Origin of the sequence: Heyndrickxia sp. FSL K6-6286, assembly GCF_038630395.1 — a bacterium.
GTDB classification, from domain to species: Bacteria; Bacillota; Bacilli; order Bacillales; family Bacillaceae_C; genus Heyndrickxia; species Heyndrickxia oleronia.
The window spans coordinates 95,172-152,699 of sequence record NZ_CP152029.1 but is presented as its reverse complement, the minus strand read 5'-3'; the positions used below and the strand labels follow the sequence as shown (position 1 = coordinate 152,699).

Sequence of the window (57,528 nt, the reverse complement as noted above, 5' to 3'; positions counted from 1 at the left end):
TGACTTTAAAAAGCTTCGTAATTACCTTTTACAGCATTCTGAAGATGAATTTAACTTACTTGCATTAGAAACAGGTATGCGACGTGGAGAGCTACTAGCAATTCGACCGGAGAACCTTTACGAATACAGCCCTTATGAATACGGAATAGAAGTTAGACATTCGATCAGTCCTACTTCTGATGACACCTCATAGACACAGAATGCTAAACGTGATGTTTCTATCAACAAAGAAGTGTATGAGCTTATTCGTCAAATTCCCGTTGAAGAGAATGGTTATATTTTCGGCTTTGGTGGCTTTAAACAATCGGAACAATTAGCCGTGTTATTAACGGAATTAAACATTAAAAGAACTACCTTTCACGGTTTAAGAGATACGCATGCATCGTTTTTATTTGCTCAAGATATAGATATTGCTTATGTATCCAAACGATTAGGACATATAAATATACAAACCACACAAAATTATTATCTAGAATTAATGCCAGAAAAAAAGCACCAGCAAGATGCCGATGCTTTAAATCTGTTAAGTGCTTTATAAGGTACAAGTTGATTTGAACCAACTTGAACCAAAAAACCTTTGTAAACGTTGATGCAATAAGGAATTGATTAACGCTTTGAGAACTGAGGTGCACGACGAGCGCCTTTAAGACCGTATTTTTTACGTTCTTTCATACGAGCGTCACGTGTTAATAATCCTGCACGTTTTAAAGTTGTGCGGTATTCAGGATCAGCTTGCAATAATGCACGAGCGATACCATGACGGATTGCTCCAGCTTGACCTGTGAAACCACCACCATTAACGTTCACTAAAACATCATAGTTACCTAAAGTTTCAGTTGCGTTTAATGGTTGTTTAATTACTTCGATTAAAGCTGCGAATGGAATGTAGTCTGCTACATCACGATTATTGATAACGATTTTTCCGTTACCAGGAACTAAACGTACACGCGCTACAGAGCTTTTACGACGTCCTGTACCGTAATATTGAACTTGTGCCAAAATAATACCCTCCCTTATTAATTATCCGCGAAGTTCGTACACTTCTGGTTTTTGTGCTTCATGCTTATGCTCTGCTCCAGCATATACATGTAATTTTTTGATCATTTGACGACCTAAAGATCCTTTTGGAAGCATGCCTTTAATTGCTAATTCAAGCATTTTCGTAGGATAGTTTGTACGCATTTCACCTGCAGTACGAGTTTTTAAACCGCCTGCAAATTGAGTGTGACGGTAATAAATTTTATCAGATAATTTTTTACCAGTTAATTCGATTTTTGAAGCATTTAAAATGATGACATGATCACCAGTATCAACATGCGGTGTGAATGTTGGTTTATGTTTACCACGTAAAATAGATGCTACTTCACTTGCTAAACGACCTAAAGTTTTACCTTCAGCATCCACAACGTACCATTTACGTTCTACAGTATTAGCATTAGCCATATAAGTACGCATTGAGTTACCCTCCTAAAATAAAAAATTAAATTCTACCGTATTTATTTTTACACAGATAAGTTTCCGGGGCTTATTTGTGGGGTTAAATAACATACCATAGGTAATAATATCTTTTTATTAAGTCAATGTCAAGAAGATGTTACACCTGGATTAGTTGTTTTAGCACTAGCTAAGAAGACTAGTTTCTTCTAACTCGTATGAAAAGCCGCATTAGACTTTCCTAAAAAGAAAAAAAACTTTAAATATTTCCAGGAAAATCCGTTATTTAACATATCGATAAAATATGTTGAGGATAGCTGGAAATGGAAACTAAAGAATTTACTCGTAGTAAACCTTCCACAAATACAGTCCTTGAGAAGGAGCTGTTTTTCCAGCATTTACCCGATTTTTTTTCTCGAGTATTATAGGAACTTCTTCAGGATTTCTTTTTCCAATACCAACTTCTAACAACGTTCCCATTAGAATTCGTACCATATTATAAAGAAAACCATTTCCAATAAACCTAACCTCTAATTCATGATTTGACCGAATAAAGCTGATTTCATTAATGGTTCGAACACGATCTATTACTTCTGTCTTTGCTGAACAAAAACTCGTAAAATCATGTGTCCCAATTAAATATTGACTCGCTTGCCTCATTTGATCCTCATTTATTTCATAAGGAAAATGATATGCATAATTCCTGCTAAACGGGTCCCGTATCTTTCCAGTATAAACCTTATACCGATATTCCTTCTGAATAACTGAATATCTTGCATGGAAATCAGAACTTACCTCTTCAATATGTTGAACGGATATATCGTCAGGTAACGCACTATTTAAAACAATGGGCCATCGGTCAATAGGAATATTATAAGGAGAATCAAAATGAATCACTTGCCCCACTGCATGAACCCCTGCATCCGTCCTTCCTGAACCCGTTACATGGATATCCTCATCCTTATGAATACGTTTTAACGCCGCTTCAAGCTCTCCCTGTACCGTTCGACCTTTTGGCTGAATTTGATACCCTGAAAATCCTGAACCATCATAGGCGATTGTACATTTATATCTAAGCATGGCTCTTCCCTCACGCTCTAAAAATAATTAAAACTCCTGCTAAGGCAAATAGAATGAATAAGACTACCCAATCAGCCTTTTTCCAAGCTAGTAATCGAAACTTCGTTCTGCCTTCTCCCCCTCGGTATCCTCTTGCCTCCATTGCAATCGCTAATTCCTCAGCACGTTTAAACGAGCTAATAAAAAGTGGGATAAGTAAAGGAATAATTGCCTTTACTCGATCTTTAATAGGACCACCAGAGAAGTCCACTCCTCTTGCCATTTGTGCCTTCATTATCTTATCTGTTTCATCCATTAATGTAGGAATAAAGCGCAATGAAATAGACATCATCAAAGCAAGCTCATGAACAGGAAATTTTATTTTCTTTAAAGGATGTAATAAAGTTTCTAATCCATCCGTTAATGAAATTGGTGTTGTTGTTAATGTCATCAAGGAAGTTACGAAAATTAATAGCATAAAGCGGAGAGAAATAAAAACCCCTTGCCTTACACCTTCTTCATAGATTTTTACAAAGCCTAAATGAAAAATCAAACTACCTTGTTTTGTAAAGAAAAGATGTAAAAACAAGGTAAATAGAATTAACCATAGTATCGGCTTCAATCCTTTTAAAAAGAAACTAAAGGGTATTTTAGAAAGCAAAATAAGAAGAATGGTAAAGACCACTAAAATCCCATAAGTTACTAAGTTATTAGCTAAAAACACTATACAAATAAAAGCAAAGACAAAAATCAATTTAGAACGTGGATCAAGTCGATGGATCATCGAATCTGTCGGAACATAACGACCAATAATCATTTTCTCCATCATGGTCGTTCACCCCTAATGTTGAACTCCTTGAGAACACTCGCTAGTTCCTCAATCGTTAAGCAAGTTTTTCCGAGCCGTTTGTTCATTCTTTCTTCAAGCAAATATTGAAAATGGACAACATCGGGCACGTTCAATCCTAATGAAATTAATTCATCTGGATTTGAAAAAATATCTCTAGGTGTCCCTCTACGTTTAATCTCCCCTTGATGCATGATAACAAGTTCATCTGCATACTTCGCTGCGTCCTCCATACTATGGGTGACAAGTACAGTTGACAGGCCCTTTTCCTTATGAAGTTGATAAAACATATCCATAATTTCTTTTCGACCCCTTGGGTCTAATCCTGCAGTTGGTTCATCAAGAACTAATACATCAGGATCCATTGCTAAAACCCCAGCAATTGCCACACGGCGCATCTGCCCACCTGATAAATCAAATGGTGATTTTGACAAAGTCTCTTCAGTTAAACCAACCTGAACAATTAATTCCTTTGCACGCTTTATTGCCTCATCCTTACTCACACCAAAGTTCATCGGTCCAAAGCATATATCCTTTTCAACAGTCTCCTCAAATAGTTGATGCTCCGGAAATTGAAAAACAATTCCTACCTTTTGACGAACATGACGAAGTGCCTTTTCCTTTTTATCTGAATGAATCACTGTTTCCCCAATTTTTACTATGCCATTAGTTGGCTGTAATAGAGCATTTAAGTGCTGTAAAAGGGTGGACTTACCAGATCCAGTATGTCCAATAATTGCAATAAATTTTCCTGAAGGGATAATGAGATTGATATTTTTGATAGCTAGTCTTTCAAAAGGTGTATTTGCCTGATATCTGTACTCTACTTGTTCAAGTGTAATGTCCATAGTGCATCCACCAATTCATTTTCCGTTAAGTAATTTTTCTCTAATGTAAACCCTTGTTTCTCTAACTCTTTGCCCATTTTAATTGAAAAGGGAATATCTAATCCTAGCTCAATTAATTCTTCTTGCATTTGGAAGATCTCCATCGGAGTTCCTTCGTTATAAACTTCACCTTTATTTAACACAACAATGCGATCAGCCTTTGATGCTTCTTCCAGATCATGTGTAATGGATATAACCGTTAGTCCTAATTCCTCTTTCAACTCAAATATGGTCTCCAAAACCTCTTTACGCCCCTTAGGATCAAGCATAGAAGTGGCCTCGTCCAAAATGATTACTTTGGGCTGTAGAGCAATGACTCCAGCAATAGCTACCCTTTGTTTTTGTCCACCTGATAAATGGTGTGGCTCTTGATCGAGAAACGAATGCATATTTACTCTTTCCAAGGCATGATTTACTCTCTCCACCATAATATTTTGTGGGACCCCGTTATTTTCCAAACCAAAAGCCACATCATCTTGTACAGTTGTTCCAACAAACTGATTATCAGGATTTTGAAAAACCATACCTATTTGTTTTCTAATCTCCCACACTGTTTCTTCTGTTAATGGAAAAGTATCTATCCTAACTTCCCCTTTTTCTGGATAGTGCAGACCATTAAGCATCTTAGCCAAAGTTGACTTGCCTGAGCCATTATGCCCCACAATCGCTAACCATTCCCCTTCATTGATGGATAATGATATATCTTTTAGAACATATGGATCTTGTCCTGGATAACGATAGAAAACATGTTCAATAGAAATAATCTGTCTCACCATTTCCAAGCCCCCTTACAACAAGATAATCATCTATAAATGCAATAACTATTTTTCTCCTCATTTTTAAAGATATCACTGACTCGACTTGTCGATAAGATGAAACAAACTTATATCAGTTGTATTAAGATGCCTACCCTCATGAACAACAACCTAATCAAAAATACCCTTAATAAAGATACAAAATAAAAAAGCCTGCACCCCTCTCCTGGGGAAATCAACACTTCCCTGGTCACAAACTTCTCTATATAAAATAGAGATGGAGAGGGATGCAAGGAGCTAGACGTAATAGACAATGTCTACCCATCGTAACACTCTATTAGCTTCAATACATCGCATTATTTAAATTCATATTTGAATAATGAATTTACATAAATCTAGTTTTACAAAATTCTAGAAATGAGTTTTGTAAAAAAAAGGGCATAGAAGCAGTTATAACTAACTGTCCTGCCCTTTTAGAATAAATATTTTATTACACTAATTCAATAATTACTACTGGTGCACCGTCACCACGACGAGGTCCAAGTTTCATGATACGAGTATATCCACCTTGGCGTTCTTGATAACGTGGAGCGATATCAGCGAATAATTTTTGAACAGCATCTTGGTTTGTTTCTGCATTTGCAATTTCATGACGAATGTATGCAGCAGCTTGACGACGTGCATGAAGATCACCACGTTTACCAAGAGTAATCATTTTCTCAACAACTGAGCGTAACTCTTTCGCACGAGCTTCAGTCGTTTCGATGCGCTCGTTGATGATAAGATCTGTTGTTAAATCGCGAAGTAACGCTTTACGTTGCGCACTAGTACGTCCTAGTTTTCTGTAAGACATGAAGTTTCCCTCCCTTGTTGAAGTTATTATATTTTATATCGTAATATCAATCGTCTTTACGTAAGCCTAAGCCAAGTTCATCTAACTTTGCTTTTACTTCCTCTAAAGACTTACGACCTAAGTTACGTACCTTCATCATATCTTCTTCAGTCTTATTAGCTAATTCCTGAACAGTATTGATTCCTGCACGTTTTAGGCAGTTGTAAGAACGAACGGAGAGATCAAGCTCTTCAATAGTCATCTCAAGAACTTTTTCCTTCTGATCTTCTTCTTTTTCAACCATGATTTCAGCATTTTGTGCTTCATCAGTTAATCCAACGAAAATATTTAAGTGCTCAGTAAGAATTTTTGCACCAAGGGATATTGCTTCCTTTGGACCAATGCTTCCATCTGTCCATACATCAAGTGAAAGCTTATCAAAGTTTGACACTTGACCTACACGTGTATTTTCAACTTGATAGTTGACACGTTGTACAGGTGTATAAATGGAATCAATCGGAATCACTCCAATTGGAAGATCTTCGCGTTTATTCTGTTCAGCAGGTGTATAACCGCGACCAGTTACAGCTGACATACGCATGCGGAAGTGAGCATTTTTTCCAAGCGTAGCAATATAAAGATCCGGATTAAGAATTTCTACATCGCTATCATGTGTAATATCTGCTGCTGTTACGACTCCTTCTCCTTGCACATCAATTTCAAGCGTCTTTTCTTCGTCAGAGTATATTTTCAATGCTAGCTTTTTAATGTTTAGAATAATTGATGTTACATCTTCAACGACGCCTTCAATTGTTGAGAACTCATGCATGACACCATCTATTTGAATAGACGTGACAGCTGCACCTGGAAGTGAGGATAGTAGGATACGACGTAAGGAGTTACCCAAAGTAGTACCATATCCACGCTCAAGTGGCTCTACGACGAACTTTCCAAAACTTGCGTCATCGTTGACCTCAACCGTTTCAATTTTTGGCTTTTCGATTTCAATCATTCAATTTACCCTCCTTCAAAACGTCGAAACCCCGGCAAGACAAATTTTTATCGACCTAACCGAAATTCCCCATGTTTACATTCCCGTTTGTGCACAACAACTGGATTAATCATTTCTGTTTTGAAAATTTATGCATATCATATCCCATTATTGACATGGATACAAATTCTATACAGAAAAAATTAAACACGGCGGCGTTTTGGTGGGCGGCAACCATTATGAGGTACCGGCGTAACATCTTTAATAGCTGTTACTTCAAGACCAGCAGCTTGAAGCGCACGAATAGCAGCTTCACGACCTGCACCAGGTCCTTTAACAGTTACTTCAAGAGTTTTCATTCCATGTTCCATAGATGCTTTAGCTGCAGTTTCAGCTGCCATTTGAGCTGCAAATGGAGTAGATTTACGAGAACCTTTGAAACCTAGAGCACCGGCACTAGACCATGAAAGAGCATTACCATGAGAATCTGTAATAGTTACAATTGTATTATTAAATGTAGAACGAATGTGTGCAATACCTGTTTCTATATTCTTTTTCACACGACGTTTACGAGTGTTTGTTTTACGTGCCATACGACTATGAAACCTCCTTTACTTATTATTTCTTTTTACCTGCTACAGTCTTACGAGGACCTTTACGAGTACGTGCATTGTTTTTCGTGTTTTGTCCACGAACTGGTAATCCACGACGATGACGAAGTCCACGGTAAGAACCGATTTCCATTAAACGTTTGATGTTTAAAGAAACTTCACGACGAAGGTCACCTTCTACCTTCAATTTGTCAATGATATCACGAATTTTATTTAACTCTTCTTCAGTTAAATCACGAACACGAGTATCTTCAGATACCCCCGCTTCGGCTAAGATTTTTTGGGCAGTTGGTTTACCAATACCATAGACATAAGTTAAAGAGATCACTACACGTTTATCACGTGGAATGTCTACACCTGCAATACGTGCCATAAAATATGCGCACCTCCTTCATTATTATCCTTGTTTTTGTTTATGTTTAGGGTTTTCACAAATAACCATTACTTTACCATTTCTGCGAATGATTTTACACTTTTCACAAATTGGTTTGACTGATGGTCTGACTTTCATCTGTTTTACCTCCTTAACAGTACGGAGTGCATTATTATTTGAAACGATACGTAATTCTACCGCGCGTTAAATCATATGGAGAAAGTTCAACTGTCACTTTATCTCCAGGTAAAATTCGAATAAAATGCATTCTTATTTTTCCGGAAACATGTGCGAGAACAGTGTGGCCATTCTCTAATTCTACTTTAAACATTGCATTTGGCAATGTTTCACTAACAGTACCTTCAACCTCGATAACATCGTCTTTCGCCATCGAACCCGTCTCCCTTCTTCTTACATTTATGGACTATAAACTTATACCACTTTTACGCGAGTGCCTATGGTAGGCGGTCCATAATGAGGTAATAGTGGGTCTTCATGTAATTCTTGACCAATCCCATGTCCGGCATACTCGCGAACGATAGAAAAGCCATGATTTTCTACAAATGTTTGAATCGCATGAGAGATGTTCGAAAGACGCACACCAGGCTTTAACTCATTTAAGCCAAGATAGAGAATCCTCTGTCACATCCGCGAGCATCCCGCGTCTCTTCATCTATTTTACCAACAGGATATATACATATAGAGTCAGAATAACAACTATACTCCATTCATATCTATTGTTAAAATGTCACCTTCATTTAGCGTAAATGACCTGGAATTATCGTGCAATAATCCTAAATAAGACTTAGAACAAATACCACGTCAACCATTATACCCTTTATATGAAGGAATTGCATCAAACTTGCGAATAAATTTTTCAGCAATTACATCCAATTATTATAAACCCTATTATTTAATAGGATCAAGTAATACATCGATGTCTGCAAAAACCTTATTGATGTCCTGTTTGCCATCAATCGTTTTTAAATAGCCTTTTTCCGCATAATAATCAAGAAGAGGTTGAGTTTGCTTAATATTGACTTCTAAACGATTTTGAACAGTTTCTTCATTATCGTCAGCGCGTTGATAAAGTTCACCGCCACAACGATCACAAACACCAGCTTCTTTTGGTGGATTAAATTCAAGATGATAAGTTGCACCACAATTTTTGCAAATGCGACGACCTGTAAGTCTTCCCATCAAAATATCTTTATCCACACTAATATTAATGCAGTAGTCTATTTTTTTGTTTAAGTCTTGAAGAATTGCTTCTAACGCTTCTGCTTGTGGAACTGTTCTTGGAAATCCATCTAGCAAAAAGCCTTTTTGACAATCATCTTTACTTAAACGCTCACGGACAATACCAATTGTTACTTCGTCAGGAACGAGTTCACCTTTGTCCATAAACGATTTAGCTTGTAAGCCGAGTTCTGTTCCTTCTTTCATAGCAGCACGGAACATATCTCCAGTTGAGATATGAGGGATTGCATACTTATCTACGATTTTTTCGGCTTGTGTTCCTTTACCGGCACCGGGAAGGCCCATTAAGACTAAATTCACCAGTACTTCCCCCTCAGACTCTTCATTTAGTTTTAGGAACATATTTGTTCCTAAAACTATAGTTTATTTTATAAAGCCTTTATAATGACGTTTCACAAGTTGAGATTCTAATTGTTTCATTGTATCAAGAGCAACACCGACAACGACTAGTAAACTCGTTCCACCAATTTGTGCAGCTTGTGGCAAGCCAGCAACACTTGTAAAGAAAATTGGAAGGATTGATATAATAGCTAAGAATATAGAACCAATAAATGTTAAACGATATAACACCGATGTTAAATATTCTTTCGTATTCTTACCAGGACGAATACCAGGGATATAACCACCTTGCTTTTTGAGGTTATCCGCCATCTGCTCAGGATTCACTTGTACGAACGCATAGAAATATGTGAAAGCGACAATTAACGCAACATAGATGATCATCCCAACTGGTTTCGTATAGTCAAAGACCCATTGAATGGTATCTGTAACACCATTGGATCCAAAAAAGGATGCAATCGTTCTAGGAGCAATGATAAACGAAACAGCAAAGATTACTGGAATAACACCTGCTGCATTTACTTTTAATGGTAAGTGTGTCGATTGACCGCCCACAGGATTACGACCTGCTAGACGTTGTGCATATTGAATAGGAATTTTTCTTAATGCCTGTTGAATAAATACAACGGCAACGATAATTGCTAATACAACTAACACAATAAGTAGTAAAACAACAATTTTTATGAATAGCTGATTCCCAGCATTACTTAGCTGTTGTTCAAAAATTTGACGGACAACTGAAGGGATACGGGCAACGATACCAGCTAAGATAATAATAGAAATACCATTTCCTACACCTTTAGCTGTAATCTCTTCACCAACCCACATTAAAAAGGCCGTACCAGCTGTTAATACAACGGCAATGGTCAAATATGTTCCTATACCAGGATTACTGATCAATTGACCCTGTGTCATTGAATTAAATCCATATGACATACCAAGAGCTTCGATGAATCCAAGGATAATAGTGAAGTATCTAGTAAATTGTGCTAACTTACGTCGACCAACTTCCCCTTGCTTTGACCATTCAGTAAATTTTGGAACAACATCCATTTGTAATAGCTGAATGATAATTGATGCTGTGATATAAGGCATGATACCCATGGCAAAGATGGAGAACTGATACAACGCTCCACCACCAAAAGTATTTAAAATACTAAAAAAGCCAGAAGTATCATTTGCCTCTAATGCACGAGCATCTACACCAGGAACTGGGATAAATGTCCCTATCCTAAACACAATTAACATTAAAAGGGTGAATATAATTTTTTTCCTTATATCACCCACACGCATAAAATTGGAGATTGTCTTTAGCATTAAATCACCTCAGTTTGTCCGCCAGCAGCTTCGATAGCTTCTTTAGCAGCAGAGGAGAATTTGTGAGCTTTGACTGTTAATTTTTTCTCAAGCTTACCATTTGCAAGAATTTTAATTCCTGCTTTCTCTTTGCTTACTACTCCTGTTTCAATAAGAAGAACCGGTGTGATTTCAGTACCATCTTCAAAACGATTAAGAGCATCTAGATTCACGATTGCATAATCTTTACGGTTAATGTTTGTGAAACCGCGTTTTGGTAAACGACGGAATAAAGGTGTTTGACCACCTTCAAAGCCAGGGCGTACTCCACCGCCAGAACGAGCATTTTGTCCTTTATGACCTTTACCAGCAGTTTTTCCATTACCTGAACCAATACCACGACCTACACGATTACGCTCTTTACGAGAACCTTCAGCAGGTTTTAATTCATGAAGTTTCATTGTCGGCACCTCCTTGTATAAGTAAATTCTATTACTGTTCTTTTACTGTTACGAGATGAGCAACTTTATTGACCATACCTCGAATTGCGGCATTATCTTCATGCTCAACAGTTTGATTCGTTTTGCGCAAACCAAGAGCTTTAACTGTTTCACGCTGATCTTGTGGACGACCAATCAAGCTGCGAGTGAGGGTAATTGCTAATTTGTTTGCCATTAAAATCCCTCCTTATCCTAACAGTTCTTCTACTGATTTATTACGTAATTTAGCAACTTCTTCAACACGTTTTAATTGTTTGATACCGTCGATAGTAGCACGGATCATGTTAATTGGAGTATTTGAACCAAGTGATTTAGATGTAATATCTGCAACCCCACCTAATTCTAATACCGCACGAACAGGACCACCAGCAATTACTCCAGTACCTGGAGAACCTGGTTTCATTAGAATTTGACCAGCACCGAAGCGGCCAATAACTTCATGTGGAATAGTAGTTCCAACAATCGTTACTTCTACTAAGTTTTTCTTTGCATCTTCAACCGCTTTACGAATTGCATCAGGTACTTCTTGAGCTTTACCAGTACCAAAGCCTACATGACCATTTCTGTCACCTACAACTACAAGTGCTGAGAAACGGAAACGACGTCCACCTTTAACAACTTTTGCAACACGGTTAACTGTAACAACGCGTTCTTCTAACTCAAGTTTGTTAGGATCAATATGACGCATCTATTTGTCCCTCCTTTTTCTATTAAAATTCTAAGCCGTTTTCACGAGCTGCATCTGCAAGAGCTTTAATACGTCCATGATAGAGGTATCCACCACGATCAAATACGACAGCTTTAAAGCCTTTGTCAACTGCACGCTTAGCAATCAATTCGCCCACTTTTTGAGCTGCATCAACATTGCTGTTAGATTCAAGGTTTAAATCTTTATCTAATGTAGAAGCACTAGCTAAAGTTACACCATTTAAATCATCGATCAACTGAGCGTAAATGTTTTTGTTAGAACGATATACGTTTAAACGAGGACGAGTCGATGTACCACTTAATTTAGAACGTACACGAGCATGTCTTTTCTTACGTACCTTATTTTTATCTGGCTTAGTGATCACCCGAGGTCACTCCTTTCTTATTGCTTACGCTGCATTACTTACCAGTTTTACCTTCTTTTCTACGTACATATTCGCCTTCATAACGAATTCCTTTTCCTTTATAAGGTTCAGGCGGACGAACACCACGGATATTAGCAGCTAGTGCACCTACGCGCTCTTTGCTAGTACCTTTTACAATAACTTTTGTATTTGAAGGAACTTCGATTTCAAGACCTTCTTCTGCTTCGAATTCAACTGGGTGAGAATAACCTACGTTAAGAACAAGTTTTGAACCTTGTTTTTGGGCACGATATCCAACCCCGATTAATTCTAAAGATTTTTCGAATCCTTTTGAAACACCCTCAACCATATTCGCTAATAACGCACGAGTTGTACCGTGTAATGCACGATGCTCTTTATTATCAGTTGGGCGAGTAATGTTAATTACGTTCTCTTCGATATTGATTGAAATGTCAGGGTTAAAGCTGCGAGTAAGCTCGCCTTTAGGACCCTTAACAGTAACATGATTTCCGTCTAATGTAACAGTTACACCAGAAGGAATTTCAATAGGTTTTTTACCTACACGTGACATTCTTTTGCACCTCCATTCATGCCTTTATATTACCAAACGTATGCTAATACTTCTCCGCCAACTTGTTTGTTACGAGCGTCTTTATCAGTTAAAACGCCTTGAGAAGTAGAAACGATTGCGATTCCAAGACCGTTAAGTACTTTAGGAACCTCATTCGCTTTTGCATATACGCGTAAACCAGGTTTACTAATACGCTTAATACCAGTGATTACACGCTCATTGTTTGCACCATATTTCAAGAAGATCCGAATGATTCCTTGTTTGTTATCTTCGATAAATTCAACATCACGAACAAAACCTTCGCGCTTTAGAATTTCAGCAACTTCTTTTTTGATTTTAGAAGCAGGAACTTCTAATTTTTCGTGACGTACCATGTTCGCATTACGAATACGAGTAAGCAAATCTGCAATTGGATCTGTCATTACCATAATATTAACCTCCTTCCCAATTTAGGGTTTACCAACTAGCTTTTTTGACGCCTGGAATTTGACCCTTGTATGCAAGTTCACGGAAACAAATACGGCAAAGTTTGAATTTGCGAATTACAGAGTGTGGACGGCCACAACGTTCGCAACGTGTGTAAGCTTGCACTTCAAACTTTGGTGTGCGCTTTTGTTTCACGATCATAGATTTTTTAGCCACGTTTTCGCCTCCCTTTTAGCGATTACTTTTGGAATGGCATTCCGAATTGTGTTAATAGTTCACGAGCTTCTTCGTCTGTATTAGCAGTTGTTACGATAACGATATCCATACCACGTACTTTACTTACTTTATCGTAATCAATCTCAGGGAAGATAAGCTGTTCTTTTACTCCAAGTGTATAGTTTCCACGACCATCAAATGATTTCTTTGAGATCCCGCGGAAGTCACGTACACGTGGTAGAGAAACTGAAATTAGTTTATCTAAAAATTGATACATGCGTTCGCCACGAAGTGTAACTTTCGCACCGATAGGCATACCTTCACGAAGACGGAAGCCTGCAATAGAATTTTTCGCTTTTGTTACAACTGGTTTTTGACCAGTGATGATTGATAGTTCTTCAACAGCATTATCTAATACTTTTGCGTTTTGAACTGCATCACCAACACCCATGTTGATAACGATTTTTTCAATTTTTGGTACTTGCATTACTGATTTATAATTGAACTTGCTCATTAAAGCAGGTGTCAATTCTTTTTCAAATTTTTCCTTTAGGCGGTTCATGTCGTGTACCTCCCTTCATTTAAAGACTATTTATCTAAAACTTCACCAGATTTTTTAGCTACACGTACTTTCTTACCGTTAACTTCTTGATATCCAACACGTGTTGGTTCGTTTGTTTTAGGGTCTAATAACATTACATTAGAAACGTGAATAGCTGCTTCAAAGTTAACAATTCCACCTTGTGGATTAGCTTGTGAAGGCTTAGAGTGCTTTTTCACGATGTTTACACCTTCAACGATTACACGGTCTTTTTTAGGAAAAGCTGCTAGGATCACACCTGTTTTCCCTTTATCTTTACCAGTGATAACCATCACTTTATCGCCTTTTTTAACATGCATCTTAATCGCACCTCCTTGGTTTACGAATCATTTATAATTAAAGAACTTCCGGAGCTAAGGATACGATTTTCATAAAGTTGTTGTTACGAAGTTCACGAGCAACTGGTCCGAAGATACGAGTTCCACGAGGGCTCTTATCATCACGGATAATTACACATGCATTTTCATCAAAACGAATATAAGATCCATCCGGACGGCGGACACCACTCTTAGTACGAACAACTACAGCCTTAACAACTTCACCTTTTTTAACAACGCCTCCTGGTGTTGCTTGTTTCACTGTACATACGATAATATCACCGATATTAGCAGTCTTACGTCCAGATCCACCTAAAACTTTGATTGTTAAAACTTCTCTTGCACCAGAGTTGTCAGCAACTTTTAAACGAGATTCTTGTTGAATCATTATGGTTTACCTCCCTTCGGAAATAGTATCCGAAACATTTATTAGATAATAACAGCCTTCTCAACGACTTCAACAAGACGGAAACGTTTTGTCGCTGATAGTGGGCGTGTTTCCATAATGCGAACGATATCGCCGATTTTTGCTTCATTTTGCTCATCGTGTGCTTTAAACTTCTTAGAGTATTTCACGCGTTTGCCGTAAAGTGAGTGCTTTTTATATGTTTCTACAAGAACAGTGATTGTTTTATCCATTTTGTCAGATACAACACGTCCTGTATAAACTTTACGTTGGTTCCGTTCACTCATTTTCAGAAAACCTCCTCTCTTTATCGATTGTTTACGCCGATCTCTCTCTCACGGATTACTGTTTTCATACGAGCAATCGCCTTACGTACTTCACGGATGCGAGCTGTATTTTCAAGTTGTCCAGTAGCTAACTGGAAACGTAGATTAAATAGTTCTTCTTTAAGAGATTTTACTTTTTGTTCAATTTCGGCAGTGGTTAAATCACGAATTTCATTAGCCTTCATTTGTTTCACCACCAATTTCTTCTCGTTTTACAAACTTACATTTGATTGGAAGTTTATGTGATGCAAGACGAAGTGCTTCACGAGCTACCTCTTCAGATACTCCAGCAATTTCAAACATAATTTTACCTGGCTTTACAACTGCTACCCAACCTTCAGGTGCCCCTTTACCGGAACCCATACGTACTTCTAAAGGTTTTGCAGTATATGGCTTGTGAGGGAAGATTTTAATCCACACTTTACCGCCACGTTTCATATAACGTGTCATTGCAATACGAGCAGCTTCAATTTGTCTGTTTGTAATCCAAGAAGCTTCAACTGCTTGTAATCCATATTCACCAAATGCTACTTCAGTGCCACCTTTAGCACGTCCACGCATTTTCCCACGATGTTCGCGGCGATATTTTACGCGTTTAGGTAATAACATGATTATTTTCCTCCTTCCTCAGATTTTTTCTTCGCAGGAAGAACCTCTCCACGGTAGATCCAAACTTTTACTCCAAGTTTACCGTAAGTTGTGTCTGCTTCTGCATGTGCATAATCAATATCAGCACGAAGTGTATGAAGTGGAACTGTTCCTTCGCTGTAATGTTCAGCACGCGCAATATCTGCTCCACCAAGACGTCCAGAAACTTGTGTTTTGATTCCTTTTGCACCAGCACGCATCGCACGTTGGATTGCTTGCTTTTGAGCACGACGGAAAGATACACGGTTTTCTAATTGACGAGCAATATTTTCAGCTACTAATTTCGCATCGATATCAGCTTTTTTGATTTCAACGATATTGATGTGTACACGTTTGCCAGTTAATGAATTTAGTGCTTTTCTTAAAGCTTCTACTTCAGTACCACCTTTACCGATAACCATTCCTGGTTTTGCAGTACGGATTGTAATGTTGATACGATTCGCAGCACGTTCGATTTCAACACCAGATACAGAAGCATCGCTTAAGCGTTTTTCGATATATTTACGTACCTTTAAGTCTTCATGTAAAAGATCTGCATAGTCTTTTTCAGCGTACCATTTAGATTCCCAGTCACGAATAACTCCGATACGTAAACCTATAGGATTTACTTTTTGACCCACGAATTATCCCTCCTTCTTTTCTGATACCACAACTGTAATGTGGCTAGTACGTTTAAGGATTTGGCTTGCACGTCCTTGTGCACGTGGACGGAAACGTTTAAGTGTTGGTCCTTCGTTCACATAAGCCTCAGTTACAACTAGGTTATTGATATCCATATCATAGTTATGCTCTGCATTCGCAATAGCAGATTTTAAAACTTTTTCTACAACTGGTGAAGCTGCTTTTGGTGTTAAGTTTAAAATAGCAACAGCTTCTCCTACTTGCTTGCCTCGTATTAGATCGACAACTAATCGTACTTTACGAGGAGCAATACGAACTGTTCTTGCAACAGCTTTAGCTTGCATCAGGATGCCCTCCTCTCAATTAGCGTCTTGTTTTCTTATCATCACTTGCGTGACCTTTATAAGTACGAGTTGGTGCAAATTCACCAAGCTTATGACCTACCATATCTTCAGTCACATATACAGGTACGTGTTTACGTCCATCATAAACAGCAATCGTGTGTCCGATGAATGCTGGGAAGATTGTAGAACGACGAGACCAAGTTTTAACTACTTGTTTTTTATCAGACTCGTTTAGAACTTCAACCTTTTTCATTAAATGTTCATCAACAAAAGGTCCTTTTTTTAAGCTGCGACCCATGATCGAACCTCCTTTCGTGATTGCGCTACGGCCCTAAAGCCGAACCGTAGTTCAACCCGAGTTATTTTTTGCGACGACGCACAATAAACTTATCAGATTTATTCTTCTTCTTACGAGTTTTATAACCAAGTGTTGGTTTACCCCATGGAGTCATTGGTGACTTACGTCCGATTGGAGCACGTCCTTCACCACCACCATGTGGATGGTCATTAGGGTTCATTACAGATCCACGTACAGTTGGGCGTTTACCTAACCAACGAGAACGACCTGCTTTACCAATGTTGATTAATTCGTGTTGTTCATTACCAACTTGACCTACAGTAGCACGGCAAGTAGCAAGAATCATACGAACTTCACCAGAGTTTAAACGTACAAGTACATATTTACCTTCTTTACCAAGAACTTGTGCAGATGTACCTGCAGAACGAACTAATTGTCCACCTTTACCAGGTTTTAATTCGATATTGTGGATAACTGTACCTACAGGGATATTTGAAAGTGGTAATGCATTACCAACCTTGATATCACTTTCAGGACCAGATACTACTTCCATACCAACCTTAAGGTTTTTAGGAGCTAAGATGTAGCGTTTTTCTCCATCCACATAATTAATTAAAGCAATATTAGATGAACGGTTTGGATCATACTCAATTGTGGCAACGCGTCCTGGTATACCATCTTTATCACGTTTGAAGTCGATAATACGGTATTGACGCTTATGGCCGCCACCTTGATGACGAACTGTTAACTTACCTTGGTTATTACGGCCGCCTTTGCTTTTAAGTGGTGCAAGCAATGATTTTTCCGGCTTATCAGTTGTGATTTCCGCAAAATCAGATACAGTCATACCACGACGTCCGTTAGAGGTAGGTTTGTATTTTTTGATCGCCATTTTTTTCCCTCCTCTTCAAATTACATTATTTAATATTAAACCTCGAAAAATTCGATTTCTTTACTATCAGCAGTTAAAGTAACAATTGCTTTACGGCGCTTGTTAGTGTAACCAGCATGACGACCCATGCGTTTAAACTTACCTTTGTAGTTCATAACGTTTACTTTCGCTACTTTCACACCAAAGATTGCCTCAACAGCATCTTTCACTTGTGTTTTATTAGCTCTTACGTCAACTTCAAAAGTATACTTTTTATCAGCCATTACATCAGTTGAACGTTCAGTGATGACAGGGCGCTTAATGATATCACGTACATCCATTATCCAAGCACCTCCTCTACTTTTTCAACAGCGGCTTTGGTAATGATCAATTGATCATGAGAAACCACATCTAAAACGTTAATGCCATTTGCTTCAACAACAGTAATACCAGGGATATTACGAGCTGAAAGGGCAACATTTACATCAGAACCATCTGTAACTACTAGAGCTTTTTTACCAACAGATAGACTATTTAATACTGCTGCAAATTCTTTTGTTTTAGGCGCTGCAAAAGAAAGAGATTCTAATACAAGAATTTTTTCTTCTAAAACTTTAGTAGATAATGCAGATTTAATTGCTAAACGACGTACCTTTTTAGGTAATTTGTAGCTATAGCTACGTGGAACTGGACCGAATACAGTACCACCACCACGCCATTGTGGTGAACGGATAGATCCTTGACGGGCACGACCAGTACCTTTTTGACGCCATGGTTTACGACCACCGCCGCTAACTTCAGAGCGATTTTTTACTTTGCTTGTTCCTTGACGTAATGATGCTCTTTGCATCACGATAGCGTCGAACAATACACTTTCATTTGGTTCAATACCAAAAACTGAATCATTTAGTTCGATATCTCCAACTTTAGATCCGCTTTGGTTATATAGAGCTACTTTCGGCATTCCTGTTTCCTCCTTTCCTTGTAATTAATCTACTTTGCTTTAATCGCTGTTTTGATTTTAAGCAATGCTTTTTTAGGACCAGGAACATTACCCTTAACTAGGATAAGATTGCGTTCTGCGTCAACTTTGACAATTTCTAAGTTTTGAATCGTAATTTGTTCTCCACCCATGCGACCAGGTAATGCTTTTTGTTTAAATACACGGTTTGGAGCAACAGGACCCATAGATCCAGGGCGACGATGGTAACGAGATCCGTGAGCCATAGGTCCACGAGATTGTCCATGACGTTTAATTACACCTTGGAATCCTTTACCTTTAGAAATTCCAGTCACATCTACGATGTCACCTTCTGCAAAAATATCAACTTTGACTTCTTGACCAATTTCATACTCACTAGAGTTTACTGCGTCGAATTCGCGAATGAAGCGCTTAGGAGCAGTATTTGCTTTTGATACATGACCTTTTTCAGGTTTGTTAGCTAACTTTTCACGTTTATCTTCGAAACCTAATTGAATTGCTTCGTAACCATCAGTTTCGATAGTTTTCTTTTGAAGAACAACGTTTGGAGCAGCTTCAACAACAGTTACTGGAATTAAATCACCATTCTCAGCAAATATTTGCGTCATACCTATTTTTCTTCCTAAGATTCCTTTGGTCATGAGTCACACCTCCTAATATAATTAACATTTTATTTACTATAGTTTAATTTCAATATCCACACCGGATGGCAAATCTAAACGCATCAATGAATCTACTGTTTGAGGAGTAGGGTTAACGATGTCGATTAGACGCTTATGAGTGCGCATTTCGAATTGTTCACGAGAATCTTTGTATTTGTGCACCGCACGTAAAATTGTGTATACAGACTTTTCAGTTGGAAGCGGAATCGGACCAGACACGCTAGCACCAGATCTTTTCGCTGTTTCAACGATTTTTTCTGCAGATTGATCAAGGATTCTATGATCATAAGCTTTTAAACGAATACGAATTTTTTGTTTTGCCATTATTTTCCCTCCTTTATCGCCTATTTTTATAATAGACATTCTCCGTGGAAATTTCCCACACACGCGCCATGGCAAAGCGGCCGGGTGTGTCAGCAACCTCCCACATCATCGCAGTCAAAGACCAACATTCTCTATTATACATAAAACATTTAGGTAATGCAATACTATAATAGTGATTTATTTGGGTTTTTAACACTTTTTCAATTATACATGCATATGATAAGTTGTTCAAGCAATACTTAAATTGTTGTAATTTAATAATTCTTTAACCTTAATCAATTTCTCAAATCCCTCATGTTTTCATTAGAGTATAAAAGCATAGACTTTAAGATTATAGTTACAAAGATTTGAGTAGATAACTGAACAGAAAAACGCAATATTACTGTCGTTATATGTATCAATTTCAAATAAAAAAAGCAGACGATCGTCACCGTCTGCTTTTTATTTAGTCTAAATATATTATTTAGAGATTGAAGTTACAACGCCTGAACCTACAGTACGTCCACCTTCACGAATTGAGAAACGAGTTCCTTCTTCGATCGCGATTGGTGAAATAAGTTCAACATTCATTTCAGTGTTATCGCCAGGCATTACCATTTCAGTACCTTCGTTAAGATGAACGATACCAGTTACATCTGTAGTACGGAAATAGAATTGTGGACGATAGTTTGAGAAGAATGGAGTGTGACGTCCACCTTCTTCTTTAGATAATACATAAACTTCTGCTTTAAATTCAGTATGTGGAGTGATTGTTCCTGGCTTTGCAAGAACTTGACCACGTTGGATTTCTTCACGAGCAACCCCACGAAGAAGTGCACCAATGTTATCTCCAGCTTCTGCATAGTCAAGAAGTTTACGGAACATTTCAACACCAGTTACAGTTGTAGATTTTGCTTCTTCAGCTAAACCGATGATATCTACAACGTCACCAACTTTTACTTGACCACGTTCAACACGGCCAGTAGCAACTGTTCCACGACCTGTGATTGAGAATACATCCTCAACAGGCATCATGAATGGTTTTTCATTGTCACGTTCTGGAGTTGGAATGAATTCATCAACTGCAGCCATTAACTCAGTGATTTTTTCTTCCCAAACTGGGTCTCCTTCAAGTGCTTTAAGAGCAGAACCTTTGATTACAGGAACATCGTCTCCAGGGAAACCATATTCAGATAGAAGGTCACGAACTTCCATTTCTACTAATTCTAATAATTCTTCGTCATCTACCATATCACATTTGTTTAAGAATACTACTAGGTATGGTACACCTACGTTACGAGAAAGTAGGATGTGCTCACGAGTTTGTGGCATTGGACCATCAGCAGCAGAAACTACTAGGATACCACCGTCCATTTGAGCAGCACCAGTGATCATGTTTTTAACATAGTCAGCGTGTCCTGGGCAGTCAACGTGTGCATAGTGACGAGTTGCAGTTTCATATTCTACGTGCGCAGTATTGATTGTGATACCACGCTCACGTTCTTCTGGAGCACCATCGATTTGGTCATAAGCGCGAGCTTCTGCACCACCAGTTTTTGCAAGAACTGTAGTGATTGCTGCAGTTAAAGTAGTTTTACCATGGTCAACGTGACCAATTGTACCAATATTAGCATGTGTTTTAGAACGATCAAATTTCGCTTTAGCCATTAGGAAATCCTCCTTAATATTTATAATTATAAGTATTTATATGTTGCTTTAAAGATGAGCGCTCATCTTTAAAGCAATCATATATCATATATAGTAGTTATACTTTATAAAGGCTCAGAAATCAATTATTCACCTTTATTTTTTTTGATAATTTCTTCAGCAATTGCTTTTGGTACTTCTTCATAGTGATCAAAGTGCATTGAGAATACTCCACGACCTTGTGTACTAGAACGAAGTGCAGTTGCATAACCAAACATTTCAGAAAGTGGAACCATCGCACGAACAACTTGTGCATTACCACGAGCTTCCATACCTTCTACACGTCCACGACGAGCTGTAATTTGTCCCATAATATCTCCTAAATAATCTTCAGGGATAACTACTTCAACCTTCATTGTAGGTTCAAGGATTACAGGGTTACATTTCGAAGCAGCGTTTTTCAATGCAAGTGATGCAGCAATTTTAAATGCCATCTCACTTGAGTCTACATCATGGTATGAACCATCATATAGTTTTGCTTTAATATCAACTAGTGGGAATCCAGCAAGAACCCCACGCTCTAATGCATCTTCAAGACCCGCTTGAACTGCTGGAATGTATTCACGAGGAACAACCCCACCAACGATTGCATTTTCGAACTCAAAGCCTTTACCTTCTTCATTTGGAGAGAACTCAATCCAAACATCCCCGTATTGTCCACGACCACCAGATTGACGTGCGAACTTACCTTGTACTTGTGCACTAGTACGGAAAGTTTCACGATAAGCAACCTGAGGTGCACCAACATTAGCTTCTACCTTGAATTCGCGTTTCATACGATCAACAAGGATATCTAAGTGAAGCTCACCCATACCAGCAATGATAACTTGTCCAGTTTCTTGGTCAGTATGTGCGCGGAATGTAGGGTCTTCCTCTTGAAGTTTTTGTAATGCTGTAGTCATTTTATCTTGGTCAGCTTTTGACTTAGGTTCTACAGACAATTGGATAACTGGTTCAGGGAACTCCATAGATTCTAAGATAACTAAATCTTTTTCATCACATAGAGTGTCACCAGTAGTTGTATCTTTCAAACCAACAGCAGCTGCAATGTCTCCAGCATGTACTTCTGAAATTTCTTCACGGTGGTTTGCGTGCATTTGAAGGATACGTCCAACACGCTCACGCTTTCCTTTTGTAGAGTTCTGTACATAAGAACCTGATGCTAATGTACCAGAATATACACGGAAGAACGTTAATTTACCAACGTAAGGGTCAGTCATAACTTTAAATGCTAAAGCTGCAAATGGCTCATCATCATCTGCATGCTTATTGACTTCTTCATCAGAATCAGGACGAGTACCTTTAATAGCTGGTACATCTAATGGAGATGGAAGATAGTCAATAACAGCATCAAGCATTAATTGAACACCTTTGTTTTTGAATGCAGTACCACATAGAACAGGATAGAATTCTACGTTAACTGTACCTTTACGGATAGCAGCTTTGATCTCTTCATTTGTAAGCTCTTCGCCACCAAGGTATTTTTCCATTAACTCTTCATCTAGTTCAGCTACTGCTTCAATTAATTTTTCTCTATAAGTTTCAGCCTGCTCTTTATATTCTTCAGGAATCTCAACAACTTCAATTTCAGTTCCTAAATCATTACCATACATAGTTGCTTTCATTTCAATAAGGTCAATAATACCTTCGAATTGATCTTCAGCACCGATTGGTAATTGAATAGGATGAGCGTTTGCTTGCAAACGGTCATGAATTGTTCCAACAGAATATAAGAAGTCAGCCCCGATTTTATCCATTTTATTAACGAATACAATACGAGGTACTCCGTATGTTGTTGCTTGACGCCAAACAGTTTCTGTTTGAGGTTCAACCCCAGATTGTGCATCAAGAACAGTTACTGCACCATCAAGTACACGAAGAGAACGTTCAACTTCAACTGTGAAGTCTACGTGTCCTGGTGTATCGATAATGTTTACGCGATTACCTTTCCAAGATGCTGTTGTTGCAGCTGATGTAATAGTAATCCCACGTTCTTGTTCTTGCTCCATCCAGTCCATTTGAGATGCACCTTCATGAGTTTCACCAATCTTATGGATTTTACCAGTGTAATAAAGAATACGCTCAGTTGTAGTCGTTTTACCAGCATCAATGTGTGCCATGATACCAATATTACGAGTATTTTCTAAGGAGAACTCTCTTTTCATTGGTTTTTTCTCCTTCCTAATATGAGAATATAGTTTTTTGGTTGAAAATGAAGGTTAGATTACCAACGATAGTGAGCAAACGCTTTGTTTGCTTCCGCCATCTTATGAGTATCTTCACGTTTCTTAACCGCAGCACCAGTGTTGTTTGCTGCATCAAGGATTTCGTTAGCTAAACGCTCTTCCATCGTTTTTTCTCCACGAAGACGAGCATAGTTTACTAACCAACGAAGACCTAAAGTAGTACGACGTTCAGGACGAACTTCTACAGGAACTTGATAGTTAGCACCACCTACACGACGTGCTCTTACTTCAAGAACAGGCATGATGTTTTTAAGTGCTTGATCAAACACTTCCATTGGATCTTTTCCTGTACGTTCACGAATAATATCAAATGATGAGTAAAGAATTGTTTGAGACTTACCTCTCTTACCGTCTACCATCATTTTGTTAATTAAACGAGTAACTAATTTTGAATTATACATCGGATCCGGTAATACGTCTCTTTTTGCAACAGGGCCTTTACGTGGCATTGTATTTCCTCCTTTCAGAAAGGGTTATATTTGTGTTAAATTATTTTTTCTCTTTTGGACGCTTAGTACCATATTTTGAACGTCCTTGTCTACGGCTATCAACACCCGCAGTATCAAGAGCACCACGAACAATATGATAACGTACCCCTGGTAAGTCTTTTACACGTCCACCGCGAATTAATACAACGCTGTGTTCTTGTAAATTGTGACCAATACCAGGAATGTATGCTGTAACCTCAATACCGTTTGTTAAACGAACACGAGCATATTTACGTAACGCTGAGTTCGGTTTCTTTGGAGTCATTGTACCAACACGAGTACAAACACCACGTTTTTGTGGTGAAGATAAGTCTGTATTCACTTTTTTGAAGCTGTTATAGCCTTTGTTAAGTGCTGGAGACTTAGACTTTGTGATTTTTGATTTACGAGGTTTACGTACTAACTGATTAATAGTAGGCATTTGAATATCCTCCCTTCCAATTTTGTTTAAGCCCACACATCCAGGTGGTTCATTTTAAAGCAAAAACAAAGTTTTTGCAGGATATTTATCTGCAAAAACAGTTTTAATAAATAACTGCAACAGCAGCAGCCCCAACTTCTATTCCACATACCTTACCAAGCTTCTTCATAGAATCTACTTGATTAATCGGTATATTCATATCATTAGCAACCTGAACTACCTTTTCAATTACAATAGGATCAGCATCCTTTGCAATAATTAGTTCATCCACGTTCGCAGTTTTTAGAGCTTTAACTGTTTGTTTTGTTCCCACAATCACTTGTTTCGCCTGCAATACTTTTTCATAAGACATTTTTCATATCCTCCAAAGTAACAGGGTTTATGATTGAAGCACCTTGAATATAGTACCATTTTCAATTATTAATGTCAACACGTTATTAAAAATAAAAATGATATATGAGCCGGTAATAAATACCGGCTTCATATTTATTCTACTGTTACTTCTTCTTCAACAACAGGAATATGTGGTTCCGCTTTACGATAACGTTGCATTCCTGTTCCCGCAGGAACTAGTTTACCGATAATAACATTTTCCTTTAATCCTAGAAGCTCATCGCGTTTTCCTTTAATAGCAGCATCTGTTAAGACACGTGTAGTTTCTTGGAAGGAAGCAGCAGATAAGAAGGAATCTGTTTCAAGGGATGCTTTTGTAATCCCTAATAAAACTGGACGACCTGTTGCAGGAAGCTTCCCTTCTAAAATGGCCTTCTCATTTGCATCAGTGAATTGGTGAATATCTAATAATGAACCAGGTAATACATCCGTATCTCCGGCATTGTTTACACGAACTTTACGAAGCATTTGACGTACCATTACTTCGATATGTTTATCTCCAATTTCTACCCCTTGCATACGATAAACCTTTTGTACTTCTTTAAGTAAGTATTCTTGAACAGAATTTACATCACGAACTTTTAATAGCTCTTTCGGATCAATAGATCCTTCTGTTAATTCTTGTCCTCGTTCTACTCTACTGTCTATTGCAACTTTCAAGCGTGATGTATATGGTGCGTGATATGTGCGCGATTCAACTTCACCTTGAACAACAATTTCTTGCTGACGGTCTCTACCTTCATTAATGGCTGTTACCACACCATCAATTTCTGAAATGACAGATTGACCTTTCGGATTTCTCGCTTCAAATAATTCTTGAATACGAGGTAAACCTTGAGTGATATCATCTCCGGCAACCCCACCAGTATGGAATGTACGCATTGTTAACTGTGTTCCAGGTTCCCCGATTGATTGAGCAGCGATAATACCAACTGCCTCACCTACTTCAACCTCTTGACCAGTTGCTAAGTTGCGGCCATAACATTTTTTACATACACCATGTCTTGTATTACATGTAAAGGCTGAACGAATCCATACTTCTTCGATTCCTGCATTTACAACATCTTTTGATAAGTCTTCCGTAATCAAACCGTTTTCCGGAACAATCACTTGACCTGTTTCAGGATGTTTGATTGCTTTTCTTGCATATCGACCAATTAGACGTTCTTCTAACGTTTCAATAATTTCTGTACCTTCTTTTAATGAACCAACAAGTAGTCCTCTGTCAGTACCACAATCATCTTCACGAACAATTACATCCTGAGCAACGTCTACAAGACGACGTGTTAAGTAACCAGAATCGGCTGTTTTTAACGCTGTATCTGCAAGACCTTTACGAGCACCGTGCGTTGAAATAAAGTATTCCAATACCGTTAGACCTTCACGGAAACTTGATTTAATTGGTAACTCAATAATACGACCAGCTGGGTTGGCCATCAGCCCACGCATACCTGCTAGTTGGGTAAAGTTTGATGCGTTACCACGGGCACCGGAATCACTCATCATGAAGATCGGATTTCGTTTATCCAATGATTCCATTAACTTACCTTGAATTGTATCCTTCGCAGCACTCCAGATAGAGATTACACGGTCATAGCGCTCCTCTTCTGTGATCAAGCCACGGCGGAATTGTTTCATAACATTATCAACTTTCCCTTGAGCTTCATGCAGAATCTGCTCTTTTTCACCTAATACAACAATATCTGCTACCCCAACCGTAATACCAGCTTTAGTTGAGTATTTAAATCCTAAATCCTTCATGCGGTCAAGCATTTTTGATGTTTCAGTGATTTGGAATCGTTTAAAGACCTCAGCAATTATATTTCCAAGGAATTTCTTAATAAACGGTTTAATAATAGGTTGTTTACTAATATGTTCCTTAACGTTTGTATCAGTATCAACAAAGTACTTTTCAGGAGTTTTTTCTTCTAAATTTGTCTTTGTTGGTTCATTCATGTACGGGAATGATTCTGGTAATATTTCATTGAAAATTAATTTACCAACTGTAGTAATAAGTAGCTTTGTCTTTTGCTCTTCTGTAAACGTTTGGTTGTTAACCGAACTTGCATGTACAGCAATACGTGTATGCAAATGAACATAACCGTTTTGATAAGCAAGAAGGGCTTCATTAATATCTTTGAAAATTTTACCTTCACCAACAGCACCTTCACGTTCTAAAGTTAAGTAATAGTTACCTAATACCATATCCTGTGATGGAGTAACTACTGGCTTACCATCTTTAGGGTTCAAGATATTTTGAGCTGCCAACATCAATAGACGAGCTTCAGCTTGAGCTTCTGCTGAAAGAGGAACGTGGACAGCCATTTGGTCCCCATCGAAGTCTGCGTTATAGGCAGTACATACAAGTGGATGCAAACGAATTGCACGTCCTTCAACAAGTGTTGGTTCAAAAGCTTGAATACCTAATCTATGCAATGTTGGGGCACGGTTTAATAGAACTGGATGCTCTCTAATAACCTCTTCTAAAACATCCCAAACTTCTGGTTGAAGACGTTCAATTTTTCTCTTCGCACTCTTAATATTGTGTGCTAACCCTTTTTCAACAAGTTCTTTCATAACAAATGGCTTAAATAATTCGATAGCCATTTCTTTTGGAAGACCACATTGATACATTTTTAAATTCGGTCCTACAACAATTACAGAACGACCAGAATAGTCAACACGTTTACCAAGAAGGTTTTGACGGAAACGTCCTTGTTTCCCTTTCAACATATGTGAAAGAGATTTCAATGGACGGTTACCAGGTCCTGTAACAGGACGACCACGACGTCCATTATCGATTAAAGCATCTACTGCTTCTTGAAGCATACGTTTTTCATTTTGAACGATGATGCTAGGTGCACCAAGATCTAAAAGTCGTTTTAATCGGTTATTCCGGTTTATAACACGACGGTATAAATCGTTTAAATCAGATGTAGCAAAACGGCCACCTTCTAATTGAACCATTGGTCTTAATTCTGGAGGAATGACAGGTAGAACATCAAGAATCATCCAATCAGGCTCATTTCCAGAATGACGAAATGCTTCTAAAACCTCTAGTCGTTTAATTGCTCTTGTACGACGTTGGCCTTGTGCTGTTTTAAGTTCTTCTTTTAAAGAATCTACTTCTTTATTTACATCAATATCCTGCAGAAGTTTTTTTACTGCTTCGGCTCCCATTGATGCTTGGAACTTAGTACCATATTTTTCACGATATGCACGATATTCCTTTTCAGATAACAATTGTTTCTTCTCAAGAGGTGTATCTCCTGTTTCCGTTACAACATAAGATGCAAAGTAAATTACTTCTTCTAATGCACGAGGAGACATATCTAATACAAGCCCCATACGGCTTGGAATTCCTTTGAAATACCAAATATGTGATACAGGAGCAGCAAGTTCAATATGACCCATACGTTCACGACGAACCTTTGAACGAGTTACCTCTACTCCACAACGATCACATACTACACCTTTATATCTAACACGCTTATATTTACCACAGTGACATTCCCAATCCTTTTGAGGACCGAAAATACGCTCACAAAATAGACCGTCTTTTTCCGGCTTTAACGTTCTATAGTTAATGGTTTCTGGTTTTTTCACTTCTCCAAATGACCAAGAACGGATTTTATCTGGTGAAGCAAGACCAATTTTCATATACTCAAAATTATTAACATCTATCAAGGGGCCTACCTCCCTTTCAGTCTACAGGTTATACCCGAAAAAGGCACTAGCGCCAAACTGTCATTGGCCTGCCTCCATGAGACGAAACCTAAGGGGCTTGGCGCTAGAGCAACAAATATATTCGATTTTTTAACTTATTTATTTTAAAGGACTATTCCTTTGACGCAACGATTTCTGATTCTTCTTTAGATTCTGGTGCAATATTTAGAGTATCTGCTTGATTGACATCATCTTCATCCTCTAAATCACGCATTTCAATTTCTTGATCATCACTAGAAAGAATTTTTACGTCCATTCCTAAACTTTGTAATTCCTTAATCAACACTTTAAATGATTCAGGAACTCCAGGTTCTGGAACATTTTCACCCTTCACAATGGCTTCATATGTTTTCACACGACCAACAACATCATCTGATTTAACAGTAAGGATCTCTTGTAATGTATAGGCAGCTCCATATGCTTCAAGCGCCCAAACTTCCATTTCTCCAAAACGTTGTCCACCAAATTGTGCTTTACCACCAAGTGGTTGTTGTGTGACAAGTGAATAAGGTCCAGTAGAACGAGCATGTAACTTGTCATCTACCATGTGTGCTAATTTAATCATATACATGATACCAACAGAAACACGATTATCAAACGGTTCACCTGTTCGACCATCATAAAGAATCGTTTTCGCGTCACTTGCCATACCTGCTTCTTCAATCGTATCCCATACATCTTCCTCTGTCGCACCGTCAAATACTGGTGTAGCTACATGAATACCTAAATATCTAGCAGCCATACCTAAATGCAATTCAAGTACTTGACCGATGTTCATACGTGAAGGAACCCCTAATGGGTTTAACATGATATCTACTGGTGTACCATCAGGTAAAAACGGCATATCCTCTTCCGGAAGAATACGAGAGATAACCCCTTTATTACCATGGCGTCCAGCCATTTTATCACCTTGATGAATTTTACGCTTTTGAACAATATAAACACGTACCAATTGGTTTACTCCTGGTGGAAGTTCGTCACCATCTTCACGATTAAAGACTTTAACATCAAGAACAATCCCACCGCCACCATGCGGTACACGTAATGAAGTATCACGAACTTCACGTGCTTTTTCACCAAAAATGGCATGTAATAAACGTTCTTCAGCCGTTAATTCCGTGACACCCTTAGGAGTAACTTTACCAACAAGAAGATCACCATCTTTTACTTCAGCACCAATTCGGATAATTCCACGTTCATCTAAGTTACGAAGAGCATCTTCCCCAACATTCGGAATATCTCTTGTCATTTCTTCTGGTCCAAGTTTTGTATCACGGGCTTCTGACTCATATTCTTCAATATGAATAGAAGTATAGACATCATCTTTTACAAGTCTTTCGCTCATGATGATCGCATCTTCATAGTTATAGCCATCCCAAGTCATAAATGCTACAAGAACATTACGACCTAATGCTAATTCAGCCTTTTCCATAGACGGTCCATCACCAAGAACTTCACCTTTTGTCACATGGTCTCCCACACTAACAATCGGGCGTTGGTTATAACAAGTACCTTGGTTTGAACGAATAAACTTCTGTAAGCGATATTTATCTAGGTCACCTTTTACTTGTTGACCATCAACATCTTTCACACGACGAACCCAGATTTCTCTAGCTTCAACATGTTCAACAATACCATCATGTTTACAAATAACAGCTGCACCAGAGTCCTTTGCAGATACATGCTCCATACCGGTACCTACAATTGGAGATTCCGGTTGCATAAGTGGAACAGCCTGACGTTGCATGTTCGCTCCCATGAGTGCACGGTTTGAGTCATCGTTCTCTAAGAATGGAATACATGCTGTAGCAGCAGAAACTACTTGCTTAGGAGAAACGTCCATATAGTCGATTCTTTCCCGTTTAACAGCTGTATTTTCCCCTCTAAAACGAGCAATTACTTCCTCATCCGCGAAGGATCCATCCTCTGCAATACGAGAATTCGCCTGTGCAACTACATAATTATCCTCTTCATCTGCAGTCAAATAATCAATATGATCGGTTAATTTCCCTGTTTCAGGGTCAACACGACGATATGGAGTTTCGATAAATCCAAAACGATTGACTTTCGCATATGATGATAACGAGTTAATTAACCCAATATTCGGTCCCTCAGGCGTTTCAATTGGACACATACGACCATAGTGAGAATAGTGAACGTCACGAACTTCCATTCCAGCACGTTCACGTGTTAAACCACCAGGTCCAAGTGCAGACAATCTTCGTTTATGAGTTAATTCTGCAAGTGGATTCGTTTGATCCATGAATTGTGAAAGCTGTGAACTACCAAAGAACTCTTTAATAGCTGCAATAACAGGGCGAATATTAATTAATTGCTGTGGAGTGATCGTGTTAATATCTTGAATAGACATTCTTTCACGAACAACTCTTTCCATACGAGATAACCCAATACGGAATTGATTTTGTAATAATTCACCAACAGAGCGTAAGCGACGGTTACCTAAATGATCGATATCATCCGTGTCACCTACACCATGTAATAAATTAAAGAAATAGCTAATAGACGAAATAATATCTGCAGGTGTAATATTTTTTACACTTTCGTCAATATAAGCATTTCCTAGTACATTTATCACTTTTTCCCCATCATCAATTGGTGCGTAAATCTTAATAGATTGAAGAACGATATCATCTTCAACAACTCCACCAACTTGTGGGTATACTTTAAAGCCTGTTCCATTTTCTAAACTAGGCAAAATTTTATCTAAAGTACGACGGTCAAGTGTAGTACCTGCCTCAGCAATAATTTCACCAGTTTCAGGATCAGCTAATGTTTCTGCCAATCTCTGTCCAAAAAGGCGATTTTTCAAATGCAATTTTTTATTAATTTTGTAACGCCCAACGTTTGCTAAATCATAACGTTTTGGGTCAAAGAAACGTGAAATTAATAAACTTTTTGCATTCTCCACTGTAGGTGGTTCACCAGGACGTAGACGTTCATAGATTTCTAAAAGCGCCTTTTCCGTACTTTCCGTATTATCCTTTTCAAGGGTATTACGAATAAACTCGTTATCCCCTAATAAATCGATGATTTCTTGATCAGAGCCGAACCCTAGCGCACGTAAAAGAACCGTAACTGGTAATTTTCTTGTGCGATCGATACGAACGTATACTACATCTTTAGCATCCGTTTCATATTCAAGCCATGCTCCGCGATTTGGAATAACTGTGGCAGCAAAACCTTGCTTCCCGTTTTTATCCATTTTTCCATTAAAATACACACTCGGTGATCGAACAAGCTGTGATACAATAACACGCTCTGCCCCATTAATAATAAATGTACCTGTTTCGGTCATTAATGGGAAATCACCCATAAATACATCTTGATCTTTTACTTCTCCAGTCTCTTTGTTCACCAAACGAACCTTCACTCGAAGGGAAGCGGAATAAGTAACATCACGCTCTTTACACTCTTCAACAGAGTACTTTGGCTCACCAAGACTGTAATCAATAAATTCTAAAGATAGATTTCCAGCGAAATCTTCAATAGGTGAAATGTCCTGGAACATTTCTCTCAAACCCTCATCAAGAAACCATTGATACGAAGAGGTTTGAATTTCAATAAGATTTGGTAATTCTAGAACTTCGCTAATACGCGCAAAACTTCTGCGTTGGCGGTGTCGTCCATACTGAACAAGTTGACCTGTCAACTGATTCACCCCTCAAATCAAGCGTTTTGGTTGCGTTTATTATATCTTAAGTCAGGACAACCAAGCTGAACATAAGACAAAAAGAAAAAGGGTTTTCTATAAAAACCACATTTTTCACATGACGAGCTATTATTTTATAAGTATTTTCCATAATAACCAAAAAATATACTTGACATAATGATTTTGAATATAATTATAGAAAATATCATATTGGCATTTTATAATGCTACCACATGGTTTAATAGACGTCAAGATTTTTTAGCCTTTAAAATATAATATCCTTTATTTTTTCCTACAATCTCTACTTCATTGAAAATTTCCTCTAATTTATCCTTCGCAGATGGAGCACCTTGCTTCTTTTGAATAACAACCCATAATTCACCTTGTTGTTTTAAATGGTAAAAACTATTTTCCAGAATATCATGTACAATCTTTTTACCGGCACGAATTGGTGGATTAGTAATTATGGCTGCAAATTCACGTTCTTGAACACTTTCAAATCGATCACTTTCATATACCTTAATATTTGAAATCTGGTTATGCAGCGCATTTTCTTCTGCAAGTTCAAGTGCACGTTGATTAACATCAACCATGTGGACAATGCGATCCTGCGATATCTTTGCCAAAGCAAGACCGATAGGACCATAACCGCATCCAACATCAAGAAATGGACCACTAATTTCCGGAGGCACGAATTGATCGATTAAAAATCTAGAACCGTAATCAACTTCTTTTTTCGAAAAAACGCCTTGATCAGATTTAAATGCGAAGTTGTGACCACGAAGAGTAAAATTCCAATAAAGCGGACTACTTTCAATTTCTGGATTTCGCGAATAGTAATGATTGTTCATCCTATCTCATCCTTTTAAAAAAAACTAACTGATTATTACCGTCTTTAACCAATTACTACTAAAATAGACAAAAAAAGCTCGCCTTAAACAGCGAGCTTTTTTAATCGTGATGATTACTTAACTTCTACGCTAGCTCCAACTTCTTCAAGTTTAGCTTTGATTTCTTCAGCTTCTTCTTTAGCAACGCCTTCTTTAAGAGATTTTGGAGCGTTGTCAACAACTTCTTTCGCTTCTTTAAGGCCAAGACCTGTGATTTCGCGAACAACTTTAATAACTTTGATTTTTTGAGCACCAGCATTAGCAAGTACAACATCAAATTCAGTTTTTTCTGCAGCAGCATCGCCACCAGCAGCTCCACCTACAACAGCTACAGGAGCAGCAGCAGTTACACCAAATTCTTCTTCGATAGCTTTAACAAGGTCATTTAATTCAAGAACTGTCATTTCTTTGACAGCTTCAATGATTTGTTCTTTAGTCATTATGATATCCTCCTAATTTTTCAATAATTATTTTATAGTAAAGTAATTTGTATCAAGTTTGCTATATTTAAGCTATAAAACAGCTATTAAGCACCTTGTTCTTCTTTTTGATCTGCAACAGCTTTTGTAGCAAGAGCCAAGTTGCGGATTGGTGCTTGAAGAACGCTAAGCAACATAGAAAGTAAGCCTTCGCGAGAAGGTAGTTCAGCAAGAGCTTTAATTTCTTCAACAGTTGCTGTATTTCCTTCAATCACACCTGCTTTAATTTCTAGAGCCTCATTCTTTTTAGCGAAATCGTTTAGGATTTTCGCTGGTGCAACAACATCTTCTGTACTGAATGCGATTGCGTTAGGGCCAGTTAATGACTCATCTAAACCAGTTAATTCAGCCATTTCTGCAGCACGGCGAGTTAATGTGTTTTTGTAAACTTTGAACTCGATTCCTGCTTCACGAAGTTGTTTACGAAGTTCAGTTACTTCTGCAACATTTAATCCACGGTAGTCAACGATTACTGTAGATACGCTTGATTTTAACTTTTCAGCGATTTCTTCTACGACTTGTTTCTTTTGATCAATTGCACTGCTCATCTTTACACCTCCTAAGAATTCTAGATGAACACTTATACCGAAATATGAAAACCTCCATATCCCAAAGTAGACATGGAGGTTTAATGCAATAGTCACGAAAACTATAATTTATAAATGCATTACCTCGGTAGGAAATTAAGCTTTTACAAGCACCTACTGTCTACGGTACAAATGTTATTTAATTAAACACAGCGTTTATTATAACAAGGATAATCTATAAAGTCAACTTAGTTTTTTACAACAAATGATGAACCGTCAACTCTTACACCAGGTCCCATTGTTGAAGTAACTGAGATGTTTTTCATGTAAGTACCTTTTGCAGCTGCTGGTTTTACTTTTAATAGAGTATCAAAGATTGTTGTAAAGTTTTCAACTAATTTATCAGTATCAAATGATACTTTACCGATTGGAACATGGATATTACCAGCTTTTTCAACACGGTATTCAACTTTACCAGCTTTGATTTCATTAATTGCTTTTGTTACATCAAATGTAACTGTTCCAGTTTTAGGGTTTGGCATTAAACCTTTTGGTCCAAGAACACGACCTAATTTACCAACTTCACCCATCATGTCAGGAGTTGCAACGATAACATCAAACTCAAACCAACCTTGGTTGATTTTGTTGATATATTCGCTATCTCCAACATAATCTGCGCCAGCTGCTTCTGCTTCTTTCGCTTTTTCACCTTTTGCAAATACTAATACGCGTTGAGTTTTACCAGTTCCGTTAGGAAGTACAACTGCGCCACGGATTTGTTGGTCCGCTTTCTTAGGATCTACTCCAAGACGAAATGCAACTTCAACAGTAGCATCAAACTTTGCAAAACTAGTTTTCTTTACTAGTTCGATCGCTTCATTAACAGAGTAAGCTTTTGTGCGATCAACTAATTTTAAAGCTTCAACATATTTTTTACCTTTTTTAGCCATTCTAATTTTCCTCCTCGAATGTGGTTTTAGCGGATTTACCTCCCACGAATAAAGGTTGCGAGCAAGTATCTTTTAGCATCGCAACCCCGTCGGACGAAAAACCATTTGTTTGCATGGATTAATCTTCGATTGTGATACCCATGCTGCGTGCAGTACCTTCAACCATGCGCATAGCTGCTTCAACGCTAGCTGCGTTTAGGTCAGGCATTTTTGTTTCAGCGATTTCACGTACTTTGTCACGCTTAACAGTCGCTACCTTTTTGCGGTTAGGCTCACCAGAACCAGATTCGATTCCAGCTGCTTTTTTAAGTAAAACCGCAGCAGGTGGGGTTTTTGTGATAAATGTAAATGAACGGTCTTCAAATACCGTAATTTCAACAGGGATAATTAAACCAGCTTGGTCTGCAGTACGAGCATTAAACTCCTTACAGAATCCCATGATATTAACACCAGCTTGACCAAGTGCAGGACCAACCGGTGGAGCTGGGTTTGCTTTACCAGCAGGAATTTGTAATTTTACAATCTTCACTACTTTTTTAGCCACGAGACACACCTCCTTAAAGTCCGTGATGTGGTAATAGGGAATTTCCCTCCCACTCATCATTTAAAAAAATCTTTATTTATCATAAAGATAGATATATTTTGTTCAGTTTCTCTTTTTTGAGAACATACTGACCTAAAGAATGTTACCATTTTTAAAAACAAATATCAAGTTGTTTCAATTTATATTTTATCAATTTGTGTAAAAACAAGATCAACCGGAGTCTCTCTACCAAACATATTGACCATAACTTTCGCTCTACCTTTGTCACGATCAATTTCCTCAATTTTACCAGTAAAGTTAGCAAATGGTCCTTCTTTTACAGTAACTGATTCACCAACTTCAAAATCTATATCTATGCGTTTTTCATCCATACCCATATGTTTCAGAATAACCTTAACTTCTTCTGGTAATAATGGAGTCGGTTTAGAACCAGATCCCGCTGATCCTACAAAGCCTGTAACCCCAGGTGTATTTCGAACAACATACCATGAATCATCGGTCATAATGATCTCAACAAGAACATATCCTGGGAAAACTTTACGCTTTAACACTTTTTTCTTACCATTTTTTATTTCTGTTTCTTCTTCCTCTGGAACAACCACTCTAAAAATTTTATCTTGCATACCCATCGATTCAACACGCTTCTCTAGGTTTGCTTTTACTTTATTTTCATAACCCGAATACGTATGAACAACATACCAATTCTTTTCCATTCACGAGGACTTAAATGTCCGTCCCTCCCCAACTAATTATATAATAAGTATTTTTTTCCAAAACGAAAAAACCCGTTAACCGGGCTAAGAAATACATTTATTTAAATTCATTATACCATGCATTGTTATAAGTTATTCAATACAAAGTTTAAAATCTATATATTTACTTCAAAATTAACTTAATGAGTGAAGATATTCCTAGATCGACGACCATAAAAAAGACAGCAAGAAAGACAACTGTTGTAACTACTGTTACTGTGTAATTCGTTAACTCCTTTTTCTTTGGCCAGCTAACCTTCCTCATTTCTGATGCTACATTTCGAAAGAATTTCGCAATAGACATGTTTGAAACCTCCATCATGATAGGATGAATCTTTAATTAATAATCTAGTAATTCGTTCTATTTATATTTATAAATAATACTATTTTGTTTCTCGATGTTCCGTATGGGCATTACAATATTTACAAAATTTTTTGACCTCTAACCGTTCAGTATTTGTTTCTTTATTATGAAAGGTCGAGTAATTTCTCGATCCGCATTTTGAACAGGCTAACACTATTTTTTTCTGCATATTTACACCTACTATTATAGGTTAACATAATTTTATGTTAATATAAAAAATTCCTCATTATCGCTATCTTACTTGTTAAAAAGTAACACGCAAAATCTAGATTTGTCAATAAAAGGTTTTGTCTACGAACTAAATTCACGTATTTCTAAATAACGCTCTAGCTTTCGTTTAACCCTTTGAAGTGCATTATCTATGGATTTCACATGGCGATTTAATTCTTCAGAGATTTCCTGGTAGGATTGCCCATCTAAATAAAGTGCTAATACTTTTCTCTCCAAGTCACTAAGTAATTCTGAAATTTTCCCTTCTATGTTTCCATACTTTTCACGATTAATAATAAGTTCTTCAGGATTCATGATCTTTGCACCTGAAATGACATCCATTAATGTTCGATCAGATTCCTCATCATAAATAGGTTTATCAAGAGAAACATACGAGTTCAGTGGAATATGCTTCTGACGGGTGGCTGTTTTAATTGCAGTAATAATTTGGCGGATGATACATAACTCTGCAAACGCTTTAAACGAAGTAAGCTTGTCCTCCTTGTAATCACGGATGGCCTTATACAGACCAATCATACCTTCTTGAACAATATCTTCCTTATCAGCTCCGACCAAAAAATATGATCGTGCCTTTGCACGTACGAAGTTACGGTATTTCTGGATAAGAAAATCCAATGCTTCACTATCACCTTTATGGACTAATTCAATCAATTGCTCATCTTCCATCATCACATAATTTTCATTATGTGTTACCTCAACATTTAGGTTCACATAAATCCCCCTGACCGCTCGGAAGCAATAGATAGAAATATTATACATTACAGAATTTTCAAGCGTCAATACTCATTGCTGACCTCTCCTAAGCTTTTCGAAAATTTCAGCAACATCTTTGCTTAAAGGAATCCTTGAAACCGGCTTATATTCATGTGTTTCTCGAACATCCTTTTCAATATTATGATTAATCATATTCATTTCATTTAATAATTCTCGTGCCGATATTCGAAGTGCACCTTGTCCGAAGATCGCCCATTGCTCTGTATAGTCAGATGTAGCAACATGAATCTGAGTTGTCCGATTATTTAACTGGATTGCTAGTTTTTCGATACGTTCATCGGCCGATTCATTTTCCTTTGTAAATATAACTTCAACTTTATGCTGTTTATACTTTTTTTCTTTCCCCTTAACATATAAGGCATCAAATACAACAATTACTCTATATCCTGTGTATCCCTGATATTCAGCCATTTTTTCAATTAAACGATCTCTTGCATGACTTAGATTTGTTTTTTTTAAACTTCTAAGCTCCGGCCACGCACCAATTATGTTGTAACCATCTACGAGCAAAATGTCCATCACTATTCACCTTGCGGATGTCGTTTCCGATAAACCTCGTATATTAATAAACTAGCCGCCACAGAAGCATTCAAAGAGGTAACATGTCCCACCATTGGTAGGTGAACAAGAAAATCACATGATTCCTTGATTAGTCGACTAATCCCCTTCCCTTCACTACCAATAACGATAGCCAAAGGCATTTTTCCATCCATCGTGCGATAGTCTTGACTTCCTTTAGCGTCTGTACCAAAAATCCACAATCCACGTTCCTTTAATTCCTTAATTGTATTCGATAAATTTGTAACCCTTGCGACAGGTACATGTTCAATTGCTCCAGTTGATGCCTTTGCTACTGCAGCTGTTAATCCTACCGCTCTACGCTTAGGAATAATAATGCCATGAACGCCTGCTGCATCGGCAGTTCGCAAAATAGAGCCAAGATTATGTGGGTCTTCTAATTCATCAAGTATGATGAAGAAAGGATCCTCTTGTTTTTGTTCAGCTAACTTAAATAAATCATCTAATTCTGCATATTGATACGCAGCTACTTGAGCAACTACGCCTTGATGATTTTCTTTCACCATTTGATCAATTTTTTGTTTCGGAACATATTGAACTAAAACCTTTGATTCTTTTGCAAGTTTGATAATTTGTTGCATTTGCCCCTTATTAGAGCCTTCTGAAATCCATATTTTATTGATATCACGATTGGATTTTAAGGCTTCAATTACTGGATTTTTTCCAGCAATAAATTCTCTATCCATATTGATTCCTCCTATTAACTATGTGCTTCAACTGTTTCGATTGCCTTAAAAATAACATTTTCCAATCGATCGAAATCCTTCATTAAATATAAGTGACCAATTAATGCTTCAAACCCTGTACTATGATTATATGTTTGAACATCTGTATTTTTGGGAATCGATCCTGATTTTGCATTTCTCCCTCGTTTTACAATCGCTTTTTCCTCTTCTGTTAATACTTCTTGCTCTATAAACATTTTCAAAATACTTGCCTGCGCTTTTGCAGAAACATATTTTGTTGCCGCTTTATGCAAGTGATGAGGTTTCGTTTTTCCAAGGTGGAGAAGATGATGCCGTATATATACTTCATATACAGCATCTCCCATATAGGCAAGAGCTAAGCTATTAAGTTGTTTTACATCAACTGGCTTTTGCATATCATTCATGTTTACCCTCTTCTCCATCTAATTCCTTGTGGTGTATCCTCTAAAATAATATTCATTTCTTTCAGCTGATCACGAATTGCATCAGCTAATTGAAAATCTCTATCCTTACGTGCTTGATTTCGTTTTTGAATGAGCTCTTCAATTTCTTCATCCAATAATTCTTCCGATTCAAGTTTTAATCCTAGCACATTGAATAAACCTTTAAATTCATCCATAAAAGCATGTAACACTTTTTCTGATGTATTCTTTTCACGTAAATAATAATTTGCTTGCTTGGATAATTCAAATAATACAGAGATTCCATTCGCAGTATTAAAATCATCATCCATTTCTTTAACAAATTCTTGATGTGATTCCTCAATTTTTGTTAGCCATTCTTGATCATTTTCGGTTAAATTAGTACTGCTTTGTAAGCGATGTTTTAAATTCTGATACGATGTTTTAATACGTTCTAAACCACTACCCGCATTCTCCAATAGTTCTTCACTATAATTAATAGGATTACGATAATGTACAGAAAGCATAAAAAATCGTAAAACCTGAGGATCAAAATGTTTAATAATATCGTGAACTAGCACAAAGTTTCCAAGTGACTTAGACATTTTTTCATTGTTAATATTGATATAACCATTGTGCATCCAATAGCGGGCAAAAGTTTTTCCAGTTAACGCTTCTGATTGAGCGATTTCATTTTCATGGTGAGGGAAGGTTAGATCCTGACCACCCGCATGAATATCAATGGTGTCTCCTAAATATTTACGAGCCATCGCGGAGCACTCAATATGCCAACCTGGTCTTCCTTTTCCCCACGGACTTTCCCAATGGATCTCTCCCTCTTTAGCCGCCTTCCAAAGGGCAAAATCTAATGCATCTTCTTTCTTTTCTCCAACTTCAATACGAGCACCAGATTTTAAATCATCGACTGATTGATGAGAAAGTTTCCCGTACCCGTTAAACTTTCTTGTTCGATAATATACATCCCCTTCTGATTCATAAGCATATCCTTTATTTATCAATGTTTCGATAAATTCTATAATAATATCCATATTTTCTGTAACACGTGGATGCACACTTGCTTTATTGCAACCTAATGCAGAGACATCCTCAAAATAAGCATCGATAAAACGATCTGCGATTGTTGGTACATCTTCCCCCAACTCTTTAGCGGCCTTAATTAACTTATCGTCAACATCTGTAAAATTTGAAACAAAATCAACATCAAATCCACGATACTCTAAATACTTACGGACCGTATCAAAAACAATAGCCGGTCTTGCATTTCCAATGTGAATATAATTATATACGGTTGGACCGCACACATACATTTTTACTTTACCCTCTTCTAATGGGATAAATGGCTCCTTTTTTCTAGTTAACGTATTATAAATTTGAATGGACATGTACTTCTTCGACTCCTTCCTCTTGTATACGAGCTAATTCAGCTTCTAAATGTTTTATTCTTTCCTCCATAGCAGAACATACGTCAGCTACAGGATCCGGAAGATCACTATGATTTAAGTCCTTCTTAATTTTGACCCCATCTTGAATGACTACACGACCAGGAATTCCAACAACAGTAGAATTAGGAGGTACATTTTTCAAAACGACTGAACCGGCACCAATCTTAGAGTTTTCCCCAACTGTTATGGAACCTAACACTTTTGCTCCTGTTGCAATTAAGGCATTATCTTTAATTGTGGGGTGCCGTTTTCCTTTTTCCTTCCCTGTTCCGCCTAAAGTAACACCTTGAAACACTGTTACATTATCACCTATTTCACATGTTTCACCAATTACAACACCCATTCCATGATCAATAAAAAAGCGGCGTCCGATTTTGGCTCCTGGATGAATCTCTATTCCTGTAAAAAAGCGACTGATTTGTGAAATGACTCGGGCAATAAAAAACAGCCTTCTTTTATAAAATCCATGAGCAACTCTATGGGCCCATATGGCATGTAATCCTGAGTAAGTTAAAATGACTTCAAACGAACTTCTAGCTGCAGGGTCTTGCTCAAATACCACTTCTATATCTTCCTTCATGCGTTTAAACACGTATACCACTCCTTTCTATAGTATTCGTTAGAAAGCAACAAAAAAAACGCCTCTGAATAGACAGAGACGCTTTCTACGCGGTTCCACTCTGTTTGAATGCAATATAAGTATGACTACTTCTTGCATCCCAACTTCGTCCTTTTAACGATAGGAAAACCGCTTATTCCTACTAAAATACATCGTTCGGAATAAGATTCAGAGGTGCATTTCAAGAAACGAGAGGCCTAAACCACTTTCAGCCGGTGATGGTTCTCTCTTTCAAACTTCGTTTCTTTACTTCTCCTCATCAACACTTTTTCTTATATATTTAAAACAAAATTTTAGGTAGTCATTTATTTATACATACTATATTACATTTTTTATAAAAAGTTAACCAATAAGAGCTTCCAATCTGCTATTTATTTTTTCTTTGCCTAAAAGCTCAATCGTTTTTGGTAAATCAGGACCATGTGCTTGACCAGTTACCGCCACACGAATTGGCATGAATAATTTTTTACCTTTATGCCCTGTTGACTTTTGCACTGCTTTAATGGCTTTTTGAATTTCTTCTGCTTTAAACTCCTCTAAGCCATTAAGCTCTTGCAAAAAGGCTTTTAGAACTTCAGGAACTTGTTCCTCACTTAAAATTTGCTTCGCTTCTTCATCATAGGAAATGGAATCAGTGAAAAATAGCTTAGACAATTCAACAATTTCAGCACCATAACTCATTTGATCCTGATATAATGCAACTAAATGTTGTACCCATGTTTGTTCTTGCTCAAATAAATTCTCACTTACCAAATTAGCCTTGATAAGATGTGGCAACGCAATTTCAACCGCACGATCTACATCAAGCTGTTTCACATATTGGTTATTCATCCAAGTTAATTTTTGCTTGTCGAACAATGCAGGAGATTTAGACAATCGTTCAGCATCAAAAATCTTAATAAATTCTTCTTTCGTAAATAGCTCTTCTTCACCTTGAGGAGACCATCCTAGTAGCGCGATAAAGTTAAATAACGCTTCAGGCAGATAACCTAATTCCTCATACTGTTCAATAAATTGGATAATGCTTTCATCACGCTTGCTAAGCTTCTTACGACTTTCATTAACAATTAATGTCATATGTCCGAATATCGGTGGCTCCCAGCCAAATGCTTCATAAATCATTAATTGCTTCGGTGTATTCGTAATATGGTCATCTCCACGTAGAACGTGAGAAATTTTCATTAAATGATCATCAACTGCTACAGCAAAGTTATATGTCGGAATGCCGTCCTTTTTAATAATAACAAAGTCGCCAATTCCATCAGATTCAAAGCTTACATCGTCTTTGACCATATCTTTAAAAGAGTAAACACGGCCCTTTGGTACGGCAAAACGAATACTAGGCTTGCGTCCTTCTTTTTCAAGACGTTCTTGATCCTCTTTCGTTAAATGGCGGCACTTCCCAGAATATTGTGGTGTTTCTCCCCGTGCCATTTGCTCTTCACGTTCTGCTTCTAACTCTTCCTCTGTACAATAACATTTATATGCTAAATCTCTTTCTAAGAGATCGGTATAATATTTTTGATAGATTTCTCCACGCTCTGATTGACGATAAGGTGCATATTCACCTTCTTTATCGATACTCTCATCCCAGTCCATACCTAACCATTTTAAGTATTTTAACTGGCTTTCTTCGCCTCCAGCAATATTCCGCTTGAGATCAGTATCTTCAATACGAATGATAAATTTGCCTCCTTGACTACGGGCAAATAAATAATTAAAAAGGGCAGTCCTAGCATTACCTATGTGCAAGTGACCAGTAGGACTTGGTGCATATCGAACGCGAATATCGGTTGACATGAAATTTTCCTCCTAAAATAAATAACTATACTTTATATCTTAACTAATTACCGCTTTATTTTACCATATAATTTAATTTCTTTCGTCTCTTTCTAAAAGAATAACAGCCAAAGCTGCAATCCCTTCTCCTCTTCCAGTAAAACCTAATTTCTCAGTCGTTGTCGCTTTAACATTAACCTGATCAATTTCTCCTTCTAGAAGTTGTGCAATTCTCTGGCGAATTTCACCTATATATGGGGCCATTTTAGGCTTTTGAGCAATAATCGTACAATCAATATTTCCCAAACAATAACCCTTTTTCTTCACTAATTCCCAAACATGTTGAAGAAGAACTGCAGAATCGGCATCTTTGAATTTTGGATCTGTGTCAGGAAAATGTCTGCCAATATCCCCCTCACCAATTGCTCCTAAACTAGCATCTGCTATTGTATGTAATAAAACATCCGCATCTGAGTGTCCTAATAATCCTTTTTCATATGGAATTTGAACTCCACCAATAATAAGTGGTCTTCCTTCTACAAGCTGATGTACATCATACCCTTGACCAATACGAAACATATTAATAGTCTCCTTTTTCACCTGTTATTTCATTACTGATTGTTTTTTTAATATGGCTTCGGCAAAATAAAGATCTTCCGGAGTCGTTAGCTTAATATTATCATAACTTCCTGTAACGATATGAACAGGATAATTAATCCTCTCCACTAAAGAAGACTCATCTGTTCCAAGATAATGATCTTGTTTAGCCTGTTGATGTGCCTGAAAAAGAAGATCAAAGCGAAAAGCCTGTGGAGTCTGAACCTGCCACAAGCTTTTACGCTCTATTGTCTCCGTTACTTGATTATTGTTTACCTTTTTAATCGTGTCTTTTACCGGAACTGCCGCAATTGCAGCTCCTGCTTCACATGCTGAAGCAACTAATTGATGCACCATTTCTAATTGGATAAATGGCCTAGCTCCATCATGCACTAGAACAATCTCCGCATTTTGAGCTGCTAAAAGGCCATTATAAACACTATATTGTCTCTCCGATCCACCATACACGATTGTTATCTTTTCCTTCAAAGGTAAAGTATCAAGCATTTCTTCAAATTCAGCTTCATCATCAGGTTGAATAACTAATATAATTCCTTTGCAGTCCTTATCATGTAGGAAAATATTTATTGTATGCAAAATAATGGGCTGGTTTTGTAATTGAAGAAATAATTTATTTTTCCCAGCACCCATTCTCTTCCCCTGTCCTGCTGCAGGAATAATCACCTGATAATCCATGTTTTTTACTCCTAAATTCTTATTTAACTATCGTTTACAAAGCTCTTTCTAATAGTTTAGGCTTTGCAAATATCATACGCCCTGCAGATGTTTGTAAGACGCTTGTCACTAATACATCAATCCGTTTACCTATATAGTTTCTTCCTTCCTCAACAACAATCATTGTACCATCATCCAAATAAGCGATTCCTTGGTGATATTCTTTCCCATCCTTTATTAATTGGACATTTAACTCTTCGCCAGGAAGAACTACCGGCTTCACCGCATTTGCCAGATCATTAATATTCAAAACTTGTACACTTTGAAGTTCACAAACCTTATTCAGATTAAAATCATTTGTAACAACGATTCCGTTCGTTAGCTTCGCCAGTTTTATAAGCTTACTATCTACTTCTTGAATATCTTCAAAGTCACCTTCATAAATTTGAACCTCGATTGGAAGTTCCTTTTGGATTCTTTTGAGGATATCCAATCCTCTACGGCCTCTGTTACGTTTTAATGCATCAGATGAATCAGCAATATGCTGTAATTCCTCTAATACGAATTGCGGAATAACAATAATACCATCTAAAAATCCCGTTTGGCATATATCCGCTATTCTTCCATCAATAATGACGCTTGTATCCAATAGCTTCAATGAATTTGAAGGCTTTATTTCTTCTTCTGACTCTACTACATTCTTTTTCTTTTGGCGTGCAGACATTGTGAATAGACTCATTAGCTCTTCCCTTTTCTTAAATCCAACCTGAAAACCTACATAACCAAGTAATAATGTAAGAAGAATAGGAATTACCGTATTGAGAATTGGAATTTCCATTTTATTAAATGGGATTCCTGCTAAATATGCAACAAATAAACCAAAAATCAACCCAAGACTTCCTGATAATATTTCCGTAATCGGGGCTTTAACAATAGAATCTTCAAACCATTTTACAAACCCAACAACATACTCTACAGCCCAAAAAGAAATAAAATAAAAAATAATAGCACCGAAAATGGCAGTAGCATATGGATTATTAATAAGAACATAGTGGGAAAGACCAACTAGTTTTAATAACTCAGGCAAGAGAAAAATACCGAGTGTCCCACCGATAATTATAAAGCATGCTTGAACAATTCGCTTTAACATATCTTCACCTCCTTTATTCATTATAAACAAATTCCAAAGTTTAAAACGTCCAATTCATGAATATTTTTTGATTGTAATATTTTAGAAACACTTTTGATATATTGCTCACTTTTTTTACACATTTTCGATGTCCCTTCCTATGAAATTTACAGTTGTCGGTCAGCAAATGTTTGTTCTTTAATTAATTTTAGTCCCTCTCTTATCTTCCGCGCTCTAATCTCACCAATACCTTCCACATCATCCAGTTCATCCACTGTTGCTTTTAATATGTTGGGCAAAATTTTAAATTGAGCCACCAAATTTTCTAATATTGTTATTGGTAATCTCGGAATTTTATTTAACACTCGATAACCTCTTGGACATACATGCTCTTCAGGAGGAATATAGTTGTTATAACCTAGTAATTTCATGATTACATTGTCATCTAATACATCGGAACTAACGATATCTTGAAATCGTGAAAGCATTTCTAATGGTTTAGACTGAACATCAGATGCATAATCTTGAATAATTAATAGAGCCTCTTCTTCAATATCAGCTAATAGCTCTTTCATTTGTAAGCGAACAAGTCTGCCCTCTGTTCCGAGCTCATTTAAATAAGTGATTAGTTCCTTCTTAATTCTAATGACCATCTCTACGCGATGCAGGACTTGTAATAAGTCGCTATACGTTACTAGCTCCTCAAATTCAAGTACAGATAAATTAGAAATACTTTGGTCTAAAACAACTTTATATTTTTCTAATGTTTGAATCGCTTGATTAGCCTTTGTTAAAATAACCGAAATATCCTTTAAAGCATACCGAAAATTTCCTTGATAGAGGGTAATGACATTTCTCCTTTGTGATATAGCTATCACTAATGATTTCGTTTGCTTTGCTACCCTTTCAGCTGTTCTATGCCGCATTCCTGTCTCTGACGAGGAAATTGATGGATCTGGGGCTAATTGAGCATTGGCAATCAGTATTTTATTTCCTGTTTCATTTAAAATAATGGCCCCATCCATTTTTGCTAATTCATATAAATAGCTTGGACTAAATACACAATTAATTGAAAATCCTCCGTCTACTAATGATTGAATCCGATCATTGAACCCAAGAACAATCAACCCGCCTGTATTGGCACGTAAAACATTATCAATTCCTTCTCTTATAGGTGTGCCAGGTGCAATTAACTGTAAAATTTCTGACATGGATTTTTGTTGAGGCCTCTTATCTTCCATTGACTCATCCTCCTAAAGCTTGCTGTAAAGCTTCTTGAACAGTGGAAACTCCAATAACTTGAATATCCTTCGGGAAATTCCAACCACCGATATTATTGCTTGGAATGATAGCTCTTCGAAAACCTAATTTTGCCGCTTCCTGAACCCTTTGCTCGATGCGAGATACTCGCCTTACTTCTCCTGTCAGGCCAACCTCACCAATAATACAATCATCTGCTTTTGTCGGTTGATCCTTAAAACTAGAAGCAATGCTGATCATAACTGCTAGATCAATAGCAGGTTCATCTATTTTAATTCCGCCTGCTACCTTTAAGTAGGCATCATGATTTTGCAATAATAATCCGACTCTTTTTTCTAGTACAGCCATCAACAATGTCACCCGATTATGATCAATCCCCGTACCTGTTCTTCTTGGCATTCCGAACATTGAAGGGGATATTAGAGCTTGGATTTCTACTAAGACCGGACGTGTCCCTTCCATGGAAGCGACGACGGTTGAACCCGATGCCCCTTTTGAACGTTCTTCTAAAAAGATTTCTGATGGATTCTCAACCTCAGATAAGCCATAATCCTTCATTTCAAATATTGCCATTTCATTAGTAGAACCGAAACGGTTTTTCACAGCCCTCAATATCCGATAAGAATGATGGCGTTCTCCTTCAAAGTAAAGCACCGAATCTACCATATGTTCTAATAATCTTGGTCCCGCAATCGAGCCCTCTTTCGTAACATGCCCAACAATGAAAATAGCAATTCCTTTTGTTTTGGCAATTCTCATTAATTCCGCTGTACATTCTCTTACTTGTGATACACTACCAGGGGCAGAGGTAACCTCGGGGTGATATATCGTTTGTATCGAATCGATCACAACAAATTGTGGAGAAATCTCTTGGATAGTATGATGAATTGCTTCTAAATTCGTTTCCGAAAACACAAACAATTGATCTGACGATATTTGGAGACGGTCTGCGCGTAGCTTCGTTTGTTTTACTGATTCTTCTCCTGATATATATAAAACTCGGTGTTCATCCTTAGACAGTTGGGAGGAAACTTGAAGCAGTAATGTTGATTTACCGATTCCTGGATCACCACCGATTAATACAAGGGAACCGGGAACAACTCCACCACCCAACACTCGATTTAATTCCTTTAAGTCTGTTAATACCCTTTCTTCTTGCTCAGAAACTATTGTGGTAATAGGGGTAGCTTTTGTAACTTCACCAACAGGAGAATGAATGAATGCACCTTTTCTAGGCTTCCCAGTTATTTCGACTTCTTCCACCATTTTATTCCACTCATTACATCCTGGGCATCTTCCCATCCACTTAGCAGATTCATATCCACAAGACTGACAAATAAATTTCGTCGTCTTTTTTGCCATTTTTTACTTCCTCTCTATATATCTATGCTTTTCTGAAATACTCAATTACTTTTAAAAAGCTGTTTTTGTATTGATCAAAAGAAACCTCATATGGGAATCCTTCAAGAAGCAACAACGTTTTAATAAATAGATTTTAAAAAAAGCACATGTTAGACATGTCAAAGATGAAACATTCTATTAACATCAACGTCAATTTCTATACCATAAAAATATTTACTATATATAGACGTTTCAATGTTGGATTTAGTTTCACTTTTTAGCGAGTTCCATTATTCGTAATGGAACTCGCGACTGACTATCTTCATGTACCTTTTTTATTGCTATAAAATTGATTCTGTTACTTCTGATGGCTTCACACTAAATTCGCCATCTACTACATCAATTACCACTTTTTGACCTTCTAAAATAACTCCTTTTAACAATTCCTCTGATAAACGGTCTTCTACATTTTTTTGAATTGCTCTCTTTAATGGGCGTGCCCCGTATTCAGGATCATAGCCCTCTTCTGCTATTTTATTTTTTGCCGCTTCTGTTAGCTCAAGTTCAATATGTTTTTCTTTCAATCGCTTCACTAATTGTTCTGATAGTAGTGAAACGATATGCTTTAAGTGTTCCTTTTCTAACGCATGGAAAACAATAATTTCATCAATACGGTTTAAAAACTCAGGACGAAACGCGCGTTTTAATTCATCCATTACTTTACTCTTCATGTCTTTATAGTCTTGATTTCCATCTTGAATATTAAATCCGACATATTTATTTCTTTTTAATGATTCTGCACCTACATTCGAAGTCATGATTAATACTGTATTTCTAAAATCAACAGTACGACCCTTCGAATCAGTTAGTCGCCCATCCTCTAAAACTTGTAATAGGATGTTAAATACATCAGGATGTGCCTTTTCAATCTCATCTAGTAAAATGACTGAATATGGCTTGCGACGAACCTTCTCTGTTAATTGTCCACCTTCTTCAAATCCTACATAACCTGGAGGTGATCCGACAAGTCTTGATGTAGAATGCTTCTCCATGTATTCCGACATATCAATTCGGATCATTGCATCTTCATCACCAAACATTGATTCAGCTAATGCTCTTGCAAGCTCAGTTTTACCCACGCCAGTTGGTCCTAAGAATATAAACGATCCTATCGGGCGTTTAGGATCTTTTAATCCCGCTCTTGCACGGCGAACAGCTTTTGAAACAGCTTTAACAGCCTCTTCCTGTCCAATAACGCGAGAATGTAAAATTTCCTCTAATCTCAATAGCTTTTCCGTTTCTGTTTGCGCCAGCTTTGAAACAGGAATTCCAGTCCAACTTGCAACTACTGTTGCAATATCTTCAACGGTTACTTCACTATTTTCTTGGCCTTGTTTTTCCTTCCAAGTCTTTTTCGTTTCTTCCAATTTTTCACGTAAACGTTGTTCAGAATCCCTTAAAGATGCGGCTTTTTCGAACTCTTGACTTTGAACAGCTGCGTCTTTTTCCTTCCTGATTTCCTCCAATTTGAGTTCAAGCTCTTTTAAATTTGGTGGCGTTGTAAATGATCGTAAACGGACTTTTGAACCAGCTTCGTCGATTAAATCAATTGCTTTATCTGGCAGAAACCGATCAGAAATATAACGATCAGATAGTTTTACAGCTGCCTCAATTGCATCATCTGTAATAGATACACGGTGATGTGCTTCATATCGATCCCTTAATCCTTTTAATATTTGAATAGACTCGTCAGTTGAAGGCTCATCTACTTGAATTGGTTGAAATCTTCGTTCTAATGCTGCATCCTTTTCGATATATTTACGATATTCATCCAATGTTGTTGCACCAATACATTGAAGCTCCCCACGTGCCAATGATGGCTTTAATATATTTGAAGCATCGATGGCTCCCTCTGCTCCACCTGCACCAATTAAAGTATGAAGCTCATCGATAAATAAAATAATATTTCCAGCTTGTCGGATTTCGTCCATTACCTTTTTCAAGCGATCCTCAAACTCTCCACGGTACTTTGTCCCAGCAACAACTGTTCCCATATCCAAAGTCATTACGCGTTTATCGCGAAGCGTCTCCGGCACCTCATTATTAACAATTTGCTGTGCCAACCCTTCTGCTATAGCTGTTTTCCCAACTCCAGGTTCTCCAATAAGGACTGGATTGTTCTTTGTTCGTCTGCTTAGTACTTCAATTACACGCTGAATTTCTTTGCTTCTTCCGATAACGGGATCTAGTGTTTCTTCTCTTGCAATAGCAGTTAAGTCACGTGCTAGGCTATCAAGGGTAGGAGTGTTAGCACTTGATGTGTTCCCTCCTTGATGGGTTCCCGCTTCATTACTTCCAAGTAATTGAAGAACCTGTTGTCTAGCTTTGTTCAAGCTCACACCTAAATTATTCAGTACTCTAGCCGCGACTCCTTCTCCCTCACGTATAAGACCTAATAAAATGTGCTCTGTACCAACATAGGAATGACCTAGTTTTCGAGCTTCATCCATGGATAATTCAATGACCTTTTTTGCACGTGGTGTATAATGAATATTTTGCCCAGAATCCTGGCCCTTTCCTATTAAGTTTTCCACCTCTACTTGGATTTTTTCGGGACTAAGTCCAAGTCCATATAATGCCTTTGCAGCAATTCCTTCACCCTCTTGAACTAATCCAAGAAGAATGTGTTCAGTACCGATATTATTATGCTTTAATCGAATGGCTTCTTCTTGAGATAAAGCTAATACTTTTTGTGCTCTTTCAGTAAATCGTCCAAACATCATATTAATCTCCTCCTAGCCGTTATTCATCTCTTCAAGTTTTAAACGTTCTCTTATAAGTGTTGCTCTGCGAATATCTCTTTCATAGGGACGCAATGGACCACCAGCATATTGTTGTAAAAAACCTGGTTGTGTAAAGATCATTAATTCATTTAAGATATTTTTAGATACATTTTTGATATAGCCTGTATCAATCCCTAAACGAACATCGGACAAGCATTGTGACGCTTCCTTTGATTCAATTATTCTACTATTGGTCAATACACCATAAGACCTGAAAACTCTATCTTCTAATTGTATGTTAGAGGTTTTAATCAATGCTTCTCTTGCGGACCTTTCTTGTGCAATGATCTGTTGAACAACACTAATTAAATCCTCGACAATATCTGTTTCAGATTTACCTAATGTAATTTGATTAGAAATTTGAAAAATATTACCCAATGCCTCGCTGCCTTCTCCATAAATTCCACGAACCACTAATCCTAATTGATTAATAGCAGGAATAATACGATTCATTTGTTGAGTAAGGATAAGTCCAGGTAAGTGAACCATAACTGATGCTCTTAATCCTGTGCCGACATTAGTTGGACAGCTTGTCAAATATCCCAGCTTTTCACTATATGCATAATCAATATGTTCTTCCATTAAATCATCAATTTTATTTGCCTTATCTAAAGCTTCTTTTAGTTGTAGACCAGGAAATAAGCATTGTATCCGTATATGGTCTTCCTCATTAATCATTATACTAACATCCTCTTCACCTGATAAAATCACTGCACCATGTGAAGAATCATCTGCTAAATTCGGGCTAATAAGATGTTTTTCGACTAACACCTTCTTCTGTAAAGCTTGTAGCTGATCCATTTTAAGTAATTCTACTTGATTGCCTTCGAGATGGAAATCAGTATGTAAAACTGATTCTACTTTAGATATAATTTCTCTTGCTTCCTCATTACTAAACAATGTCGGGAATTTATAGTCCTTGAAGTTTCGAGCTAATCGAATTCTTGAACTTAGCACAATATCAGAATCTGGTCCCTCTTTACTCATCCATGAACTTACTGCTTGACTAATGAATTTTTCTAAACTCATGAGGTTTCCCTCCCATCATTCAGAAGTGAACTCTCTAAGGCTCGAACTTGATCTCGAATATCAGCAGCCTTTTCGAATTCTTCATGATTTATTGCTTGCTGTAAATCTAATTTTAACTGTTGGATTTGCCTCTTTATATGAACAGCGCCTCCAATTCTTTTCGGTACTTTACCATGGTGTTCGATATTTCCACTATGAAGCCTTTTTATAATCGGATGTAATCGTTCATTAAAGGTTTCATAACATGTGGAACAACCAAAGCGTCCAATATTAACAAATTGTTTAAATGTCATTTTACAATTCGGACATTGCAAAATTTCATTTTTTTGAATTGTGCCTTGTTTTGCTTGTTGAAAAACTGGATCAAAATTTAATAATCCTGCAATTATATTGTTAATAGAGAATCCAGGTTCCCCCTCAAACATAAACATCTCACCTTTTTCCTGTGCACATTTCTCACAGTAATGGAATTCGGTTTTTTCTCCATTAATAATTTTGGTAAAATGAAGAGTTGCCGGTCTTTCATTACACTCCTGACAAATCATTTTACTCACCTCTATATTATTTATATTTTAAAGTCATTAGCATAGCCGTTAACATTCTAGCTCTTAATTGGTCTCTTTCTGGAAGGTCCAAATAAAGAACTGAACGGTCCATTACGCTTAACATAATTTTCGCTTCTCTTTTCGAAATAACTTCTTCTTCAACCAAACGAATAATCACATCCTCAGCATTTGATTGGGATACTCTGGACTTTACTAATAGTAATAAATGATCAATTAATTGTGCCTGATCGTGAGGTTTAACCTTAATAATACGAATATATCCTCCACCACCTCTTTTACTTTCAACTACATATCCTCTTTCTATAGTGAATCTGGTATTGATTACGTAGTTAATCTGGGAAGGTACACATTGAAATTTATCGGCAATTTCACTTCTTTTTATTTCCACAATTTCACTACCATTCATTTCCAAAACCTGTTTAAGATAACTTTCAATAATATCCGATATATTTTTCATCAAGTCCACCTCCTTCTACGACTTGACTTTGACTATATTTGACTTTAATTATACATGAAGGTATCAGAAAAGCGCAAGCAACTTAGTCAGTGGTGATAACTGAAATTTCCACCCTGTCTAACATAAATGAACAGGCGGGCACCAGTCAATGTATACTCGTTTTTACTAGGTTTACCAAAAATACTAGTCAATTTTTATCTAATCTTTATATATTCGCAACATGATTATATTCATTAGTTTTACCACATGTGCAGGAAATAAAACCATATTTTTTATTCGCTTTATTAAAAAATGACATAAAAAAACCACAGAATAAATTATTCTGTGGTTTCAAATCGCCTGGCAACGTCCTACTCTTGCAGGGGGAGAGCCCCCAACTACCATCGGCGCTAAGAAGCTTAACTTCCGTGTTCGGGATGGGAACGGGTGTGACCTTCTTGCCATAATTACCAGACTATATTTTGTTAAGGGCTTATTCCCTCAAAACTAGATATATCAAGAAGTAACGGTTCATAACCTTAAATCTATTTGGTTAAGTCTTCGATCTATTAGTATTCGTCAGCTCCATGTGTCGCCACACTTCCACCTCGAACCTATCAACCTGATCATCTTTCAGGGATCTTATTTAGATAAACTAAGGGAAATCTCATCTTGAGGGGGGCTTCATGCTTAGATGCTTTCAGCACTTATCCCTTCCGCACATAGCTACCCAGCGATGCCTTTGGCAAGACAACTGGTACACCAGCGGTGCGTCCATCCCGGTCCTCTCGTACTAAGGACAGCTCCTCTCAAATTTCCTACGCCCACGACGGATAGGGACCGAACTGTCTCACGACGTTCTGAACCCAGCTCGCGTACCGCTTTAATGGGCGAACAGCCCAACCCTTGGGACCGACTACAGCCCCAGGATGCGATGAGCCGACATCGAGGTGCCAAACCTCCCCGTCGATGTGGACTCTTGGGGGAGATAAGCCTGTTATCCCCGGGGTAGCTTTTATCCGTTGAGCGATGGCCCTTCCATGCGGAACCACCGGATCACTAAGCCCGACTTTCGTCCCTGCTCGACTTGTAGGTCTCGCAGTCAAGCTCCCTTGTGCCTTTACACTCTGCGAATGATTTCCAACCATTCTGAGGGAACCTTTGGGCGCCTCCGTTACCTTTTAGGAGGCGACCGCCCCAGTCAAACTGCCTGCCTGACACTGTCTCCCACCCCGATTCAGGGGTGCGGGTTAGAATTTCAATACAGCCAGGGTAGTATCCCACCGATGCCTCCACCGAAGCTGGCGCTCCGGCTTCAAAGGCTCCTACCTATCCTGTACAAGCTGTACCAAAATTCAATATCAAGCTGCAGTAAAGCTCCACGGGGTCTTTCCGTCCTGTCGCGGGTAACCTGCATCTTCACAGGTACTATAATTTCACCGAGTCTCTCGTTGAGACAGTGCCCAGATCGTTGCGCCTTTCGTGCGGGTCAGAACTTACCTGACAAGGAATTTCGCTACCTTAGGACCGTTATAGTTACGGCCGCCGTTTACTGGGGCTTCAATTCAAAGCTTCGTCTTGCGACTAACCTCTCCTCTTAACCTTCCAGCACCGGGCAGGCGTCAGCCCCTATACTTCGCCTTACGGCTTCGCAGAGACCTGTGTTTTTGCTAAACAGTCGCCTGGGCCTATTCACTGCGGCTCTCTCGGGCTTGCACCCTAACAGAGCACCCCTTCTCCCGAAGTTACGGGGTCATTTTGCCGAGTTCCTTAACGAGAGTTCTCTCGCTCACCTTAGGATTCTCTCCTCGCCTACCTGTGTCGGTTTGCGGTACGGGCACCTTTCACCTCACTAGAGGATTTTCTAGGCAGTGTGGAATCAGGAACTTCGGTACTAAATTTCCCTCGCCATCACAGCTCAAGGTATATGGTGACGGGATTTGCCTCGTCACCCCTCTAACTGCTTGGACGCACTATTCCAGCAGTGCGCTTACCCTATCCTCCTGCGTCCCCCCATCGTTCAAACGGTGAAGAGGTGGTACAGGAATATCAACCTGTTGTCCATCGCCTACGCCTTTCGGCCTCGGCTTAGGTCCCGACTAACCCTGAGCGGACGAGCCTTCCTCAGGAAACCTTAGGCATTCGGTGGAAGGGATTCTCACCCTTCTTTCGCTACTCATACCGGCATTCTCACTTCTAAGCGCTCCACCAGTCCTTACGGTCTAGCTTCGCAGCCCTTAGAACGCTCTCCTACCACGGACATCCAGCATTTTTCCGAAGGAAAAGATGCATAGATGTCCATCCACAGCTTCGGTGATACGTTTAGCCCCGGTACATTTTCGGCGCAGAGTCACTCGACCAGTGAGCTATTACGCACTCTTTAAATGGTGGCTGCTTCTAAGCCAACATCCTGGTTGTCTAAGCAACTCCACATCCTTTTCCACTTAACGTATACTTTGGGACCTTAGCTGGTGGTCTGGGCTGTTTCCCTCTTGACTACGGATCTTATCACTCGCAGTCTGACTCCTAAGGATAAGTCATTGGCATTCGGAGTTTGTCTGAATTCGGTAACCCGATGAGGGCCCCTAGTCCAAACAGTGCTCTACCTCCAAGACTCTTACCTTAAGGCTAGCCCTAAAGCTATTTCGGAGAGAACCAGCTATCTCCAAGTTCGATTGGAATTTCTCCGCTACCCACACCTCATCCCCGCACTTTTCAACGTGCGTGGGTTCGGGCCTCCAGTAAGTGTTACCTTACCTTCACCCTGGACATGGGTAGATCACCTGGTTTCGGGTCTACGACCTCATACTCTATCGCCCTATTCAGACTCGCTTTCGCTGCGGCTCCGCCTCTTCAGCTTAACCTTGCATGAAATCGTAACTCGCCGGTTCATTCTACAAAAGGCACGCTATCACTCTGCATAAAGCATAGAGCTCTAACTACTTGTAGGCACACGGTTTCAGGTTCTCTTTCACTCCCCTCCCGGGGTGCTTTTCACCTTTCCCTCACGGTACTGGTTCACTATCGGTCACTAGGGAGTATTTAGCCTTGGGAGATGGTCCTCCCTGCTTCCGACGGGATTTCACGTGTCCCGCCGTACTCAGGATCCACTCTGGAGGGAACGAAGTTTCAACTACAGGGTTGTTACCTTCTTTGACGGGCCTTTCCAGACCTCTTCATTTACTCCGTTCCTTTGTAACTCCGTATAGAGTGTCCTACAACCCCAAGAGGCAAGCCTCTTGGTTTGGGCTTCTTCCGTTTCGCTCGCCGCTACTCAGGAAATCGCAATTGCTTTCTCTTCCTCCGGGTACTTAGATGTTTCAGTTCCCCGGGTCTGCCTTCCTTACTCTATGTATTCAAGTAAGGATACTACCCCATTACGGGCAGTGGGTTCCCCCATTCGGAAATCTCCGGATCAAAGCTCGCTTACAGCTCCCCGAAGCATATCGGTGTTAGTCCCGTCCTTCATCGGCTCCTAGTGCCAAGGCATTCACCGTGCGCCCTTACTAACTTAACCTAAAAGGTTATTTAAAACTACTTAATGGATTCATCCATAAAGTGGCGATTCTCGGTTATTACTTGGTTACTTCTTACATATCTAGTTTTCAAAGAACAATCCGGCGAATGATAAGCTTCGAATCTCTTCGTCAGCGCACTCACTCACATCCTCACGTATGTTTAATACGTTCCGGTGCTCATTCGCTTGCTTCCTCGACCTTCTCGCTTCTAATTCACCTCTATTAAACTGAAAGGATTAACCTTTCAAAACTGAACAAAACAGAAGACGTCTGAACCACGTAAGTGGTTTTCCATATTCCTTAGAAAGGAGGTGATCCAGCCGCACCTTCCGATACGGCTACCTTGTTACGACTTCACCCCAATCATCTGTCCCACCTTCGGCGGCTGGCTCCAAAAGGTTACCTCACCGACTTCGGGTGTTACAAACTCTCGTGGTGTGACGGGCGGTGTGTACAAGGCCCGGGAACGTATTCACCGCGGCATGCTGATCCGCGATTACTAGCGATTCCGGCTTCATGTAGGCGAGTTGCAGCCTACAATCCGAACTGAGAATGGTTTTATGGGATTGGCTAAA

69 protein-coding genes, 3 rRNA genes and 2 other annotated features (2 of these 74 running past the window's edge) are annotated in these 57,528 nt (G+C 38.2%); of the genes, 2 read left to right on the top strand and 70 right to left on the bottom strand.

Annotated features, from left to right (window positions below; all coding sequences use genetic code 11):
• A protein-coding gene (locus MHI39_RS00860; RefSeq protein WP_236722872.1) for a phage integrase SAM-like domain-containing protein crosses the window boundary here: on the top strand, positions 1-193 show its 3' end. The gene continues 506 nt to the left of window position 1, outside the view; the window shows 193 of its 699 coding nt (coding positions 507-699); the start codon falls outside the window, past its left edge; the stop codon is at positions 191-193.
• Positions 194-232: 39 nt separating this feature from the next.
• A complete protein-coding gene (locus tag MHI39_RS00855; RefSeq protein WP_236722871.1) occupies positions 233-538 on the top strand; it encodes a tyrosine-type recombinase/integrase in 306 nt (101 codons plus the stop codon).
• Positions 539-606: 68 nt separating this feature from the next.
• Here the strand turns inward: MHI39_RS00855 and rpsI are convergent, their stop codons facing one another.
• The 70 genes from rpsI to MHI39_RS00505 form a co-directional block, all read right to left on the bottom strand.
• Entirely contained in the window at positions 607-999 is a 393-nt protein-coding gene (gene rpsI, locus MHI39_RS00850; RefSeq protein ID WP_058005995.1) for a 30S ribosomal protein S9, read from the bottom strand.
• A gap of 21 nt (positions 1,000-1,020) precedes the next feature.
• On the bottom strand, positions 1,021-1,455 hold the full coding sequence (rplM, locus tag MHI39_RS00845; RefSeq protein ID WP_058005994.1) for a 50S ribosomal protein L13: 435 nt from the start codon (positions 1,453-1,455) through the stop codon (positions 1,021-1,023).
• A gap of 318 nt (positions 1,456-1,773) precedes the next feature.
• Complete coding sequence (gene truA / locus MHI39_RS00840; protein ID WP_058005993.1) at positions 1,774-2,514, bottom strand: tRNA pseudouridine(38-40) synthase TruA; 741 nt, start codon at positions 2,512-2,514, stop codon at positions 1,774-1,776.
• A gap of 10 nt (positions 2,515-2,524) precedes the next feature.
• Positions 2,525-3,322 (bottom strand): energy-coupling factor transporter transmembrane protein EcfT, encoded by a 798-nt coding sequence (locus tag MHI39_RS00835; RefSeq protein ID WP_071976259.1) that lies wholly within the window; start codon positions 3,320-3,322, stop codon positions 2,525-2,527.
• The gene (locus MHI39_RS00830; protein ID WP_058005991.1) at positions 3,319-4,188 is read right to left on the bottom strand and encodes an energy-coupling factor ABC transporter ATP-binding protein; all 870 of its coding nucleotides are present in this window, start codon (positions 4,186-4,188) and stop codon (positions 3,319-3,321) included. The genes MHI39_RS00835 and MHI39_RS00830 overlap by 4 nt, the downstream gene beginning before the upstream one ends.
• Positions 4,164-5,003, bottom strand: coding sequence for an energy-coupling factor ABC transporter ATP-binding protein (locus tag MHI39_RS00825; RefSeq protein WP_058005990.1), 840 nt, complete (start codon positions 5,001-5,003; stop codon positions 4,164-4,166). The genes MHI39_RS00830 and MHI39_RS00825 overlap by 25 nt, the downstream gene beginning before the upstream one ends.
• Before the next feature lie 469 nt (positions 5,004-5,472).
• Positions 5,473-5,835, bottom strand: coding sequence for a 50S ribosomal protein L17 (rplQ, locus tag MHI39_RS00820; protein ID WP_058005989.1), 363 nt, complete (start codon positions 5,833-5,835; stop codon positions 5,473-5,475).
• 46 nt (positions 5,836-5,881) lie between these two features.
• A complete protein-coding gene (locus tag MHI39_RS00815) occupies positions 5,882-6,826 on the bottom strand; it encodes a DNA-directed RNA polymerase subunit alpha (protein WP_058005988.1) in 945 nt (314 codons plus the stop codon).
• 182 nt (positions 6,827-7,008) lie between these two features.
• On the bottom strand, positions 7,009-7,398 hold the full coding sequence (gene rpsK / locus MHI39_RS00810) for a 30S ribosomal protein S11 (RefSeq protein ID WP_058005987.1): 390 nt from the start codon (positions 7,396-7,398) through the stop codon (positions 7,009-7,011).
• Positions 7,399-7,423: 25 nt separating this feature from the next.
• Positions 7,424-7,789 carry a 30S ribosomal protein S13 gene (rpsM, locus tag MHI39_RS00805; protein WP_058005986.1) on the bottom strand — a complete coding sequence of 122 codons (366 nt, stop codon included), beginning with the start codon at positions 7,787-7,789 and terminating at the stop codon, positions 7,424-7,426.
• 24 nt (positions 7,790-7,813) lie between these two features.
• Entirely contained in the window at positions 7,814-7,927 is a 114-nt protein-coding gene (gene rpmJ / locus MHI39_RS00800) for a 50S ribosomal protein L36 (protein ID WP_058005985.1), read from the bottom strand.
• Between the two features lie 34 nt (positions 7,928-7,961).
• Entirely contained in the window at positions 7,962-8,180 is a 219-nt protein-coding gene (gene infA, locus MHI39_RS00795; protein ID WP_058005984.1) for a translation initiation factor IF-1, read from the bottom strand.
• Between the two features lie 41 nt (positions 8,181-8,221).
• Complete coding sequence (locus tag MHI39_RS00790) at positions 8,222-8,389, bottom strand: M24 family metallopeptidase (protein WP_235813405.1); 168 nt, start codon at positions 8,387-8,389, stop codon at positions 8,222-8,224.
• A 309-nt stretch (positions 8,390-8,698) separates the two neighbouring features.
• Positions 8,699-9,349, bottom strand: a complete 651-nt coding sequence (locus tag MHI39_RS00785; RefSeq protein ID WP_058005983.1) for an adenylate kinase — start codon at positions 9,347-9,349, stop codon at positions 8,699-8,701.
• A 63-nt stretch (positions 9,350-9,412) separates the two neighbouring features.
• A complete protein-coding gene (gene secY, locus MHI39_RS00780; RefSeq protein WP_058005982.1) occupies positions 9,413-10,705 on the bottom strand; it encodes a preprotein translocase subunit SecY in 1,293 nt (430 codons plus the stop codon).
• Positions 10,705-11,145: a 50S ribosomal protein L15 gene (rplO, locus tag MHI39_RS00775; RefSeq protein WP_058005981.1), complete on the bottom strand. Its 441-nt coding sequence runs from the start codon at positions 11,143-11,145 to the stop codon at positions 10,705-10,707. Before rplO ends, secY begins: the two co-directional genes overlap by 1 nt.
• 31 nt (positions 11,146-11,176) lie before the next feature.
• Entirely contained in the window at positions 11,177-11,359 is a 183-nt protein-coding gene (gene rpmD / locus MHI39_RS00770) for a 50S ribosomal protein L30 (RefSeq protein ID WP_058005980.1), read from the bottom strand.
• Between the two features lie 12 nt (positions 11,360-11,371).
• A complete protein-coding gene (gene rpsE / locus MHI39_RS00765) occupies positions 11,372-11,872 on the bottom strand; it encodes a 30S ribosomal protein S5 (protein ID WP_058005979.1) in 501 nt (166 codons plus the stop codon).
• Between the two features lie 22 nt (positions 11,873-11,894).
• A complete protein-coding gene (gene rplR / locus MHI39_RS00760) occupies positions 11,895-12,257 on the bottom strand; it encodes a 50S ribosomal protein L18 (RefSeq protein ID WP_058005978.1) in 363 nt (120 codons plus the stop codon).
• A gap of 34 nt (positions 12,258-12,291) precedes the next feature.
• Complete coding sequence (rplF, locus tag MHI39_RS00755; RefSeq protein ID WP_058005977.1) at positions 12,292-12,828, bottom strand: 50S ribosomal protein L6; 537 nt, start codon at positions 12,826-12,828, stop codon at positions 12,292-12,294.
• 29 nt (positions 12,829-12,857) lie between these two features.
• Positions 12,858-13,256 carry a 30S ribosomal protein S8 gene (rpsH, locus tag MHI39_RS00750; RefSeq protein ID WP_058005976.1) on the bottom strand — a complete coding sequence of 133 codons (399 nt, stop codon included), beginning with the start codon at positions 13,254-13,256 and terminating at the stop codon, positions 12,858-12,860.
• Between the two features lie 28 nt (positions 13,257-13,284).
• On the bottom strand, positions 13,285-13,470 hold the full coding sequence (locus tag MHI39_RS00745; protein ID WP_055737812.1) for a type Z 30S ribosomal protein S14: 186 nt from the start codon (positions 13,468-13,470) through the stop codon (positions 13,285-13,287).
• A gap of 22 nt (positions 13,471-13,492) precedes the next feature.
• Positions 13,493-14,032 carry a 50S ribosomal protein L5 gene (gene rplE / locus MHI39_RS00740; RefSeq protein ID WP_058005975.1) on the bottom strand — a complete coding sequence of 180 codons (540 nt, stop codon included), beginning with the start codon at positions 14,030-14,032 and terminating at the stop codon, positions 13,493-13,495.
• A 26-nt stretch (positions 14,033-14,058) separates the two neighbouring features.
• Positions 14,059-14,370, bottom strand: coding sequence for a 50S ribosomal protein L24 (gene rplX, locus MHI39_RS00735; protein WP_058005974.1), 312 nt, complete (start codon positions 14,368-14,370; stop codon positions 14,059-14,061).
• A gap of 37 nt (positions 14,371-14,407) precedes the next feature.
• On the bottom strand, positions 14,408-14,776 hold the full coding sequence (gene rplN, locus MHI39_RS00730) for a 50S ribosomal protein L14 (protein WP_058005973.1): 369 nt from the start codon (positions 14,774-14,776) through the stop codon (positions 14,408-14,410).
• 41 nt (positions 14,777-14,817) lie between these two features.
• Entirely contained in the window at positions 14,818-15,081 is a 264-nt protein-coding gene (gene rpsQ, locus MHI39_RS00725; RefSeq protein WP_058005972.1) for a 30S ribosomal protein S17, read from the bottom strand.
• 20 nt (positions 15,082-15,101) lie between these two features.
• On the bottom strand, positions 15,102-15,305 hold the full coding sequence (rpmC, locus tag MHI39_RS00720) for a 50S ribosomal protein L29 (protein WP_003351417.1): 204 nt from the start codon (positions 15,303-15,305) through the stop codon (positions 15,102-15,104).
• Positions 15,295-15,729: a 50S ribosomal protein L16 gene (gene rplP, locus MHI39_RS00715; protein WP_058005971.1), complete on the bottom strand. Its 435-nt coding sequence runs from the start codon at positions 15,727-15,729 to the stop codon at positions 15,295-15,297. Before rplP ends, rpmC begins: the two co-directional genes overlap by 11 nt.
• Positions 15,730-15,731: 2 nt before the next feature.
• Positions 15,732-16,388 (bottom strand): 30S ribosomal protein S3, encoded by a 657-nt coding sequence (rpsC, locus tag MHI39_RS00710; RefSeq protein WP_058005970.1) that lies wholly within the window; start codon positions 16,386-16,388, stop codon positions 15,732-15,734.
• A gap of 3 nt (positions 16,389-16,391) precedes the next feature.
• Complete coding sequence (gene rplV / locus MHI39_RS00705; protein ID WP_058005969.1) at positions 16,392-16,733, bottom strand: 50S ribosomal protein L22; 342 nt, start codon at positions 16,731-16,733, stop codon at positions 16,392-16,394.
• 19 nt (positions 16,734-16,752) lie between these two features.
• Entirely contained in the window at positions 16,753-17,031 is a 279-nt protein-coding gene (gene rpsS, locus MHI39_RS00700; RefSeq protein WP_071976258.1) for a 30S ribosomal protein S19, read from the bottom strand.
• A 61-nt stretch (positions 17,032-17,092) separates the two neighbouring features.
• Positions 17,093-17,923 carry a 50S ribosomal protein L2 gene (gene rplB, locus MHI39_RS00695; RefSeq protein ID WP_058005967.1) on the bottom strand — a complete coding sequence of 277 codons (831 nt, stop codon included), beginning with the start codon at positions 17,921-17,923 and terminating at the stop codon, positions 17,093-17,095.
• Between the two features lie 35 nt (positions 17,924-17,958).
• Positions 17,959-18,243, bottom strand: a complete 285-nt coding sequence (gene rplW / locus MHI39_RS00690) for a 50S ribosomal protein L23 (RefSeq protein WP_071976257.1) — start codon at positions 18,241-18,243, stop codon at positions 17,959-17,961.
• Positions 18,243-18,866: a 50S ribosomal protein L4 gene (rplD, locus tag MHI39_RS00685; RefSeq protein ID WP_071976256.1), complete on the bottom strand. Its 624-nt coding sequence runs from the start codon at positions 18,864-18,866 to the stop codon at positions 18,243-18,245. Before rplD ends, rplW begins: the two co-directional genes overlap by 1 nt.
• 29 nt (positions 18,867-18,895) lie before the next feature.
• The gene (rplC, locus tag MHI39_RS00680) at positions 18,896-19,525 is read right to left on the bottom strand and encodes a 50S ribosomal protein L3 (protein ID WP_058005964.1); all 630 of its coding nucleotides are present in this window, start codon (positions 19,523-19,525) and stop codon (positions 18,896-18,898) included.
• A 36-nt stretch (positions 19,526-19,561) separates the two neighbouring features.
• Entirely contained in the window at positions 19,562-19,870 is a 309-nt protein-coding gene (gene rpsJ, locus MHI39_RS00675) for a 30S ribosomal protein S10 (protein ID WP_025729837.1), read from the bottom strand.
• Between the two features lie 459 nt (positions 19,871-20,329).
• Positions 20,330-21,517: an elongation factor Tu gene (gene tuf / locus MHI39_RS00670; protein ID WP_058005963.1), complete on the bottom strand. Its 1,188-nt coding sequence runs from the start codon at positions 21,515-21,517 to the stop codon at positions 20,330-20,332.
• Positions 21,518-21,642: 125 nt separating this feature from the next.
• The gene (fusA, locus tag MHI39_RS00665) at positions 21,643-23,721 is read right to left on the bottom strand and encodes an elongation factor G (protein ID WP_058005962.1); all 2,079 of its coding nucleotides are present in this window, start codon (positions 23,719-23,721) and stop codon (positions 21,643-21,645) included.
• 59 nt (positions 23,722-23,780) lie between these two features.
• Positions 23,781-24,251, bottom strand: a complete 471-nt coding sequence (rpsG, locus tag MHI39_RS00660) for a 30S ribosomal protein S7 (protein WP_058005961.1) — start codon at positions 24,249-24,251, stop codon at positions 23,781-23,783.
• A gap of 40 nt (positions 24,252-24,291) precedes the next feature.
• Complete coding sequence (gene rpsL, locus MHI39_RS00655; RefSeq protein ID WP_058005960.1) at positions 24,292-24,711, bottom strand: 30S ribosomal protein S12; 420 nt, start codon at positions 24,709-24,711, stop codon at positions 24,292-24,294.
• 103 nt (positions 24,712-24,814) lie between these two features.
• Positions 24,815-25,063: a 50S ribosomal protein L7ae-like protein gene (locus tag MHI39_RS00650; RefSeq protein ID WP_058005959.1), complete on the bottom strand. Its 249-nt coding sequence runs from the start codon at positions 25,061-25,063 to the stop codon at positions 24,815-24,817.
• A 134-nt stretch (positions 25,064-25,197) separates the two neighbouring features.
• A complete protein-coding gene (rpoC, locus tag MHI39_RS00645; RefSeq protein WP_058005958.1) occupies positions 25,198-28,791 on the bottom strand; it encodes a DNA-directed RNA polymerase subunit beta' in 3,594 nt (1,197 codons plus the stop codon).
• 151 nt (positions 28,792-28,942) lie between these two features.
• Positions 28,943-32,500, bottom strand: a complete 3,558-nt coding sequence (gene rpoB / locus MHI39_RS00640; protein WP_058005957.1) for a DNA-directed RNA polymerase subunit beta — start codon at positions 32,498-32,500, stop codon at positions 28,943-28,945.
• 248 nt (positions 32,501-32,748) lie between these two features.
• Positions 32,749-33,351, bottom strand: coding sequence for a class I SAM-dependent methyltransferase (locus MHI39_RS00635; protein ID WP_071976254.1), 603 nt, complete (start codon positions 33,349-33,351; stop codon positions 32,749-32,751).
• A 113-nt stretch (positions 33,352-33,464) separates the two neighbouring features.
• Positions 33,465-33,833 (bottom strand): 50S ribosomal protein L7/L12, encoded by a 369-nt coding sequence (gene rplL / locus MHI39_RS00630; protein ID WP_213083995.1) that lies wholly within the window; start codon positions 33,831-33,833, stop codon positions 33,465-33,467.
• An 83-nt stretch (positions 33,834-33,916) separates the two neighbouring features.
• Positions 33,917-34,417: a 50S ribosomal protein L10 gene (rplJ, locus tag MHI39_RS00625; RefSeq protein ID WP_058005954.1), complete on the bottom strand. Its 501-nt coding sequence runs from the start codon at positions 34,415-34,417 to the stop codon at positions 33,917-33,919.
• Between the two features lie 36 nt (positions 34,418-34,453).
• Positions 34,454-34,601, bottom strand: a sequence feature (ribosomal protein L10 leader region).
• A 43-nt stretch (positions 34,602-34,644) separates the two neighbouring features.
• The gene (gene rplA, locus MHI39_RS00620; RefSeq protein ID WP_058005953.1) at positions 34,645-35,346 is read right to left on the bottom strand and encodes a 50S ribosomal protein L1; all 702 of its coding nucleotides are present in this window, start codon (positions 35,344-35,346) and stop codon (positions 34,645-34,647) included.
• Positions 35,347-35,464: 118 nt separating this feature from the next.
• A complete protein-coding gene (gene rplK / locus MHI39_RS00615; protein WP_058005952.1) occupies positions 35,465-35,890 on the bottom strand; it encodes a 50S ribosomal protein L11 in 426 nt (141 codons plus the stop codon).
• Between the two features lie 179 nt (positions 35,891-36,069).
• Complete coding sequence (gene nusG, locus MHI39_RS00610) at positions 36,070-36,603, bottom strand: transcription termination/antitermination protein NusG (RefSeq protein WP_058005951.1); 534 nt, start codon at positions 36,601-36,603, stop codon at positions 36,070-36,072.
• 163 nt (positions 36,604-36,766) lie between these two features.
• Positions 36,767-36,946 (bottom strand): preprotein translocase subunit SecE, encoded by a 180-nt coding sequence (secE, locus tag MHI39_RS00605; protein ID WP_071976253.1) that lies wholly within the window; start codon positions 36,944-36,946, stop codon positions 36,767-36,769.
• Between the two features lie 79 nt (positions 36,947-37,025).
• Positions 37,026-37,175 (bottom strand): 50S ribosomal protein L33, encoded by a 150-nt coding sequence (gene rpmG, locus MHI39_RS00600; RefSeq protein WP_071976252.1) that lies wholly within the window; start codon positions 37,173-37,175, stop codon positions 37,026-37,028.
• 122 nt (positions 37,176-37,297) lie between these two features.
• A complete protein-coding gene (sigH, locus tag MHI39_RS00595) occupies positions 37,298-38,017 on the bottom strand; it encodes an RNA polymerase sporulation sigma factor SigH (protein ID WP_235813404.1) in 720 nt (239 codons plus the stop codon).
• Between the two features lie 3 nt (positions 38,018-38,020).
• Positions 38,021-38,530: an NYN domain-containing protein gene (locus MHI39_RS00590; RefSeq protein WP_058005949.1), complete on the bottom strand. Its 510-nt coding sequence runs from the start codon at positions 38,528-38,530 to the stop codon at positions 38,021-38,023.
• Between the two features lie 2 nt (positions 38,531-38,532).
• Positions 38,533-39,276, bottom strand: a complete 744-nt coding sequence (gene rlmB / locus MHI39_RS00585) for a 23S rRNA (guanosine(2251)-2'-O)-methyltransferase RlmB (RefSeq protein ID WP_058005948.1) — start codon at positions 39,274-39,276, stop codon at positions 38,533-38,535.
• A 14-nt stretch (positions 39,277-39,290) separates the two neighbouring features.
• Positions 39,291-39,692: a Mini-ribonuclease 3 gene (locus MHI39_RS00580; protein ID WP_139254893.1), complete on the bottom strand. Its 402-nt coding sequence runs from the start codon at positions 39,690-39,692 to the stop codon at positions 39,291-39,293.
• A gap of 11 nt (positions 39,693-39,703) precedes the next feature.
• Complete coding sequence (cysS, locus tag MHI39_RS00575) at positions 39,704-41,101, bottom strand: cysteine--tRNA ligase (RefSeq protein WP_071976250.1); 1,398 nt, start codon at positions 41,099-41,101, stop codon at positions 39,704-39,706.
• Positions 41,082-41,753: a serine O-acetyltransferase gene (cysE, locus tag MHI39_RS00570; RefSeq protein ID WP_071976249.1), complete on the bottom strand. Its 672-nt coding sequence runs from the start codon at positions 41,751-41,753 to the stop codon at positions 41,082-41,084. Before cysE ends, cysS begins: the two co-directional genes overlap by 20 nt.
• Positions 41,754-41,812: 59 nt before the next feature.
• Positions 41,813-42,052 (bottom strand) — a binding site (T-box leader).
• Positions 42,053-42,122: 70 nt separating this feature from the next.
• Positions 42,123-43,580, bottom strand: coding sequence for a glutamate--tRNA ligase (gene gltX / locus MHI39_RS00565; RefSeq protein ID WP_071976248.1), 1,458 nt, complete (start codon positions 43,578-43,580; stop codon positions 42,123-42,125).
• 72 nt (positions 43,581-43,652) lie between these two features.
• A complete protein-coding gene (gene ispF, locus MHI39_RS00560) occupies positions 43,653-44,138 on the bottom strand; it encodes a 2-C-methyl-D-erythritol 2,4-cyclodiphosphate synthase (RefSeq protein WP_058005943.1) in 486 nt (161 codons plus the stop codon).
• Positions 44,139-44,162: 24 nt separating this feature from the next.
• On the bottom strand, positions 44,163-44,852 hold the full coding sequence (ispD, locus tag MHI39_RS00555; RefSeq protein ID WP_071976247.1) for a 2-C-methyl-D-erythritol 4-phosphate cytidylyltransferase: 690 nt from the start codon (positions 44,850-44,852) through the stop codon (positions 44,163-44,165).
• 34 nt (positions 44,853-44,886) lie between these two features.
• Complete coding sequence (locus MHI39_RS00550; protein ID WP_058005941.1) at positions 44,887-45,981, bottom strand: PIN/TRAM domain-containing protein; 1,095 nt, start codon at positions 45,979-45,981, stop codon at positions 44,887-44,889.
• Positions 45,982-46,127: 146 nt separating this feature from the next.
• On the bottom strand, positions 46,128-47,201 hold the full coding sequence (disA, locus tag MHI39_RS00545; RefSeq protein WP_071976246.1) for a DNA integrity scanning diadenylate cyclase DisA: 1,074 nt from the start codon (positions 47,199-47,201) through the stop codon (positions 46,128-46,130).
• A gap of 4 nt (positions 47,202-47,205) precedes the next feature.
• Complete coding sequence (gene radA, locus MHI39_RS00540; RefSeq protein WP_058005939.1) at positions 47,206-48,582, bottom strand: DNA repair protein RadA; 1,377 nt, start codon at positions 48,580-48,582, stop codon at positions 47,206-47,208.
• Positions 48,583-48,902: 320 nt separating this feature from the next.
• Positions 48,903-51,344 carry an ATP-dependent protease ATP-binding subunit ClpC gene (clpC, locus tag MHI39_RS00535; protein WP_058005938.1) on the bottom strand — a complete coding sequence of 814 codons (2,442 nt, stop codon included), beginning with the start codon at positions 51,342-51,344 and terminating at the stop codon, positions 48,903-48,905.
• Positions 51,345-51,356: 12 nt separating this feature from the next.
• Positions 51,357-52,433, bottom strand: a complete 1,077-nt coding sequence (locus MHI39_RS00530; RefSeq protein WP_058005937.1) for a protein arginine kinase — start codon at positions 52,431-52,433, stop codon at positions 51,357-51,359.
• On the bottom strand, positions 52,430-52,978 hold the full coding sequence (locus MHI39_RS00525) for a UvrB/UvrC motif-containing protein (RefSeq protein ID WP_058005936.1): 549 nt from the start codon (positions 52,976-52,978) through the stop codon (positions 52,430-52,432). The genes MHI39_RS00530 and MHI39_RS00525 overlap by 4 nt, the downstream gene beginning before the upstream one ends.
• 16 nt (positions 52,979-52,994) lie before the next feature.
• Positions 52,995-53,456 carry a CtsR family transcriptional regulator gene (locus tag MHI39_RS00520; RefSeq protein WP_058005935.1) on the bottom strand — a complete coding sequence of 154 codons (462 nt, stop codon included), beginning with the start codon at positions 53,454-53,456 and terminating at the stop codon, positions 52,995-52,997.
• Positions 53,457-53,793: 337 nt separating this feature from the next.
• Positions 53,794-53,910, bottom strand: a 5S ribosomal RNA gene (gene rrf / locus MHI39_RS00515).
• A 74-nt stretch (positions 53,911-53,984) separates the two neighbouring features.
• Positions 53,985-56,952: ribosomal RNA gene (locus MHI39_RS00510) — 23S ribosomal RNA — on the bottom strand.
• Positions 56,953-57,257: 305 nt separating this feature from the next.
• A 16S ribosomal RNA gene (locus tag MHI39_RS00505) occupies positions 57,258-57,528 on the bottom strand; it runs 1,283 nt beyond the window's last position.
• Together the 16S, 23S and 5S rRNA genes form the textbook arrangement of a ribosomal RNA operon.

What these genes read in the sequence shown, in the direction of transcription:
- rpsJ (WP_025729837.1), bottom strand. Translation starts at nt 19,870, where the DNA reads ATGGCAAAACAAAAAATTCGTATTCGTTTAAAAGCTTATGATCATAGA.
- disA (WP_071976246.1), bottom strand. Translation starts at nt 47,201, where the DNA reads ATGGAAGATAAGAGGCCTCAACAAAAATCCATGTCAGAAATTTTACAG.
- rpmC (WP_003351417.1), bottom strand. Translation starts at nt 15,305, where the DNA reads ATGAAGGCTAATGAAATTCGTGATTTAACCACTGCCGAAATTGAACAA.
- MHI39_RS00525 (WP_058005936.1), bottom strand. Translation starts at nt 52,978, where the DNA reads ATGATTTGTCAGGAGTGTAATGAAAGACCGGCAACTCTTCATTTTACC.
- rplW (WP_071976257.1), bottom strand. Translation starts at nt 18,243, where the DNA reads ATGGATGTACGTGATATCATTAAGCGCCCTGTCATCACTGAACGTTCA.
- truA (WP_058005993.1), bottom strand. Translation starts at nt 2,514, where the DNA reads ATGCTTAGATATAAATGTACAATCGCCTATGATGGTTCAGGATTTTCA.
- MHI39_RS00550 (WP_058005941.1), bottom strand. Translation starts at nt 45,981, where the DNA reads ATGTTAAAGCGAATTGTTCAAGCATGCTTTATAATTATCGGTGGGACA.
- ispF (WP_058005943.1), bottom strand. Translation starts at nt 44,138, where the DNA reads ATGTTTCGTATTGGTCAAGGGTATGATGTACATCAGCTTGTAGAAGGA.
- rplC (WP_058005964.1), bottom strand. Translation starts at nt 19,525, where the DNA reads ATGACCAAAGGAATCTTAGGAAGAAAAATAGGTATGACGCAAATATTT.
- rplQ (WP_058005989.1), bottom strand. Translation starts at nt 5,835, where the DNA reads ATGTCTTACAGAAAACTAGGACGTACTAGTGCGCAACGTAAAGCGTTA.
- MHI39_RS00580 (WP_139254893.1), bottom strand. Translation starts at nt 39,692, where the DNA reads ATGCAAAAGCCAGTTGATGTAAAACAACTTAATAGCTTAGCTCTTGCC.
- MHI39_RS00530 (WP_058005937.1), bottom strand. Translation starts at nt 52,433, where the DNA reads ATGAGTTTAGAAAAATTCATTAGTCAAGCAGTAAGTTCATGGATGAGT.
- rplA (WP_058005953.1), bottom strand. Translation starts at nt 35,346, where the DNA reads ATGGCTAAAAAAGGTAAAAAATATGTTGAAGCTTTAAAATTAGTTGAT.
- rplM (WP_058005994.1), bottom strand. Translation starts at nt 1,455, where the DNA reads ATGCGTACTTATATGGCTAATGCTAATACTGTAGAACGTAAATGGTAC.
- rplO (WP_058005981.1), bottom strand. Translation starts at nt 11,145, where the DNA reads ATGAAACTTCATGAATTAAAACCTGCTGAAGGTTCTCGTAAAGAGCGT.
- nusG (WP_058005951.1), bottom strand. Translation starts at nt 36,603, where the DNA reads ATGGAAAAGAATTGGTATGTTGTTCATACGTATTCGGGTTATGAAAAT.
- rplJ (WP_058005954.1), bottom strand. Translation starts at nt 34,417, where the DNA reads ATGAGCAGTGCAATTGATCAAAAGAAACAAGTCGTAGAAGAAATCGCT.
- rplB (WP_058005967.1), bottom strand. Translation starts at nt 17,923, where the DNA reads ATGGCGATCAAAAAATACAAACCTACCTCTAACGGACGTCGTGGTATG.
- rpmJ (WP_058005985.1), bottom strand. Translation starts at nt 7,927, where the DNA reads ATGAAAGTCAGACCATCAGTCAAACCAATTTGTGAAAAGTGTAAAATC.
- rpsH (WP_058005976.1), bottom strand. Translation starts at nt 13,256, where the DNA reads ATGGTAATGACAGATCCAATTGCAGATTTGCTTACTCGTATTCGTAAT.
- fusA (WP_058005962.1), bottom strand. Translation starts at nt 23,721, where the DNA reads ATGAAAAGAGAGTTCTCCTTAGAAAATACTCGTAATATTGGTATCATG.
- rpmD (WP_058005980.1), bottom strand. Translation starts at nt 11,359, where the DNA reads ATGGCAAACAAATTAGCAATTACCCTCACTCGCAGCTTGATTGGTCGT.
- rpsG (WP_058005961.1), bottom strand. Translation starts at nt 24,251, where the DNA reads ATGCCACGTAAAGGCCCTGTTGCAAAAAGAGACGTATTACCGGATCCG.
- secY (WP_058005982.1), bottom strand. Translation starts at nt 10,705, where the DNA reads ATGCTAAAGACAATCTCCAATTTTATGCGTGTGGGTGATATAAGGAAA.
- rpsL (WP_058005960.1), bottom strand. Translation starts at nt 24,711, where the DNA reads ATGCCTACTATTAATCAGTTAGTACGTAAACCTCGTAAATCAAAAATC.
- rplE (WP_058005975.1), bottom strand. Translation starts at nt 14,032, where the DNA reads ATGAACCGCCTAAAGGAAAAATTTGAAAAAGAATTGACACCTGCTTTA.
- MHI39_RS00520 (WP_058005935.1), bottom strand. Translation starts at nt 53,456, where the DNA reads ATGAAAAATATATCGGATATTATTGAAAGTTATCTTAAACAGGTTTTG.
- rlmB (WP_058005948.1), bottom strand. Translation starts at nt 39,276, where the DNA reads ATGGATAGAGAATTTATTGCTGGAAAAAATCCAGTAATTGAAGCCTTA.
- clpC (WP_058005938.1), bottom strand. Translation starts at nt 51,344, where the DNA reads ATGATGTTTGGACGATTTACTGAAAGAGCACAAAAAGTATTAGCTTTA.
- MHI39_RS00835 (WP_071976259.1), bottom strand. Translation starts at nt 3,322, where the DNA reads ATGATGGAGAAAATGATTATTGGTCGTTATGTTCCGACAGATTCGATG.
- rpsQ (WP_058005972.1), bottom strand. Translation starts at nt 15,081, where the DNA reads ATGAGTGAACGGAACCAACGTAAAGTTTATACAGGACGTGTTGTATCT.
- rpsK (WP_058005987.1), bottom strand. Translation starts at nt 7,398, where the DNA reads ATGGCACGTAAAACAAACACTCGTAAACGTCGTGTGAAAAAGAATATA.
- infA (WP_058005984.1), bottom strand. Translation starts at nt 8,180, where the DNA reads ATGGCGAAAGACGATGTTATCGAGGTTGAAGGTACTGTTAGTGAAACA.
- cysS (WP_071976250.1), bottom strand. Translation starts at nt 41,101, where the DNA reads ATGTCCATTCAAATTTATAATACGTTAACTAGAAAAAAGGAGCCATTT.
- rplV (WP_058005969.1), bottom strand. Translation starts at nt 16,733, where the DNA reads ATGCAAGCTAAAGCTGTTGCAAGAACAGTTCGTATTGCTCCTCGTAAA.
- tuf (WP_058005963.1), bottom strand. Translation starts at nt 21,517, where the DNA reads ATGGCTAAAGCGAAATTTGATCGTTCTAAAACACATGCTAATATTGGT.
- MHI39_RS00825 (WP_058005990.1), bottom strand. Translation starts at nt 5,003, where the DNA reads ATGGTGAGACAGATTATTTCTATTGAACATGTTTTCTATCGTTATCCA.
- MHI39_RS00650 (WP_058005959.1), bottom strand. Translation starts at nt 25,063, where the DNA reads ATGTCTTATGAAAAAGTATTGCAGGCGAAACAAGTGATTGTGGGAACA.
- MHI39_RS00635 (WP_071976254.1), bottom strand. Translation starts at nt 33,351, where the DNA reads ATGAACAATCATTACTATTCGCGAAATCCAGAAATTGAAAGTAGTCCG.
- rplN (WP_058005973.1), bottom strand. Translation starts at nt 14,776, where the DNA reads ATGATTCAACAAGAATCTCGTTTAAAAGTTGCTGACAACTCTGGTGCA.
- secE (WP_071976253.1), bottom strand. Translation starts at nt 36,946, where the DNA reads ATGTCTATTGCGAAATTCTTTCGAAATGTAGCATCAGAAATGAGGAAG.
- radA (WP_058005939.1), bottom strand. Translation starts at nt 48,582, where the DNA reads ATGGCAAAAAAGACGACGAAATTTATTTGTCAGTCTTGTGGATATGAA.
- MHI39_RS00830 (WP_058005991.1), bottom strand. Translation starts at nt 4,188, where the DNA reads ATGGACATTACACTTGAACAAGTAGAGTACAGATATCAGGCAAATACA.
- rpsS (WP_071976258.1), bottom strand. Translation starts at nt 17,031, where the DNA reads ATGGGTCGCAGCTTAAAAAAAGGACCTTTTGTTGATGAACATTTAATG.
- rplP (WP_058005971.1), bottom strand. Translation starts at nt 15,729, where the DNA reads ATGTTATTACCTAAACGCGTAAAATATCGCCGCGAACATCGTGGGAAA.
- rplF (WP_058005977.1), bottom strand. Translation starts at nt 12,828, where the DNA reads ATGTCACGTGTAGGTAAAAAACCTATTGAAATTCCTTCTGGTGTAACT.
- rpsM (WP_058005986.1), bottom strand. Translation starts at nt 7,789, where the DNA reads ATGGCACGTATTGCAGGTGTAGACATTCCACGTGATAAACGTGTAGTG.
- ispD (WP_071976247.1), bottom strand. Translation starts at nt 44,852, where the DNA reads ATGGATTATCAGGTGATTATTCCTGCAGCAGGACAGGGGAAGAGAATG.
- rpmG (WP_071976252.1), bottom strand. Translation starts at nt 37,175, where the DNA reads ATGCAGAAAAAAATAGTGTTAGCCTGTTCAAAATGCGGATCGAGAAAT.
- gltX (WP_071976248.1), bottom strand. Translation starts at nt 43,580, where the DNA reads ATGTCAACCGATATTCGCGTTCGATATGCACCAAGTCCTACTGGTCAC.
- rpsE (WP_058005979.1), bottom strand. Translation starts at nt 11,872, where the DNA reads ATGCGTCATATTGATCCTAACAAACTTGAGTTAGAAGAACGCGTTGTT.
- MHI39_RS00815 (WP_058005988.1), bottom strand. Translation starts at nt 6,826, where the DNA reads ATGATTGAAATCGAAAAGCCAAAAATTGAAACGGTTGAGGTCAACGAT.
- rplX (WP_058005974.1), bottom strand. Translation starts at nt 14,370, where the DNA reads ATGCATGTTAAAAAAGGCGATAAAGTGATGGTTATCACTGGTAAAGAT.
- MHI39_RS00590 (WP_058005949.1), bottom strand. Translation starts at nt 38,530, where the DNA reads ATGGACATTTTGCTCGTAGATGGTTACAACATAATTGGTGCGTGGCCG.
- rplD (WP_071976256.1), bottom strand. Translation starts at nt 18,866, where the DNA reads ATGCCGAAAGTAGCTCTATATAACCAAAGCGGATCTAAAGTTGGAGAT.